This is a genomic window from Blautia marasmi (assembly GCF_900258535.1).
Lineage (GTDB): Bacteria > Bacillota > Clostridia > Lachnospirales > Lachnospiraceae > Blautia > Blautia hominis.
Window position 1 is genome coordinate 807,399 of sequence record NZ_OIWX01000001.1, and the last position, 52,602, is coordinate 860,000.

51 protein-coding genes, 4 tRNA genes and 1 rRNA gene (2 of these 56 running past the window's edge) are annotated in these 52,602 nt (G+C 46.6%); 17 read left to right on the top strand and 39 right to left on the bottom strand.

The genetic code is table 11. From position 1 onward, the window contains the following. Positions 1 to 29: the 5' end (the start) of an ABC transporter ATP-binding protein gene (locus C6P39_RS03435; protein WP_095173309.1), read on the bottom strand. It extends 760 nt beyond the left edge of the window; the window shows 29 of its 789 coding nt (coding positions 1-29); the start codon lies at positions 27 to 29; its stop codon lies beyond the left edge, outside the window. Between the two features lie 515 nt (positions 30 to 544). On the opposite strand from C6P39_RS03435, the gene C6P39_RS03440 reads away from it, so the two are divergent. Then, positions 545 to 1,459, top strand: coding sequence for an Rpn family recombination-promoting nuclease/putative transposase (locus C6P39_RS03440; RefSeq protein WP_104802828.1), 915 nt, complete (start codon positions 545 to 547; stop codon positions 1,457 to 1,459). A 234-nt stretch (positions 1,460 to 1,693) separates the two neighbouring features. On the opposite strand, the gene C6P39_RS03445 is transcribed toward C6P39_RS03440, so the two are convergent. Next, positions 1,694 to 2,299, bottom strand: coding sequence for a DUF1349 domain-containing protein (locus tag C6P39_RS03445; protein ID WP_095173307.1), 606 nt, complete (start codon positions 2,297 to 2,299; stop codon positions 1,694 to 1,696). Between the two features lie 249 nt (positions 2,300 to 2,548). Here C6P39_RS03445 and C6P39_RS03450 point away from each other — a divergent pair, with 249 nt between their 5' ends. Beyond that, positions 2,549 to 3,514 (top strand): phosphotransferase family protein, encoded by a 966-nt coding sequence (locus C6P39_RS03450; RefSeq protein WP_104802829.1) that lies wholly within the window; start codon positions 2,549 to 2,551, stop codon positions 3,512 to 3,514. Positions 3,515 to 3,567: 53 nt separating this feature from the next. Here C6P39_RS03450 and C6P39_RS03455 read toward each other — a convergent pair whose 3' ends face one another. Both C6P39_RS03455 and C6P39_RS03460 read right to left on the bottom strand, forming a co-directional pair. Further along, entirely contained in the window at positions 3,568 to 4,947 is a 1,380-nt protein-coding gene (locus C6P39_RS03455; RefSeq protein ID WP_104802830.1) for a sensor histidine kinase, read from the bottom strand. Further along, the gene (locus tag C6P39_RS03460; RefSeq protein WP_104802831.1) at positions 4,944 to 5,666 is read right to left on the bottom strand and encodes a response regulator transcription factor; all 723 of its coding nucleotides are present in this window, start codon (positions 5,664 to 5,666) and stop codon (positions 4,944 to 4,946) included. The genes C6P39_RS03455 and C6P39_RS03460 overlap by 4 nt, the downstream gene beginning before the upstream one ends. A gap of 169 nt (positions 5,667 to 5,835) precedes the next feature. Between C6P39_RS03460 and C6P39_RS03465 the strand changes: the two genes are divergently transcribed. From C6P39_RS03465 to C6P39_RS03475, 3 genes are read left to right on the top strand one after another with little or no spacing between them, the layout of a single operon-like run. After that, positions 5,836 to 6,750, top strand: coding sequence for an ATP-binding cassette domain-containing protein (locus C6P39_RS03465; protein WP_104802832.1), 915 nt, complete (start codon positions 5,836 to 5,838; stop codon positions 6,748 to 6,750). Next, the gene (locus C6P39_RS03470; RefSeq protein ID WP_104802833.1) at positions 6,747 to 7,496 is read left to right on the top strand and encodes an ABC transporter permease; all 750 of its coding nucleotides are present in this window, start codon (positions 6,747 to 6,749) and stop codon (positions 7,494 to 7,496) included. Before C6P39_RS03465 ends, C6P39_RS03470 begins: the two co-directional genes overlap by 4 nt. A 3-nt stretch (positions 7,497 to 7,499) precedes the next feature. Further along, complete coding sequence (locus C6P39_RS03475) at positions 7,500 to 8,231, top strand: ABC transporter permease (protein WP_095173301.1); 732 nt, start codon at positions 7,500 to 7,502, stop codon at positions 8,229 to 8,231. Between the two features lie 14 nt (positions 8,232 to 8,245). Here the strand turns inward: C6P39_RS03475 and C6P39_RS03480 are convergent, their stop codons facing one another. From C6P39_RS03480 to C6P39_RS03525, 10 genes are all read right to left on the bottom strand, one after another. Beyond that, on the bottom strand, positions 8,246 to 9,811 hold the full coding sequence (locus C6P39_RS03480; RefSeq protein WP_104802834.1) for an ABC transporter permease: 1,566 nt from the start codon (positions 9,809 to 9,811) through the stop codon (positions 8,246 to 8,248). Further along, complete coding sequence (locus C6P39_RS03485; RefSeq protein WP_095173299.1) at positions 9,798 to 10,517, bottom strand: ABC transporter ATP-binding protein; 720 nt, start codon at positions 10,515 to 10,517, stop codon at positions 9,798 to 9,800. Before C6P39_RS03485 ends, C6P39_RS03480 begins: the two co-directional genes overlap by 14 nt. Continuing rightward, positions 10,511 to 11,080 carry a helix-turn-helix domain-containing protein gene (locus C6P39_RS03490; protein WP_104802835.1) on the bottom strand — a complete coding sequence of 190 codons (570 nt, stop codon included), beginning with the start codon at positions 11,078 to 11,080 and terminating at the stop codon, positions 10,511 to 10,513. The genes C6P39_RS03485 and C6P39_RS03490 overlap by 7 nt, the downstream gene beginning before the upstream one ends. 184 nt (positions 11,081 to 11,264) lie before the next feature. Continuing rightward, positions 11,265 to 13,865, bottom strand: coding sequence for an ABC transporter permease (locus C6P39_RS03495; protein ID WP_104802836.1), 2,601 nt, complete (start codon positions 13,863 to 13,865; stop codon positions 11,265 to 11,267). After that, entirely contained in the window at positions 13,865 to 14,551 is a 687-nt protein-coding gene (locus C6P39_RS03500; protein ID WP_104802837.1) for an ABC transporter ATP-binding protein, read from the bottom strand. Before C6P39_RS03500 ends, C6P39_RS03495 begins: the two co-directional genes overlap by 1 nt. A gap of 165 nt (positions 14,552 to 14,716) precedes the next feature. Beyond that, positions 14,717 to 15,196, bottom strand: a complete 480-nt coding sequence (locus C6P39_RS03505) for an MGMT family protein (RefSeq protein WP_104802838.1) — start codon at positions 15,194 to 15,196, stop codon at positions 14,717 to 14,719. A gap of 71 nt (positions 15,197 to 15,267) precedes the next feature. Next, positions 15,268 to 15,909 (bottom strand): GyrI-like domain-containing protein, encoded by a 642-nt coding sequence (locus tag C6P39_RS03510; RefSeq protein ID WP_104802839.1) that lies wholly within the window; start codon positions 15,907 to 15,909, stop codon positions 15,268 to 15,270. Positions 15,910 to 16,415: 506 nt separating this feature from the next. Next, positions 16,416 to 17,996 carry a hypothetical protein gene (locus C6P39_RS03515; protein ID WP_104802840.1) on the bottom strand — a complete coding sequence of 527 codons (1,581 nt, stop codon included), beginning with the start codon at positions 17,994 to 17,996 and terminating at the stop codon, positions 16,416 to 16,418. After that, complete coding sequence (locus C6P39_RS03520) at positions 17,989 to 18,696, bottom strand: ABC transporter ATP-binding protein (protein ID WP_104802841.1); 708 nt, start codon at positions 18,694 to 18,696, stop codon at positions 17,989 to 17,991. Before C6P39_RS03520 ends, C6P39_RS03515 begins: the two co-directional genes overlap by 8 nt. 186 nt (positions 18,697 to 18,882) lie before the next feature. Continuing rightward, the gene (locus tag C6P39_RS03525; protein WP_158661448.1) at positions 18,883 to 22,521 is read right to left on the bottom strand and encodes a DUF11 domain-containing protein; all 3,639 of its coding nucleotides are present in this window, start codon (positions 22,519 to 22,521) and stop codon (positions 18,883 to 18,885) included. A gap of 141 nt (positions 22,522 to 22,662) precedes the next feature. On the opposite strand from C6P39_RS03525, the gene C6P39_RS03530 reads away from it, so the two are divergent. Further along, the gene (locus tag C6P39_RS03530; RefSeq protein WP_104802843.1) at positions 22,663 to 23,409 is read left to right on the top strand and encodes a DUF6198 family protein; all 747 of its coding nucleotides are present in this window, start codon (positions 22,663 to 22,665) and stop codon (positions 23,407 to 23,409) included. A gap of 74 nt (positions 23,410 to 23,483) precedes the next feature. Here C6P39_RS03530 and C6P39_RS03535 read toward each other — a convergent pair whose 3' ends face one another. From C6P39_RS03535 to C6P39_RS03615, 19 genes are all read right to left on the bottom strand, one after another. Next, positions 23,484 to 24,629 (bottom strand): class I SAM-dependent methyltransferase, encoded by a 1,146-nt coding sequence (locus tag C6P39_RS03535; protein WP_456318620.1) that lies wholly within the window; start codon positions 24,627 to 24,629, stop codon positions 23,484 to 23,486. A 143-nt stretch (positions 24,630 to 24,772) separates the two neighbouring features. Then, complete coding sequence (locus C6P39_RS03540) at positions 24,773 to 25,936, bottom strand: hypothetical protein (protein ID WP_104802845.1); 1,164 nt, start codon at positions 25,934 to 25,936, stop codon at positions 24,773 to 24,775. 12 nt (positions 25,937 to 25,948) lie between these two features. Further along, positions 25,949 to 27,073, bottom strand: a complete 1,125-nt coding sequence (locus C6P39_RS03545; protein WP_104802846.1) for a hypothetical protein — start codon at positions 27,071 to 27,073, stop codon at positions 25,949 to 25,951. A 9-nt stretch (positions 27,074 to 27,082) separates the two neighbouring features. Further along, positions 27,083 to 27,937 carry an ABC transporter ATP-binding protein gene (locus C6P39_RS03550; protein WP_104802847.1) on the bottom strand — a complete coding sequence of 285 codons (855 nt, stop codon included), beginning with the start codon at positions 27,935 to 27,937 and terminating at the stop codon, positions 27,083 to 27,085. Continuing rightward, entirely contained in the window at positions 27,924 to 28,697 is a 774-nt protein-coding gene (locus C6P39_RS03555; protein WP_104802848.1) for a hypothetical protein, read from the bottom strand. Before C6P39_RS03555 ends, C6P39_RS03550 begins: the two co-directional genes overlap by 14 nt. Then, a complete protein-coding gene (locus tag C6P39_RS03560) occupies positions 28,694 to 29,263 on the bottom strand; it encodes an RNA polymerase sigma factor (RefSeq protein ID WP_104802849.1) in 570 nt (189 codons plus the stop codon). Before C6P39_RS03560 ends, C6P39_RS03555 begins: the two co-directional genes overlap by 4 nt. Before the next feature lie 184 nt (positions 29,264 to 29,447). Next, positions 29,448 to 29,843 carry a PH domain-containing protein gene (locus C6P39_RS03565; protein WP_095173283.1) on the bottom strand — a complete coding sequence of 132 codons (396 nt, stop codon included), beginning with the start codon at positions 29,841 to 29,843 and terminating at the stop codon, positions 29,448 to 29,450. A gap of 209 nt (positions 29,844 to 30,052) precedes the next feature. After that, entirely contained in the window at positions 30,053 to 31,054 is a 1,002-nt protein-coding gene (locus tag C6P39_RS03570) for an IS30 family transposase (RefSeq protein WP_104802850.1), read from the bottom strand. A 146-nt stretch (positions 31,055 to 31,200) separates the two neighbouring features. Further along, positions 31,201 to 31,440 (bottom strand): hypothetical protein, encoded by a 240-nt coding sequence (locus C6P39_RS03575; RefSeq protein WP_104802851.1) that lies wholly within the window; start codon positions 31,438 to 31,440, stop codon positions 31,201 to 31,203. A 30-nt stretch (positions 31,441 to 31,470) separates the two neighbouring features. Beyond that, a complete protein-coding gene (locus tag C6P39_RS03580) occupies positions 31,471 to 32,262 on the bottom strand; it encodes a rolling circle replication-associated protein (RefSeq protein ID WP_104802852.1) in 792 nt (263 codons plus the stop codon). A 64-nt stretch (positions 32,263 to 32,326) separates the two neighbouring features. Beyond that, positions 32,327 to 33,058 (bottom strand): zonular occludens toxin domain-containing protein, encoded by a 732-nt coding sequence (locus C6P39_RS03585; RefSeq protein ID WP_104802853.1) that lies wholly within the window; start codon positions 33,056 to 33,058, stop codon positions 32,327 to 32,329. A gap of 174 nt (positions 33,059 to 33,232) precedes the next feature. Continuing rightward, on the bottom strand, positions 33,233 to 33,469 hold the full coding sequence (locus tag C6P39_RS03590) for a hypothetical protein (RefSeq protein ID WP_104802854.1): 237 nt from the start codon (positions 33,467 to 33,469) through the stop codon (positions 33,233 to 33,235). Positions 33,470 to 33,473: 4 nt separating this feature from the next. Beyond that, positions 33,474 to 34,937 (bottom strand): hypothetical protein, encoded by a 1,464-nt coding sequence (locus tag C6P39_RS27730; RefSeq protein WP_207657108.1) that lies wholly within the window; start codon positions 34,935 to 34,937, stop codon positions 33,474 to 33,476. A gap of 65 nt (positions 34,938 to 35,002) precedes the next feature. Beyond that, on the bottom strand, positions 35,003 to 35,164 hold the full coding sequence (locus C6P39_RS27385; protein ID WP_158661449.1) for a hypothetical protein: 162 nt from the start codon (positions 35,162 to 35,164) through the stop codon (positions 35,003 to 35,005). A 13-nt stretch (positions 35,165 to 35,177) separates the two neighbouring features. Beyond that, positions 35,178 to 35,336, bottom strand: a complete 159-nt coding sequence (locus tag C6P39_RS27390) for a hypothetical protein (RefSeq protein ID WP_158661450.1) — start codon at positions 35,334 to 35,336, stop codon at positions 35,178 to 35,180. Between the two features lie 4 nt (positions 35,337 to 35,340). Continuing rightward, positions 35,341 to 35,697, bottom strand: a complete 357-nt coding sequence (locus C6P39_RS03600) for a hypothetical protein (RefSeq protein WP_104802855.1) — start codon at positions 35,695 to 35,697, stop codon at positions 35,341 to 35,343. 231 nt (positions 35,698 to 35,928) lie between these two features. Continuing rightward, entirely contained in the window at positions 35,929 to 36,171 is a 243-nt protein-coding gene (locus tag C6P39_RS03605) for a hypothetical protein (RefSeq protein WP_104802856.1), read from the bottom strand. A 66-nt stretch (positions 36,172 to 36,237) separates the two neighbouring features. Continuing rightward, complete coding sequence (locus C6P39_RS03610; protein ID WP_104802857.1) at positions 36,238 to 36,456, bottom strand: hypothetical protein; 219 nt, start codon at positions 36,454 to 36,456, stop codon at positions 36,238 to 36,240. Next, on the bottom strand, positions 36,443 to 36,790 hold the full coding sequence (locus C6P39_RS03615) for a hypothetical protein (RefSeq protein WP_104802858.1): 348 nt from the start codon (positions 36,788 to 36,790) through the stop codon (positions 36,443 to 36,445). Before C6P39_RS03615 ends, C6P39_RS03610 begins: the two co-directional genes overlap by 14 nt. 394 nt (positions 36,791 to 37,184) lie before the next feature. Here C6P39_RS03615 and C6P39_RS03620 point away from each other — a divergent pair. The 5 genes from C6P39_RS03620 (at position 37,185) to C6P39_RS03640 (ending at position 37,995) form a co-directional block, all read left to right on the top strand. Continuing rightward, positions 37,185 to 37,256 (top strand) — tRNA-Glu (locus C6P39_RS03620). Between the two features lie 4 nt (positions 37,257 to 37,260). Continuing rightward, positions 37,261 to 37,331, top strand: a tRNA-Cys gene (locus C6P39_RS03625). A 21-nt stretch (positions 37,332 to 37,352) separates the two neighbouring features. Next, positions 37,353 to 37,424: transfer RNA gene (locus tag C6P39_RS03630), tRNA-Glu, on the top strand. A gap of 77 nt (positions 37,425 to 37,501) precedes the next feature. Next, positions 37,502 to 37,572, top strand: a tRNA-Cys gene (locus C6P39_RS03635). 159 nt (positions 37,573 to 37,731) lie between these two features. Beyond that, positions 37,732 to 37,995, top strand: coding sequence for a DUF3795 domain-containing protein (locus C6P39_RS03640; RefSeq protein WP_104802859.1), 264 nt, complete (start codon positions 37,732 to 37,734; stop codon positions 37,993 to 37,995). 34 nt (positions 37,996 to 38,029) lie between these two features. On the opposite strand, the gene C6P39_RS03645 is transcribed toward C6P39_RS03640, so the two are convergent. Genes C6P39_RS03645 through C6P39_RS03655 form a run of 3 tightly spaced genes read right to left on the bottom strand, consistent with a single transcriptional unit; the run spans position 38,030 to position 42,269 of the window. Next, entirely contained in the window at positions 38,030 to 39,157 is a 1,128-nt protein-coding gene (locus tag C6P39_RS03645) for a sensor histidine kinase (protein ID WP_104802860.1), read from the bottom strand. Then, positions 39,154 to 39,837 (bottom strand): response regulator transcription factor, encoded by a 684-nt coding sequence (locus C6P39_RS03650; protein ID WP_104802861.1) that lies wholly within the window; start codon positions 39,835 to 39,837, stop codon positions 39,154 to 39,156. The genes C6P39_RS03645 and C6P39_RS03650 overlap by 4 nt, the downstream gene beginning before the upstream one ends. 47 nt (positions 39,838 to 39,884) lie before the next feature. Then, a complete protein-coding gene (locus C6P39_RS03655; RefSeq protein ID WP_104802862.1) occupies positions 39,885 to 42,269 on the bottom strand; it encodes a M13 family metallopeptidase in 2,385 nt (794 codons plus the stop codon). A gap of 252 nt (positions 42,270 to 42,521) precedes the next feature. Between C6P39_RS03655 and C6P39_RS03660 the strand changes: the two genes are divergently transcribed. From C6P39_RS03660 to C6P39_RS03670, 3 genes are all read left to right on the top strand, one after another. Beyond that, complete coding sequence (locus tag C6P39_RS03660; RefSeq protein ID WP_104802863.1) at positions 42,522 to 43,511, top strand: uroporphyrinogen decarboxylase family protein; 990 nt, start codon at positions 42,522 to 42,524, stop codon at positions 43,509 to 43,511. 32 nt (positions 43,512 to 43,543) lie between these two features. Beyond that, positions 43,544 to 44,914, top strand: coding sequence for an MFS transporter (locus C6P39_RS03665; RefSeq protein WP_095173278.1), 1,371 nt, complete (start codon positions 43,544 to 43,546; stop codon positions 44,912 to 44,914). Between the two features lie 149 nt (positions 44,915 to 45,063). Further along, positions 45,064 to 46,620 (top strand): PucR family transcriptional regulator, encoded by a 1,557-nt coding sequence (locus C6P39_RS03670; protein WP_158661451.1) that lies wholly within the window; start codon positions 45,064 to 45,066, stop codon positions 46,618 to 46,620. 23 nt (positions 46,621 to 46,643) lie between these two features. Here the strand turns inward: C6P39_RS03670 and C6P39_RS03675 are convergent, their stop codons facing one another. Then, a complete protein-coding gene (locus C6P39_RS03675) occupies positions 46,644 to 47,540 on the bottom strand; it encodes an alpha/beta hydrolase (protein ID WP_095173276.1) in 897 nt (298 codons plus the stop codon). A gap of 131 nt (positions 47,541 to 47,671) precedes the next feature. Between C6P39_RS03675 and C6P39_RS03680 the strand changes: the two genes are divergently transcribed. Both C6P39_RS03680 and C6P39_RS03685 read left to right on the top strand, forming a co-directional pair. Further along, on the top strand, positions 47,672 to 48,970 hold the full coding sequence (locus C6P39_RS03680) for an alcohol acetyltransferase (protein WP_095173275.1): 1,299 nt from the start codon (positions 47,672 to 47,674) through the stop codon (positions 48,968 to 48,970). A 21-nt stretch (positions 48,971 to 48,991) separates the two neighbouring features. Then, positions 48,992 to 49,696 (top strand): DUF6320 domain-containing protein, encoded by a 705-nt coding sequence (locus C6P39_RS03685; protein ID WP_095173274.1) that lies wholly within the window; start codon positions 48,992 to 48,994, stop codon positions 49,694 to 49,696. A 106-nt stretch (positions 49,697 to 49,802) separates the two neighbouring features. Here C6P39_RS03685 and C6P39_RS27395 read toward each other — a convergent pair whose 3' ends face one another. Continuing rightward, a complete protein-coding gene (locus C6P39_RS27395) occupies positions 49,803 to 49,964 on the bottom strand; it encodes a hypothetical protein (protein WP_156087465.1) in 162 nt (53 codons plus the stop codon). Positions 49,965 to 50,216: 252 nt separating this feature from the next. Here C6P39_RS27395 and C6P39_RS03690 point away from each other — a divergent pair, with 252 nt between their 5' ends. After that, entirely contained in the window at positions 50,217 to 51,485 is a 1,269-nt protein-coding gene (locus C6P39_RS03690; protein ID WP_278277951.1) for an MFS transporter, read from the top strand. Between the two features lie 222 nt (positions 51,486 to 51,707). Here the strand turns inward: C6P39_RS03690 and C6P39_RS03695 are convergent. Then, a 23S ribosomal RNA gene (locus tag C6P39_RS03695) occupies positions 51,708 to 52,602 on the bottom strand; it runs 1,990 nt beyond the window's last position.

Consider the following 52,602-nt stretch of genomic DNA (forward strand, 5'->3'; position numbering starts at 1 on the left):
GTTTTGCACAGGTGCTGCACTTCGATCATTTTGTTTTTTCCTCCTGGTAGTAATATTAAAAAATATCTTGCCAAGCGGTCACTATATCCCTGGATTTTGCCAGGGAAACCCGTGGTAGAGCTTTCCGATTCTTTGGAAAGGAATTTTAGTGTAGCACTCTCACAGACCGGTGTCAAGTCAGCTTTCGGTTTTCCTCCCGGAGCGGCAGCACCTTTCCCGGCGCTGTTTAACGTTCCTCGATCCTCTCCATATCTGGGCATCGCGAAGCGTGTTACTGGACACGGAGTAAACAATAACGTGCCAGCAGGCATCCAGTCCATTGCGTAGATTGCGAAGCGATTTTTATTGCATTTCTTATGAAACTCTGCTATAATTTTTGAACTGGAATACATATCTTATAATTCTTGGCGAATCAGCCGATTTTTCCAGAATACAAAAATTGAATAAGACAGATGCAATTTCATTGGTATACTTGAAAAATATGTTCTGATGTTTTATACTATAAGTAAATACATACATTGCATTTGTCGAAAAGGAGTGACAAATGCATGAAAAAGATATCGCAGAAAAAATCTATCTGTCCGACCCGGAGCGCTTTGCAGATCTGCATAATGGTGTGTACGGAGCAGGTAAGTCGTTACTTGATCCGCGGAATCTACGCCCCATAGACTCCGATGTCAGTGGGCTTGATGAAGGCAAAGCAGGCATCCAGCGGCGAAAAGATATCAATATGATGTACGAAGGGAAGAGCTATGGTATCTTCGGTATCGAGAATCAAAGTGCTGTAGATCATACCATGGTGGTGCGAAACTTTCAGTATGGCTGTATGACCTATGGGCGGCAGTTAAAGGAGGAGAGCTTCAAGACGCTTATACCTTGTATCCACACAGTTGTGTATTATGGGCAGAGACGCTGGACAGCGCCCATCAGATTAAAGGAGATGATGCAGACAGAAGGACTTCCGGCAGAACTGGAAAAAGTTATCTGTGATTATGAAATAACTGTGGTAGATGTGCGAAGACTGCCTGATCTGAGTGTATTTAAAACAGACGTCAGGTATGTATTCGGATTCATACAAAATGACAGGAACAAACAAACGCTTAAAACATATGTACAGGAAAACGAAACGGTATTCCGGAATCTACGGGAAGATGCATACGATATGCTGTGTGTGGTGAGTCACATTGAAGAACTGATCAAATTAAAAGAAAAGATAAGAACAGAGAGAGGAGGCTGCGATATGTGCAGAGGAATGCAGGAATGGCTGGAAGAAAGATATGAGGCTGGAGTGGAAGCCGGAATGGATGCCGGAAAGAAAATCGGAATCAACCAGGGGGAAGCTAAATTTTCCCAGTTAGTGCAAAAGCTGGCGGCAGAAAATGGGTTAGATAAAATCCTCCATGCGGCGGAGAACAAAGATTACCGAATGCAGTTATATCAGGACTACGGTTTAATGTAAAACTTCAGATGCACCGGGGCGCATAGGAATATTCCCCCAACGGACCCTACCTATATTGTACCGTGAATATAATATAATATCATTTCATCCATCGAATCGTATATTGAATCATCCGGTTCTTTAAAGGGGCTGAAGCACTAAAACGTGCGACAGCCCTGTCCTACATTTAAATTATATGGTGGTGTGTGTTTTATGGCAGCCGCAAGGAAACAAATACAGCTCTATTTTTACCCTTTAATCCATGTCCGGCTGCTGTCCATCATGTGCTTTCCACTGGCATTCCATGATTTGCATATGAGTGAATACTGCTTTAAAGGAAGAGTCTTCCGGGGAACAGGCATAAATGCCAAAGGCAACTTTTTCCCCGCCCTTAAACATATGGCACACTCTCATCTGGCTAAAAGTAATCCCGTCAAAAGAACACTCTATACAATAATCATCTTCTCTTCTGCTTAAACGATACCACATGGATTTAACAGAAGCATCTATAGCGGTAGTTGCCCAATCCGAATATCCATGATTGGTTACAACACTTCCCAGATGCTGGTATGCTTCATTTTCATACTCTATAGAGCCTTTTAACCAGTTTTCGCTGTCCAGATACATAACGACACCGCATTGATCAAATCTATGATGACTTTCTGCAAAATCTGCTTTTACAACAAAACTAAAATATTTTTCATCCGTTTCAAGCTGTAAAACCGGGGCATTATCATTTTGAAAATGATAATAAGTTCTCTGCCACAAATCCGTATGGGGTTTTGTTACAATTTCAATTTTATCATCACATATTTTATAGCTCTTCGGCATACGCGTCCACTTAAACTCTTTTAAATTCATTTTATTTCCTCCTCTTTCCCTTTGGCAGTGTCAACTTTATATGCTTAAAATCAGCTCAAACCCAATAATTCCGCATAATGATTCTTATTATACCCTGCCCATTTTTATATATCAAGTTTAGATGGTAAAACTGGAATTTTTACACTGGGCAGTCCCTCACACATTTTGTATGATAAGATAAAATCTCTGCTCCGGACGCCGGATCAAAAAGGTCTCCGGAGACAGCCCCCAAAGGAGGAAATCAAACAAATGAATACAGAAAGCAGTCTTTTTCGGGAGATCACCCCGGAAGATATGAAAAGGATCACCTCCCGCCACCTTAACACACAGGACATCAGGGAAGCCCGGCTCATGGAAGGCGGACTTTTTAATACCACATACCAATTAGTCTGCGGCCCCCACAAGAAAAAGGTCATTCTCCGCCTTGGTCCGGTAAACCGTCACCTGCTTCTTGGGTTTGAGGAGCATCTGATGGAGGCGGAAGCCCATGTATACCAGCTATTTGAAAGCCATGACATTCCCTGTCCCCGCATCCTGGTCACAGACACATCGCGCAGTCTGCTGGACAGGGATTTTATGCTGACGGAATATTTGGACAGCACAGTCATGCTAAAAGCAGGTCTTTCCGAAGAGGAAAAGAAAAGTCTTCATAAGGAGGCAGGCCGGTTAGCGGCAGTCATGCACAGCATCACTTCCCGGCAGTTCGGATGTATCTATGACTGTATGCATGACCGTGGTTTTACGTCCTGGTATGCTTTTCTGCACCACTATGTCTCTGACATTCTGGAACGCTCTGTAGATCACAATGCCTTTACCCGGCAGGAAGCGGATGCAATCCTCTCCCTGTTCTCCGAAAATAGGCCGCTGTTTGATAAGATCACCCTTCCATGCCTGGTTCACACAGACCTCTGGGAAGGTAACCTGCTGCTGAAAAAGAACAGGGATTCCTGGAGCCTGGCTGCAATTATAGACGGAGACCGGGCAATATGGGGTGACCCTGACTTTGAAATGGCCTCAGGATGGATGATCACTGACCGTTTTCTGGAGGGCTATCAGATAGACAAAGCTGCTTATCTTTCTCCCGATAGAACAGAACGCAGAAAATACTACAACCTTGTTTACGACCTGATCGACACTTACGTGGGAAAAGCAGAGTACAATCAGGCGGAGCAGTATAAAAACGGCTACAACAGAGTATTGCATTATCTATCCTGACGCTGCATCCCTTTATCTGCCCGGATGCCCGGAACACCATTCCGGGCGTCTGTCTACATATGGATCTCTGCTGCGTATCCATCCTCCCATTCCTTTTTTACAAATTCCACACTGCCCTTGTGTGCCTCCACGATCTGCCTGACAATGCGCAGTCCCATGACATGTACAGCAGCATTTTTATAAAGATCAGGGTGTTCCAATACTCCAATCACAGCAGCCGGAATCCCAGGCCCGCTGTCTGAAAATAGAATGTCAGCCCTATTCCCCTCCCCTGCCATTTTCACAAAAACAGTACATCCCTCCGGATTATGGCGGATGCTGTTCCCCATGAGATTGCAAAATGCCCTGAGCATAAGCCCCTTATCTCCAATCAGACGTATACTCTCCTCCTCCTGCCCAATCTGCAGGTCTATCTCATATCTGTCATCCAGCCCCTGGTTATAGTAGTCTGCCGCGCATTCCCGCAATAGCTCTGCCGGGGAATATTCCGCGGTGGATAGTGGCTGGGCCTGGTATTCCAGCTTTGATGTCAGATTCAAATCTGATATGAGCTGTTTGATCATAAGACTCTGCTTCTGTATCACAGCCGCTTTTTCCCGATGTGTTTCTGACAATTCCCCATCCTTTTCCAATTCATCCGCATACCCCACGATCAATGCCAAGGGGGTCCTGATGTCATGAGAGACCCCTGCGATCCAGTCTGTCCGGGCATTGTCCCTCTGCTCCAGTTTGAGGTTCTGCTGACAGAGGATGTCGGATGCCTGATTCAGTTTTGCCGCCAGTTCATCCGTGATTCCCTTTTCCGCAATTTCCACCTTCTCTTTTTTAGAAAGAGCCTCAATGCCCCATGCAACAGGCTTCAGTGCTTTGTAAAAACGATAACCGAACCAAAGTGCCAGACAGAGAAGCAGCAGAATATTCAGGATACAGAATATACCTGCGTTCCATCCGGCATTTTTCATCAAAGTTGCATCCATAATGGTGCTGATCCTTACGATACTATCCTTACTGCATCCAAAAACCAGAAGCCCGTCCTCATGCTGCCAGATATAGACAGGATAATCCTCCAGATACCATCGGCTGAATGCAGCCACATCCGGTATGCTGTACTGTCTGGGTATCTCCTTCGGAAGGTCGTACTCCCACACGGTTTTTCCCTCATTGTCAAGAAGCATGGCCCACTGAAACGGCGTTTTCCCCAGAATTTCACAACCTTCCGGGGACAGCCTGTAGTCTGTCCCTTGTCTGGAGATCCCGCTGCTGATACGCTCCATATTCCGGCGCACGGACGTTCCTCCCATCTGCTGCTGCCCATCCGACATACTGGTATATGCCAGATAAAAAAACACAGCCAGATTGATGAACACTACAAAGACCGTAATAAATACAGCCGTCAGGATATACCTGCGGCTGATCTTCCATAAACTTTTCATCCCTGTGTCTCATCCTCCTTTTTCAGCCTGTAACCAAGGCCCCTGACCGTTTGGATCCAGACAGGATGTGACGGGTCCTCCTCTATCTTCTCCCGCAGGTGGCGGATATGCACCATCAGAGTATTTTCATAGCCATAATAGGAATCTTCCCACACAGCCTGGCAGATAGCATCAAAGGTAACTATCTTTCCCCTGTCCCGGTTCAGTTTCTTCAGCAGGAGCAGTTCCTTGGCCGTCAGAGAGATGGTTCCGCCGCTGCTGATCACCTGCGCATTTTCAAATAAAACCCTTCGATTTCCCAGGATCAGTGTGCCCTCCTCCGAAGGCGGCTGAAAATAAGAAAAATAAACGCGTTTCAGTATAGCCTGGATCCTCAAGATCAGCTCCTGGGGAAGAAACGGCTTTGTAATATAATCATCTGCCCCCAGACCCAGACCAAACAGACGGTCATTGTCCTCATCCTTTGCGGAAAGAAAAAGGATCGGTGCCTGTGACTGCTCTCTGAGCCTGCGGAACAGCGTAAATCCGTCCCCGTCCGGAAGCATAATATCAAGGATCACAAGCTGGGGCTGTTCCCTTAAAAACACTTCCATCCCGCTGCTGCAGTCTCCCGCCGTGTATACGGTATCAAACCCGTTCTTTTTCAGTATCCCGCAAATCATGGAAGTCAGCTCTTTATTGTCATCTATCAGTAAAATTTTACAGTCATACAAATTCATGCGGATTTCCTCCTCTATCCCCAATATCTGCTTTCATGATAAAACATTTTCCACCTGATATCCACAAAGTACGGAAAATTTAAGGTAAAAATAAGGCAGTCTTCAGTCCTTTTTAAGTTCCCTGCTGTAAGATGGACCATGAAATCCAACTAATGAAGGAGGTAACATTATGGGAATTGTCATTGAAACTTCTTCCCTTACAAAACAATATGGAAAAAAGCAGGTGGTAAAAGATTTGGATTTAAAGGTTCCCGGGGGCTGCATCTACGGATTCCTGGGTCCCAACGGCGCCGGCAAATCCACCACTATGAAAATGATCCTTGGTCTGGCGAAACCCACTGCCGGCTCCATCACAGTCCTTGGAAAAACAGTAAACAGCCGGAACCGCCTCGCCATCCTAAAGGATACCGGCTCTCTGATCGAGTCCCCATCCTATTACGGACATCTGAGCGGGCGGGAAAATCTGCAAATCATCTGCACGCTGAAACAAGTTCCCGAGAATTCCATTGACGAGGTATTACAGACTGTCCGTATGGAAAAACAGCAGCACAAAAAAGTGGGACAATACTCTCTGGGCATGAAACAGCGCCTTGGACTGGCTGCCGCCCTGCTTGGACATCCCCGCCTGCTGCTTCTGGATGAACCCACAAACGGCTTGGACCCTGCAGGCATTCAGGAGATGCGGGAACTCATCTGCACACTCCCCGAGCGTTTTGGTATGACTGTCCTGGTCTCCAGCCATCTTCTGGCGGAAATGGACCAGATGGCAACCCATGTGGGCATTATCAACAAAGGCGCCCTGGTCTTCCAGGACAAACTCACAAGTCTGCATGAGCATAGTCAGGCACGTATGAAACTGCATACCACAGATGACCGGCAGTCCTTTCTGCTCTTAAAACATTCCGGGCTTCCCGTGGTGATAGAAAAAGAAACTCTATATTTAAACTCTGATCAGGATGGAGATATTCTCCGTACCGGAAGTATCCTGTCAGAAAACAGGCTGGGGATTCTCCGTCTGGAAGAACAACAGAAGAGCCTGGAGGATATTTTCCTCAATCTTACGGGAAGGAGCATCAGTTTATGAGAGAGTTGACTGCTGAACATCAGAAACAAAAACGCCGCAGAATATGGCTGATCCCTCTGGGCTTTCTGGTCATCCTGTATTTATGGATCTCTGTGAGCAGAAATTCTTTTGACGCCGATGATCTGGCTATGGGATATTCCTTTCTTCTGTATCAGCTCCCACTGCTGAATGTGGTCCTGGTGCCTGTTATGACAGCCGTCATCGCCAGCCGTCTCTGCGATATGGAGATCAAGGGGAATACCTTAAAGCTGCTTTATACGCTTCAGAAGAGAGAAAAATTTTATGACTGGAAATTTATATTTGAAATGAAATATCTGGTGGCTTTCACAGTGGGTGAGGGAATCCTGATTCCCCTTTCAGGTCTTTTAGGCCATTTCACCCAGGAAATGCCCCTTGATCTGATCCTGCTCCATGTGGGAACAAGCACATTGGTGGGCCTTGTTCTTTTGACCCTGCAGCATTTTTTATCTCTAATGTCAAACAACCAGATCGTACCGCTGCTGGCAGGGCTGATCGGTTCCTTCCTAGGTCTGTTTTCCATGTTTTTCCCACCGACAGCAGCCCGATTTGTACTCTGGGGATACTTCTCGGCCTTTACCCCCTACGGCATGCATTACGACAACCGGACACGTATCATGTCCTTTTACAGTATCCCGTTTCCAACAAGGACTTTTGTACTTTTCATATTGTTCGGTCTGATCTTTTTCTTCATCTGCCGGACAGTCTTTATAAAAAAGGAGGTGTAAACTGTGCTTAACCTATGTATAAAAGCCGAAAATAAAAAGCTGCGCCATTCTGTTATCTGGGCAGCCTGTGTTATCATCCCTATCATTCCCGCTGTAATGGGCACGTTCAATTATCAGCAGAATCTGGGCATCCTCACCGGAAAATGGTATTCCCTCTGGTCCCAGCTTTCCCTGTTTTATGCCTGCTTCTTTTATGCGCCCCTGATCGCCCTGTACTGCTCTTATCTCTGGCGCCTGGAGCATCTGAACCACAACTGGAATGTACTTATGACTGCACCTGTCTCCATCCCTGATATATTTTTCTCAAAACTGGCGGTCATCTTTAAGGTAACTGTCATAACCCAGGTATGGCTGGCTGTGCTCTTTCTCCTATGTGGAAAACTCGTCGGGCTTCCCGGAGGGGTTCCAGCACAGATCCTTTCCTGGCTCCTGCGCGGAACCCTGGCTGCCATGGCCATCGGTGCTCTCCAGCTTTTGCTGTCCATGTGCATCCGAAGCTTTTCCGTGCCCATCGGGATCGCCCTGGCGGGCGGTGTACTTGGACTGGTCATCAGCAACAAAGGGCTGGGACTGTACTGGCCTTACTCGCTGATGCTCATGGGCATGAACTCCAACAAAAATGAAGACACATTAGCCGGACAGTCCCTCTTCTTTTTCCTGAGCGTCCTTTTCTTTTTCCTGCTTTTCTCTGCTGCCGGCATCCTTTTGCTGAAAAAGAGAGATGTAAAAGCCTGACTGGAGGCAGAATATCAGATCTTTGATCTTTTGATCTGCCCCCAAAGTCCCCAGGCGCCCAGCAGAACAACTGCTGTGATGGCTGCCGTAAGCAGGCCTGCATCTATTTTCTGTAACACCAAAACAGCCAGCACCGGAATTATGCCTCCCACAAGGCCGCCCAGCATTCCTGCCATGGCCGGCAGACTCTGCTTCACCAGCACAGTCTCAGAAGTCCAGTTGTAATCCGGCATCTTCAGATTGATGAACATCCCCCATAGGGTATTAAAAAGCGAACACACCACAGGGGTGACAAACATGAGTACCCTCATGGACAGTGTCAGGGGGAACCGGATATTGATGACCAGCGCCGCCAGCAGGGCAGCCGGGATCTGCAGGGTAAGGTTCATTAAAATCTTGCTTTTGCAAATGGTCATATCGTCAATGGGCATGGATTTTAATATCCACAGGTTCTTACCCTCCAGTGACAGGGAAATGCAGGTAGTACAGCTCATGGACAGCAGAGCGCTGACTGCAAATGGCAGAACCCTGGATACCATTTCTGCCATGTTTGGAATCCCTGTCATTGCATCAAGCTGTTCACTGCTTATAAATATCATGGCAATCGTAAGAACAAGGGTCATCAGGCACCCCATCCCCATATTCAGGCAGTAGATCGTGGTGGAAAAGAAGCGTTTCAATTCTTTCCGGTAGAGGGCATTTATCTGGGATGATGCCTTCAGCTCTGTCAGCTTATAATCTGAACGGGAATGATAAGTCACCAGTGAGGTGTTCAGCCTTTTGTAAACCGGAGATATCAGCTTTACAAAAAGATAAAACCACAAAAGGGAACCCACCAGAAAACCGGCCATAGCCGCTATATTCCCCCTGACGATGCCGTGGAAAAACAGGGCGGCAGGCGGATAGAGCCTGTGAACCTGCTCCAGGATCATTTCACTGATAGAATGGATCTGGCTCATATCCAGATCTTCCGCAAACTGTCCCATTCCCATAGACAGCACCAGAACCGCAAGTGTGGCGGCAATGGAAATCACTGTAACCACCGCGTTTGCATATTTAAATCTGGATGAAAAAAGAATGATAAGTGTGCCAAGCAGGGCCGCAAGCGTGGTGGGGATCAGCGGTGCTGCCAGTATCCCCAGTATCCATTCCAGATAAAATCCCACACCCGGGACAGCATAGAGCGCATATCCGACTCCCATAGGGATCAGGACAACCGCTGTCAAAAGCAGGTTCAGTACATACATGGTTAAAAATCTGCTGGCGATCACCGTGCTGGTTTTCACCGGAAAGGACATCATCATGTCATATTCCTTATAGGCAAACAATACCCCGTTTGTCTTGAGTGCGGTAAAGAACAAGGTGATCAGCCCTGTGATGGCAACGCCGTAGCTGGGGATCACTTCTTCCATTCCCATGCTTCCAAGTCCATAAGCAAGCATATAGGCATAAAATGCGATCATCAGGATAACCAGGCCTACGGCAAAGGAGGTTATTTTTCTGCCCTTGGATTTCAGGCTCCTGCCGAATTCATTTTTCATCTGGGTCTTAAAAAGCAGCCAGCATTTACTCTTTGTCATGGTCGATCACCTCCAGGAACAGGCTCTCCAGCGATTCATCCTGGGTCAGCTCTTTGGTGCTGCCTGACACCATCAGGCTTCCGCCCTTGATGATTGCTATCTTATTACAAAGTTTCTCCGCCACATCCAGGACATGGGTGGAGAAAAAAATCGCACTGCCGTTCTCACACATCTCATGCATGACTTCCTTCAGTGTATGGGTTGCTTTTGGGTCAAGCCCTACAAAAGGTTCATCCAGCACCATGAGTTTCGGTTTGTGGATCAGTGCGGAGATAATGGCAGTCTTCTGTTTCATCCCATGGGAATAGGAGGAGATCAAATCACCAAGGCTGCTGGTGATCTCCAGCATATCGCCGTATTTCTGGATTAGATCTTTTCTCTCTTTTGCCCCAACCCCGTAAATGTCCCCCACAAAATTCAGGTACTGGATCCCTGTTAAATGCTCATACAGATCAGGATTATCCGGAATATAAGCCAATATCTGCTTACATTCCACAGGTGACTTCCTGATATCCCTGCCGTCAATGAGGATCTCGCCCTCCTCGAATTCCAGAACACCTACCGCTGCCTTTATGGTGGTACTCTTGCCTGCCCCGTTATGTCCGATAAAACCGTAGATATCCCCAGCCTCCACATGCAGGTTCAGATCACTGACGGCACGCTTTCCACCTTTATAAGTCTTTGAAAAATTTCTAATCTCTAACATTTTCTTTCCTCCCGGCCCAGGCCTTCATTCTTTTTCTTTTCCTCTGTTACAGGGGACGAGATAAGGGTCAGCTTTCTCGGCTTCCGTTTCCCGTCCGGCTGATGATCCATAACACTGCTGTACAGTTCTGCCATCTTGCCTAAAAATTCCTGAAACTCTTCATCTGACAAAAGCAGGACCACGGATGACAGGGAGATCATATCCCTCCGCGGATCCACATCTTCTCCCTTCAAATACCGTTGGAACTCCCCCATGATCCCCAAAAGGGAGCTGTGTATGAGCTGTCCGATTTCCTCTTTTCCAGGCTCTCGGCTGCCCATGGGGTTTTCCTGATTGAGTTTATACACCTTCTCCACAGTTCCCCGTTTTTTATTCTCCTGCACCACCAGTATCAGACCCGCATCCTCCAGGATCCTCATATGCCTGTACAGGCTGGCCTTTGGCACGTCACTCAACTCTTCCCCAATCTGCACGGTTGTGCCGTGTTCATGGAGAAGAAGATACTGGGCGATCCGCATTCTTACCGGATTCATGACTATCTTTGCCAGGTCCGTCCCATCCATTAGCCGCACCTCCTCCTCTCACGCACGATAGCTTATTATTTTCACTTTGTGTAATATTATCATTTTTGATACTAATACATAATTTCTGTTCTGTCAATACCTTTCACGCATCTGGTAAATATTTACACACAAAAAAACGCACCGTTACCAGTGCGTTTTTTATTGACCGGCTGCCTATACAGGATCAGCCCATATCATCCCTGAGTGCATCTATGATATTTTCTTTTCGTATCTTCTCTGTTGCGTACAGCATGGTGATAAATATTACCAGGAAAACCCCAAGTATACTGATGGCCAGACTGCTCCACGGAAATATAAATGCAATCTCCGTACCGCCCATCACCATTCCTTTATAAATGACCCAGGAGAGGATCCCGGAGATGGGCAGTCCAAACAACAAGGTCCGAAGCCCATACAGAAGGCACTCAAAACGCATCATCTTATTAAAATCACGGTCCGACATACCCACAGAGCGGAGCATGGCAAACTCACGCCTCCGCAGCTTGATATTGGTGGAAATGGTGTTGAACACATTGGCCACCGCGATCAGCGAGATCATGGCGATAAAGACAACCGCAAACAGATTCACAATGAACAGTATATTACGGGTTTGATCCAAAAGGCCGTAAATATTTTGCAGCGTGTAGTCCGAGGTGATCCCTGTCCCATCTATTATGTCCTGCATCTGTGCTGTGGACTGTGCCGGATCATCCGATAAAAAGGTAAGGCCTTTGCCCCTGACATCCACCGGCAGATTGGAGGGTACAAGCTTATCTTTAAGAGACCAGGGTGCCATGATCTGGAAAAAGTACGGCTGCTGTTCATAACTGCCTGAAAAAGACGGGGTGTCCGGGGGAACGGTTTCCACACAGGTGATCCTTACATTTTGTCCCCATTCCGTAATTGGTTCCCCATTTTCTTTCGGAAAGACCGTGACCTCCTCGGCAGGATTCCTGAACAGATCGGCAAGCTGACTCACATTTTCAGCCTCTCCGCTCTTGTCCTCCATTTTAGCAACAGCGATCAGCTTCACCTCTTCCCCCATGCCGGTGTCCTTCAAGGTATATGCACCGGAAGACAGACCCAGATCCTGCGCAATTTTCAGAAAGGTGTTGTCATCAAGAAACTGAATTTCTGCGGACAGCTCCTCTGTCCCCTCCTGCTGCGCCCCATTTACAGACTTCCGGTAATCCTCTGAGAGTTCTTCGACGGAAACCGCGCAAGTGTACTTCATTACAGACTGATAGGAGCTTCCCGTAACATCTTTGGCTGTTTTCAGCTTCTCGAAAATCTCCAGCATTTCCCTGTCATCCATATTCTTGGCATCAAGGCCGATATCAAAGTCAGTGACTACCTTTGCCTGTTCTGATGCCTGTTTCAAATCTGTAACAAAAGAACTGGATGCTACAAACAGAAGCACACTCAAAGTAAGGGACAAGATAATACTGCGGTACCTCCGCCTGTTTCTCTTAAAGTTTTTTGACGCCAGGATTCCCTCCAGGCCGAAGAATCGCCGTGTAAATTTACCTATCTTTATGTGTTTGGCGTCCACCTTGATCTCATTGGTCTGGCGGATACACTCCATCACAGGTGTTCTTGCCGCCTTCTTTGCAGGAATATAGGCTGAGATCAGAATGGTCACCATACTAATCACCCCAGCCGCCAAAAGCGCGGGAACCGACACCTTCAAAGTCAGTGGTACATTGGCATAGAGTACGTTGGCAAAGTTCTTTGCCACAAGAGCAAGTACCAGCTTGATGCCCGGAATACCTATCAGAATGCCTATTGGGATCCCGATCACGCCGATGCAGATCCCTTCAAACAGCACAGAATTCCTTAGCTGCTTTTCCGTAGCGCCGACTGACATTAAGATTCCGAACTGATGTGTACGCTCATTTAATGAGATATGAAAGGAATTATAGATCAAAAATACAGACCCCAGCATAACCAGGGCAACCATTATGATACCAATGGAATAAAGCATTGTATTGAACAGCTTATCATCTGAGATCCCCATAAAACGCAGTACGTCATCATTCAGCACATAGGCATGGCCTTCCCCGACGCTCTTGGCGTAAGAACGGACCTGTCCCGGTTTCTCCATGGTAACAAACGCGCTGAAACGTCCTGCTGTCTCTGCCTCATCCGCCATAGTTATCAGCGTGTATCCCGGTGCAGCGTACTCCTCAAAAGACGATCTTTGGCAGATACCCACAACCGTATAGGTCTTCTCTGCCGTGGAAACCAGCATTTCCTCACCTGCCCGGTAAGGATCGTGCTGGCTGAGTCTCTCATCCCCGGCCTGGCGGGTTCCCACCGAAAGGGTAAGCGTATCACCAACCGAAATCCGGACGCCGCCGTTTGCCGCAACATGGGCAGGGACAAGTATTTCGCTGCCGTTCTCAGGCATCCGCCCTGACAAAATGCTGATTGGAAGCATATCAAAAGTTTCCCGGTCAAACCCGGAAATAAATAAATACGGTTTATCGGGATTTTCTCCGCCCTCAAGCACTGCATAACCTATATTCTCCGCGGACGTCACGTCTGCGGCTCTGCTGTCAGCAGCCTGTTCCTGTACAAAAGCGGAATCCACATCCGGAAACATAATGTGCCAGTCTCCGTATTTCACCACCGCTCCGTTTATCATATAATTCTGCAGAGACACGGCAAAGGCAGCCACCGCTGTGATCAGGGCGGCTGACAGGGCAACCCCGACAATGGTTACAAGAGTCCTGGTCCGGTTCTTTTTCAGTCCCTGCAGGGCAACTTTATGAAAAATGTTCATTACCGTGCCACCTGCCTCTCATCCCGCACCACTTTTCCGTCAGATATCCCAATGATGCGGTCGGCCTGCAGGGCAATATTTTCATCATGGGTCACCAGGAGAAGGGTCTGCCCATACATTTGATTGCTTTCTTTCAGCAGTTTGATGATCTCATGTCCATTACGGCTGTCCAGACTTCCTGTGGGCTCATCGGCAAGCATGACCTGGGGTGCGTTCATCAGGGCGCGACCAATGGCCACACGCTGCTGCTGGCCTCCTGAAAGCTGGTTTGGCAGGTGCGTCCTGCGTTCCTGCAGCCCAAGCAGGTTCAGCAGGTCATTGAGCCGCTCCTTGTTGACTTTACGCTTATCCATCAGGATGGGCAGCGTTATATTTTCCACCACATTCAAAGTAGGGATGAGATTGTGAAACTGATAGATCAGCCCCACCTGCCGCCTGCGGAAAACAGCAAGCTTTTCATTACTTTGGGAATACACATCCTGCCCGTTCAGATACACCTTCCCGCTTGTGGGCACATCCACACCTGCAATGGCATGGAGCAAAGTAGATTTGCCGGAACCGGAAGAACCGATGATCGCCGTAAATTCCCCCTTCTCAATAGTCAGTGAAACATGATCCAGCGCAGTGACCTGATTCTCCCCCTTGCCATAGACCTTACATAGATTATCAACTTTTAAAAACTCCATTCTATGAGCCTCCTTTTCTTGTGCTTCACTCATATCATAGAACTTACCGATTACATTTCGGTGACTTTTAAGTGAGAGATTCGTCACTTTCGGGTGAACACAGTTGAATAAGACTCCGGTGCATGTACTGCCTCAGAGCCTTATATCCTGTATTATTCTGTTTTTCTACGTCAGAGGGTACAATACTTTCTCAAAGTCCTTCACATAATATTTTATATTCGTTCTGCCCTTCTGCCCAACGCTGTGGCCTTCTGCCTCCAGCTTCTCCTTTTGAGCCTCCACTCCGCCGGGATATTTGGGATTCAGCTCCCCATTGGCCTTCAATGTGCGCCAGTAAGGCGTAATATCCTCATTCCTCTGGTAACTTGCCCATGCCGCTATAGATACAAAGATACCGGCTGTGATAGGGTCTGTAAAATCAGCATGGCCGTTTTCGGCAAAATAGCTGCGGATTTCCCCCACTGTAGTCAGCCTTCCCTCCGGGATACGTTTCATAACCTCATCATAATACAGCGGCGGGGCAAAATACATCCTGCTGCCCCCATACTTTTGTATTGTCTTCTCATCCGTAACGATCTGTACCTTAGGCATACCTGTGTCTTTATGCAGCATGGCGTTAAAATCCTTCTTATCTTCATTTGCCATATAGGACACCTCCTTTATGCTTTAAGGATACCCGCTTACAGTTAAATATGCAATGAGACTGTTTTAATTATTTACTGTTTTTCACATACCCTGTACCGCAGGATCGTTTTCATTTTTTCTGGTGACGTGCGGCTCATATCTTTTAAGTAGATCTCCCTGTGGGTGTGTCCCTTTCTCTCCAGCTGGTTTTCCTTCAAAAACAGGTCCATTTTTTCAAAAGATTCCGGCTCGTCATCAAACAGTCCCGTGTGAAGTATCTGCACACACAGCCCCTCCTCACACGTACGAAAAGCGATCTCATCCAATAGAGGATTCGTTTTTTTCTTCTTTACTGCCTCAAGGGCTTCCCGATACCTTTCCTCCGTAATACAGTCCGGCTGACGTATCATGACCGTATAGATCAACCGCTCCTTATCCTCCAGCACATGGGCTTCAGCCCCGGCTTCGTCATCCATATCCCAAACACCTTCCAGGGGATACACCGCGAATTCTTCCATCTCATCCTGCCCTGCCTCTTTATGTTCCGCCTTATACCGCATCTTTATACTATAGGCAAGAGCATAAAGCGCGCCAACCCGCTCAGAAAACGCCTCCTGATTCGGATCCCCTTTTCCGCTTATCATAATAAACTTCTGTTTTGGAACCTCCACAACCACTGCCTCCCCCCGAGGCCCATACAATTCCTTCTCCTGCTTTCTCCAATCATACTTCATATCTTTTCCTCCAGACTATTTCTATATACACTCAACGGTCCGCAGCTTTTCCTATCTGCTCCAGCCCTACCATAAGTATATCACCCAAACACGACACCTCTATGTCATCATTAAAACAGTATCCATTATCAAATACTTTTTACACAAAACAAACCGCAAACCCCTCAAAGCCTCAGTCAATAAAAAAGCGCCACTGTATCCCACCATACAACAGCGCTTCCTCTTTCATCTTATCTTTTCCTTTCTTTTCCTTCCCCCCACATTCCCGGCAGCGAAAACCAGGAAGGAGCGGCGAGGGGCGGCGGGGGATATATCTGTGGCAGCGAGGTTAAGTGGAAGGTTCTGTGAAATCCACCTCTTACGGAAACTTAGGCGCGAACCCGCTGGTGAGCGTCTTAGTTGCAGTTAGAGGTTAGTTCACAGGTTCTGCAACGTCGAGCGGCCACAGATATATCCCCCGCCGCCCCTCGCCGCTCCTTCCGTCCCCCTTTCCGTCCCCCCCTTTCCTAATTCCGAATCCGAAACGTCTTATCCGCCACCCGATAAACCGCCACACAAGCCCCCACACAATAAACCACACAAAAAAACGTTACCACCGACCCAAACACCAGCGTACTCATCCGCAGATTCATAAACGCAAAACACACAATATAAGTCACCCAGGTAACAATCTTATACGTCCCCCCGACCACCTCTGTCCCCGCATTATACGGCTGCAGCAGATAATAGCAAGTCAGATAATGCACCGAAAAAAACGCACTCAAAGCCAGTACGGACACAAAAAGCAGCAGATAATTCAGCGGATTATCCGTCCCCCCGGAGAAATACAGAAGCACCGGAAGACCCACTCCAATCACGCCCGCAGGCAGCAGGTTTACCTTTATGATCTCCCGAAGCCTGATCCGAAACAACTTTAAAATAAACTCCGGCCGCTTATAAAAAGAATAGGTGAGCATACTGTGGTCACAATTCATAAACAATGCCTGTGTAAAACTGGTCCCCCGGTTGATCATATACATGATAAACACAAAATACGGCAGGAACACCATGAGCATCCTGTTTATCTGCCTTCTGACATCCTCATTGATCCGGACCAGAAACAGTATTCCCACAAAAAGGAACAGACAGATCATGGCCTGCCTTTTCACAGATTTCCACAGGATCTTCTGATGTCTCCGCACAAACAGTTCATTAAAAAATTCAAAACCCTTCTTATCGCTTGTAATTCCCGTATCCTGGCTGATCAGCTTTCGGTTCTGCTCCTCAACGGCTGCTTTTGCGGTCTGTTTAAAATCCATTCCGTTTCTGAATTTAGCCAGAAGCTGCTGGTATAATTCCCTGTAACCATCAAATTTCGCCATATAAACCGCTGCCGCAAAAGCTCCGGCCAAAGATAAGAGCATAACTGCAGCCATAAACCACAGCGGCAGGATGACCCCCAAATACGGCAGTCCATAGGCAGCTGCCAGGAATACTGCCGTCAGCCCCCAGCCCAGTCTGCCCGGCAGATTCTCATCCCTGCTTTCCCCGCTCTTTTTAAAATCAGCAAGATAATTCCAGGCTATCAGCATTTTCACAGATACAATAAAAAACGGAAACAGCAGACAACACCAAAGAGGAATCTTTCTTCCCAAACCCAGCAGGATAAGAAACGGCATAAACCCCAGGATGCATTTTCCCATTTGATACACATAGTTGGTGAGTGTATAAGACCTGGCGTCCATACGCATCAAGATCATGGCATAATACTTGTCATTGCTGGGGTTAAACATATAAGTATTCATATAAGCGCCAATCATAGTGAGAAAAAACAAAATATGTACAAACAGCGTCCCGTTCCCCTTGTTCTCATAAACGGCCCCTATCCCGAATACCAGGATCAGAAGATATAAAAACTTTCCTAAAAAAGTACCGGCCAGTTCCCACAGCGCAGCCAGAACATTGGCAAATATCTTCAGCCCCCTGCTTTTATACAGGCTTTCCGGCAGTAGTTTTTTCACAAGAGGGATCTGTTTTATGGAATAAAGGATCGTATTTACCCGATATGTATTTTTCAGCGAAAAAGAAATACGAAATGTCCTAATCATTCTCCTCCTCCTTCAGTGCCCGTATGATCTTGTCCTTAAACTCCCCGCTGTCCAGATTGGACTGGTCCACCACCTCCAGCTCCCCGTGGTTGAGAATCACGATCTCATCACACAAATCCAGGGCCAGCTCCATAATATGGGTGGAAAAAATAATGATCCTGTCCTGTTTTAATGAGCGCAGAAGCTGTTTCATCTCCTCCGCCACCACCACATCCAGGGAGGTCAGCGGTTCATCCAAAAGAAGAAGCTTGGGCTGTGCGATTATATTGATCAGCATCTGCATCTTATTTTTCATACCATGGGAGTAGTCTTTCAGAAGCTTGTCCCGGTCCTCCTCCTCAATATTCATAATGGAAAAATACGCGTCCTCCGATCTTTTATCTGCAATACTGCTTTCATTGATATCAATGAAGAACTTTAAAAATTCCCTTCCTGTCAGGAATTCCGGTACAGTGGGCGTTGACAGCACATACCCGATATCCTCTGCGCTGATCTCTTTTTTCTCCCCATTCTCCAACAGGAAAAATGTACCTCCGTCTGCCCTCAAATCCCGGTTCAGACAGTTAAAAAGTGTGGTTTTACCTGCTCCGTTTCTTCCCAGCAATCCATAGATCTTTCCGCTGTCAAATGTAAAAGAAATATCTTTTAGTACCTGTTTTTTCTCAAAAGCTTTTGAAAGGTGTTCTATGACAAAATTCATGCAGCTTCTCCTCTCCGGCTATGTCAATAGGCCTTTAGAAATTATAGACATTTATAATATATTATGTCTATTATAACAGAACCTGCCCAGCTGTCACGTGAACATTTTGTTACATTTCCGGGCACACTGAGGGCCAGGCTGCAGCTTTCCTTTACAGGAATCTGCAGCCCGGCCCAGCTGTTATCCTTATGGCATTTGATCAAAGAATTCCTGATACACCCTACTCTTTTCCAAAGGTATTGGCCTTGCAGGTTCGCAACAGCGGCATCTTTTTACCGGCGTGGTTATGGTAACCGTGTCATCCGGAAAATATTCTTCCGAACCGGAGCTGAATACAGACGCCGTATTTGTAATAACACCGCAGGCCCTTGCGTGGACCATGCCTGCGATGAGCACCGTCACGGTTTCCCCTTTCTTTATGGTACCAATACGTTCTGACCCCTTCCACTCGGCCCAAGTCCTTCCTCCGTCTATAGAAAACTGCAGATTCCACAGCTCCCTTGGAATATAATCGGCGAGTACCACCCCGTATGCGTCCGCGGAACCACTGTTTTCCAGAAGAATGGTATAGATCAGGTATTCACACGGTACGGCACAATCCGGATAAGCAGTCTTGGTGATAGATAACTCCGGTATCTGCGCAACCGGCGTTACAAGATCACATGTGTTATTGTCAGGATAAGGGTCTCTTGTACTGCTGCTCACCTCCGCAAAATTGGAGAGCTGCCCTGCTGCATTATGGGGCACAAATCCCCGAAGCAGAAGTCTTACAAACGTACCTGCTGCCAGAAATGCAGCGGTCCATGAGCCGTTCCACGGATACCAGTTTTCCCCGTCATCACTGGAACATTCCAGATTCACCAATGTTGACGGCATGGCATCTTCCAATACCACCTGCAGGGCATCCGACGGTCCCGCATTCTTCACAAGGACCTCATAGGTAATAGACGCTCCCGGTCTGGCAGGGTTTGGCTCTGCACTTTTCTTTACAGACAGGTCTGCAGATGCATCCACGGTTACCTCCGCCTCATCTGAATTATTGTCCGGCTCAGGGTCCGGAGTGTCGGAACTTACAAAAGCTGAGTTGACAAGGCTTCCTGTAAAGGAAGGCTCTGACCGTCCTCTCAGCAAAACCTCCACCCGTTCTCCCACATCCAGGGATGTGACGGCATAGGAGCCTCCCCAGGGGAGCCAGGTAGTTCCTTTGTCAATAGAATACTCTGCCTCCATCAGATAGGGGGATGCCGTATCCCGGATCACTACATTCTCCGCCCTGCCCGGTCCCTCGTTTCCGGCCGTGATGGTGTAGACCACCCTCTGCCCGGCTATGATACTTTCTGGATCTGCCGTTTTCGTCAATACCAGATCTGCCCCCGGTTCCACGGCAACCTGGACTTCTGATGAATTGTTATCCGGATCTGGGTCAGGAACAGACGAACTCACATGCGCGGTATTGATCACCGTCCCAGTAAATCCTGAAACCACCGTCCCCCGCAGCAGCACAGTCACACTGCTTCCGGCCAAAAAAACAGGCCAGGTATACGAACCGCTCCAGATATTCCACACACTTCCACCATTCAGGGAAAACTCCATTTCTATGATCTGTTCCGGAACAACATCTGTCAGCGTTACGTTGACCGCATCGGATGGCCCTCTGTTTTCAATCAGTACGGCATATTGGATTCTCTCCCCTTCATATACCGAAGTCTCCGAAGCTGTTTTTATCACAGCCATATCCGCCGACTGATCCACAGGTATCTCTATGGTATCTTTATTGTTTGACAGATCCGGGTCCGGTGTATCGGACTGTACCTCTGCGGTATTGAAAAAACTGCCTGTGGCCGATGCCGGAATATCCCCCCTGATATGGAATCTTACACTGCCGCCTGCCGGTATATCAAATACACCGGTCTGGCCTTCAAATGTCCTCCAGGTCACTCCCCCGTCATAAGAGATCTCCGGTTTTTCCAGTTCTGCCGGGATATGATCCATCATGTTTGCGTTCAGGGCTTCATCCGGTCCTTTGTTTTCCACCTCTATCTCAAATACGATGGATTCCCCTGCAATTCCCACAGATGGAACTGCGGTCTTGACAACCGACAGATCAGCCAAACGGTTCACCGGTGTCACCACTGTGGAGGTATTGTCATCCGGGTTGTCATCCCGGGAAGCTGTGGTGACACGTGCCGTATTCTCCACCTCAGTGGCTGTACTGCTGCTGAAGTTTCCCCGGATAAGGACTGTCCGCTCCTCCCCGGCCTGCATCTCCCCGATCTCTAGGCTGCCCGTCCATGGGTTCCATGTCCCCCCATGGTCTGTACTGTACTCCGGCAGAAGGATTTCCGGGGGGATATCATCCGTAAGCTGTACCTCCAGTGCCGGATTCGGCCCCTGATTTCTGACCGTGATCGTATAGGTGATCTGTTCCCCCTCATTCAGCAGATCCGGTACAGCCGTCTTCTCCACAGACAAATCTGCCCTTGACTGGATCTCGATGATATAATCCTCAACCTCTCCGTCAGACGCAGGCCCCACACTCCTGGCATCCTGCCCCTGTAACGTCCCTTCCGGCAAATCATCCGTGGTAAGGCGCAGCCTTAAAAATGTATGCCCCGGCCGAAGCTGCGTGGAGGGCGGAACTGTAAAATCCAGAGAAATGATCTGCGTCTGGGAACTGGAAGGCACCGTCTGATGCACCGCCTCATCCGCCTCAAACAATCCGTTATTGTTAAAGTCTACCCATCCGTACAGATTGGCCAATGCCCCTGTCAGATTCCTGACAGCCGCGTTCACATGATATGTGTTATCCGTCACAGTCAGGGAGGCCAGAGGAACCGTCAGCGCGTCATCCTGTATCTGCCTCTCCAGATCATCCCCGTCCGCTGCTGCATTCTGGTGTGCTTCCATCTCCCCGGTTATCTGCAGTCCCAGCGTCAGTCCGTCAACGATCCGATGACGGGGACCGTCACTTGTAAGCAGGGTATTATAATTTCCGCTGCCGGCTGTCCCTCCGATATCCGGGGCATCTCCAAAATCCACTTCCAGCGCCGCATAAGGACACATGGTTCCATCCTGGAATGTGTTCTGCACCGTCTGTGAAAATCTGGCTGCCCGGGCTCTGTCCTGTTCGATCAGATACCGGTAGATAGTCCCGTCCCCACTGGATACCGCATAGAGCACCCCGTTCTGGTCCATGACAGCTGCCCCAAAAACACTGCCTGGGTTAGGCCCCGTAGTATCAAGAGCAGTCACCTGACCGTTTGGCTCTATCCGGTATACGGTTCCGTCATCTGCCACCCCATATAGGACATTTTCCCGGGGATGCCACACCCAGTCACCAATCTGCAGCGGTTCTGAGAGCACTGTACCGTAGTTGTCCGTCTGTTCGGTATAACCGGAGGCCGGGTCCACCAGTTTTAAATAGGTTGAGGAACCCGGCCTTAAATCCACGGTGTAGAATCTCTGCTCCCCTGACATGTACAGATAATAGTACCCGTTCAGATCCAAAGTCCCCACATGATAAAAAGCCGCAGGCAGTCCCTGCGGTCTGGGAGTCAGAACATCAACCGCGCCGCTGTCATCCACTCGGACTAGCTGGTTTGCTGTCTGGTCGTATCCATAAATATAATAATCCAGCACATTGTAGCCAATGGCATTCACATCACTGTCAGGAATCAGGCTGCCCCGCAGATCTGCCCTGCCGGTCACCATCTCCACCTCATACCAGCTTGTGGGCCTGCCGGAAAACAAGATCATTTTAGAATCGCAGACAAAGGGTCCCTTGGCCGAAGCCCGCCCCCCTGTACCATTATTTCTCTCCGCCATACTCATACCTCCGCATCTGTTTCGATTTTTGCCTCCTATAACATATTCGGAGGGGGAGCGAAATGTTCTTCATTTTTATTTTATTGTGTGATAAGATAATATGATGGAAATCATCAGACATAGAAAGAGTACATACATATCATGAAAAAATCATTATTCTACCGGGGACTCTATTACGTGGCAGGACTTCTGCTCCTTGCCCTGGGTATTTCCCTGAACACAAGATCCGGACTGGGCGTTTCTCCCATTATATCTGTCTCCTACAGCATTTCTTCCATCTGGAACCTGAACTTCGGAGACATGACTTTTATCCTCTACGGCATTTTCGTCCTTGTGGAAATGTGTCTTCACACAGTCCGCAGCAAAATATACGCTCACAGAGGCGGCCCGGCCCTTGCCCATGCCAACCGGATCAACCTGAAGCTTGTACTGGTAATGGATGTACTGCAGCTTCCTTTAAGCCTGGTCTTCACTCGCTTTCTCAATCTTTTTTCAGACAGGATCCCTGAATTTAGGACCGCATATGCAGGCAGTTTCCCCGGCAGTTTTGCCGGAAGGACCCTCATCCTTCTTTTGGCTGTGGTCCTCACCGGCGTCGGGGCAGCCATGTCTCTGAACATGCGTATCATCCCTAATCCGGGGGATGGTATTGTGCAGGCCATCGCGGACTGCACCGGCTGGCAAGTGGGATTTACCAAAAACTGCTTTGACCTGCTGAATATCTCTTTCACCATTGGGGTCAGCCTGCTTTTTGCGGGACGTCCGGTAGGGATTGGACTTGGGACTGTCATTGCGGTCATTGGCGTCGGAAGGGTGATCGCGGTCTTTAACCGCCTAACCCAGGAAAAAATGCTGTACCTGGCAGGAATGACAGAAATCTGTACCTAAACAGCCGCGGCTGCAGAACAGGGACCTTACGTGTCTTTGTTCTGCAGCCGCAGCCATTTTAAAAATATCCTATTTTAATACCAGCGTACCATGGGCAGTTCATTGTTAATCCCTTTTGAGGCCAATACCTGATGAATGTCAATCACTCCATTGTGAAAGGTTGCCGCACAGGATGCCAGGTACAGTTCCCACATACGGACAAATCTTTCGTCAAACATTTCCCTCACTTCCCGGGCATGTTCTTTAAAATTCCTCTCCCAGCACAAAAGTGTCCTGTTGTAATGATTCCTCAGATTCTCCACATCCATGACATGGAATCCATCCTCCGCCATACAGGAGACCATTTCCCTGAGACTTGGGACCACACCGCCGGGAAAGATATATTTTTTGATCCATGGATCACCCGGATGCTCTTTCAGTTCACTGATAAAATGCAGAAGGAGCAGGCCGCCCGGTTTTAGGACATGATTTATACAGTCTATGAACATCTGGTAGTTCTCACGCCCCACATGTTCCGCCATTCCTACACTCACCACCCTGTCGAACTTCCATTCACTTTTCTTAAGCTCCCTGTAGTCCATAAGCTCCACCGTCAGCAGTTCCTCAAGCCCTTCCTCCGCAATCCGCTTCGTGAACTCTCTGTGCTGCTCCTCACTCAGGGTAATGCCCGTCCCTTTGACTTTATATTTTTTAGCTGCCTCTATCAGCAGGAATCCCCAGCCGCATCCGATGTCCAGCAGGCTCATTCCCTCCTTCAGATACAGCTTCTGCAAAATATAGTCCACTTTATTGACCTGTGCCTGGTACAGTGTATCGTCCTCATGCAGAAAATACCCGCAGGAATAACTCATGGTCTCGTCCAGCCAAAGCTTATAGAAATCATTACCGATATCGTAGTGGCTCCGCACCTCTTTCTCCTGGTTCTTTTTGGCTGTGGAGGAGAAGATCAGCTTTTTCAGCACCTTCTGGTCCATGGAGAATTTATCCATCTGTCCCAGAAAGTGGTCCAGGGCCTCATACAAATCCCCCTCGATCTCCAGATCATCATTCATGTAGGCTTCCCCCAGGGCCAGGGATGTGCTCGTTACCAGTTCCTTCATGGGGATCATTTTACGGCAGTTGACTGTAAACATGGGATTTCCCTCCCCAATCAGGTACTCCTTTCCCGAAGTCTTCACTAAGAAAGGGTATTCATCGAATTTTTTCAAGAACTGTATCATCATGTTTTCTTCCAGCACTTTTATGTTCCTCCTTGCAGCGTACACGCGCTGTAACAGTTCAGACAAGTTGGACTGTTACCACTCGCATTCTCTATAAGTGCATTTTTACCATAATTTCCACAGTTCATACATTTCAAGGCCGCTCAGTCAATATTTCTCTTTCTCTCTGAAACAAACTGTACCCCCACTGCCAGAATGCCGATTCCCAATACCATTCCTGCCGCCGCAGGCACCAGATACTTCCATGTAGTGATCTCCATGAAATGATAGACTAAAAATGCGCCATAGCAACCTGCCAGTATCACCAGGGGAAGCGCCCAGGCGATCGCCGTGATATGATTTCTGCAGTACCGGGTGACAACAAAGAGTATAAGTCCGGCCCCCACTGCAGTCATAGTGCAGAACAACACATTCATCAGAGACAGGGTACCCAGCGTCCAGGGGAACCATCCGATATATCCGCTGGAAAAAGAAGCAGCCGGTGCATTCCAAAACTCTATGACACGGTTTATTTTTGCGATCAGCATATAGAACATGAACTCTGCCCCAATTACCAGAAACACAGATAACAGGCAGGCTGCCAGTTTATAAAGGTAATACTTTCTGCCTCTTTTACAGCTATATTGGAGCATGGTCATCCGGTTCCTGTTTTCCTGCACCATATAGGGCAAGATCATAAAAATCACGCTGATGATCGCAAAAGCTGCCCAGAACTGCAGGACCTCAAAGTTAACCCCAATCACCTGCGGCGGCAGTATACCGTACACTTCCTTCCAGTTCCGCTCTAAAGTCCGCTGCCTCTGTGCCTCATCCAAATCTTTATAGTATGATGTGCCATCCGCTTTTCCCAATGCTTCGGACTCATACCTGTCAAGATACATCTGATACACATTCAATTCAATGGCCCGGGTAAATTCCCTGGTTATATCCTCCGCGGTAAACACATCGTAAATCTCCATCCACAGTGCCGTATCCTCATCCGGGGAAAGGATCTCCTCCGCATAGTTAAATTCCTGGAACGTACGAAACCCATATCTCTGGAACAAAGCGTTTTCCGCGATCATCTTGTCAATCTCACTGACACCTTTTTGGGGTGCGTCCGCTTTCATCTTTTCATATTCATCCTCCGATATATAGTTTCCATACTTTTTGACAATATCAGCCGCAATATCCGCCGTCTGCTGGTAACTGCCCTCATATATGAATACATATGGACTGATAAATAAAAGAAAATACAGAATCCAAAATGCCAGCAGACACAGGCACTTTTTCCAGCTCCATATTTTTTTAATCTCCTCAAATAACATATCGTCACCTCCCTACAAATCTTCGGCCAGAAACTTTTTCCTGGCAGCAAACGCTGCTGCCCCCGCAAGCCCTCCCCAACAGAGAAGCACGATCACCTCATAATACCGCGGAGAGAAAAAATGACCGCCGCTCACCATCCAGTGCCCTGCTTTGCGGGCCAGATCCACCGGATTATACTGCAAAATAAAATAAAACCTGCTGTTCTTTGGAAACAGGGAGGTCACTGTATAAATGACTGTGCACCCAAATCCAAGCTGTATAAAAGACACAAAGCTGTTTTTATTCCTTGTGACCAGACTAAAACTGATATAGGAAAACAGGAGTGCGGCAGCTATGGAGATCATAAATTCCATCCCCACATATCCCGCTGCGGTCAAATGCATTCTACTTAAGATCGGGAAAAAGGAATCCAGAAGCATCATACTTCCAACGGGGGTTTTCCAAAGACTGCCCAATGGAAACACAACGCAGGCCGTCATAAGAGTCACACCCCAGATACATATAGTAAACAGTACACCGGCAGACGCTGCGGTCCTCCTTCTGCTGTCCTGGATCTTCCTTCCGGCCTTTGTGGTATATACCACCGCAGCGGTTCCCGTGGCAAAAGTCTCACTGACACTCTGCATCATGAGCAATACCCCTGCCAGTATACTTTCCAGGGTACAGGCAAGGGGAATCCATCTGGAAAACAATGCGAAAAAGTCCCTGCTGCATGGTACAAAAAAGCTGGCAGCTCTCCCGCTTTCTCTGTTCTCCTCCAGAATCTTCCCTAATTTTCCGTACTCCGTGCTGACATATTCTTTCGCCTCCCCGGTAAGCCGCAGGGAAGAGGAAAATGCTTCTGCCATGCTCTCACTGTCCATCTCCTTTATCATGTATAGTGTTCCATCCATAATCTGCCGGAAAGTAGGAACCCCCGTCTGCTTCTTCTCCGTTGGCTCCAGAGCCTCCAGATACTTCTCTGCCGTTTCCTCACTCAGGGGAAGCTGCAGTTCGTCCCAGATTTTCCGGCTTTTCCTGACAAGCTCTCTCTGCCCTCCGAAATTTGCCAGGATCCACATATTGAGCAGAATACTTCCTATGAGGATCCCCCAGAACAGCGGTCTGCACATCTGTCGCTTCCATTCTTCTCTCATCTCTCCACCTCATTCCCGATAGGTGTATAAAAATACATCCTCCAGACTGGCCGCGCAGGAACTCCATCCATCTTTTTCTCTGTCCGCAATAAAGCGTATCTCGCAGTTTCCTCCTTCCTGCCTCTGGGAAACAACCTGGTATTCCCTCTCAAAATCCGCCAGCTCCTCTGTCTTGATCTGTGTGCTGAATAGTTTCCCCTCCAGTGTCAAGCACAGGTTTTCCACACTGTCATTGGCATAAATCTGCTTATCTTTCAGCATAATTATATGATTTGCAATAAATTCCACGTCCGAAACAATATGGGTGGAGATAATGACAATTTTATTTCCGGAAAGGGAGGTGAGAATCTTCCGGAAGCGCACCCGCTCCTTTGGGTCCAGTCCCGCAGTCGGTTCATCCAGGATCAAAATTTCCGGGTTACCCAAAAGTGCCTGGGCGATACCCACACGTTGTATCATACCCCCGGAAAACTTCTTCATCTTTTTTTGGGCCGCATCTGTTAGACCAACCTGTTCTATGAGGCGGGGAACTTCTTTTTTTAGCTGTTCCTTTCCAATCCCCTTTAAAATGCCGATGTAACGCAGATATCTCTCAGGGGTATAATCCCGGTAATAGCCAAAGTCCTGGGGGAGAAACCCCAGTTTTTCACGGTACTTTTCATCCAGCTTTTGGATCTCCCTGCCCTCCCAAAGGATACTTCCCTCTGTGGGATAGAGGAGGGTTGCCAGCATTTTCATAAGTGTGGTCTTTCCTGCCCCATTTGGAGCAAGGAGACCATATATTCCGTAATTCAATTCCAGATTTATATCTTTTAATGCGGTAAAATTCTGGTATTTTTTTGTCACATGATTAATTTGCAGCATTTGTATACTCCTTTCTGAACGTCTGTCCGCACAAACGGAGCAGATGTCTGATATAGATGAACGCGGCTGCCACACCTGCCGCCGCGAAAAGTGCCACCGGGATCTGCTCCAGCAGTATGCCGTACCAGTCCCCTGCCAGCCCTGTAAGCAATAGATTGCCTATGATCCACATGCCACTGACTGCTGCTCCCCAGGAGATCTTCTTTCCTCTCTCGATCCCAAGCACAAGAAGAAGCGAAAAGATCATCAGGGAGGCAAATGCCGTTGCCAGCATTCTCGGAACGTCGGCCTCATATCTGACTGCCAGGATCACTGCGTAAACCAGATTTACGCCAAGCCCCAGCAGACTGTTTAAAAACATGCGCGCTGTCATCAGGTGAAAAAAAGTGTACTTACAGCTCATAAGTTGTTCGTATGTCTGATTTTGCTTCTCCTTTACAGATGAAAGAAAAAAAATGGCTGCATAGAGCATCGGCGCTCCCGTAAAGACAGCACTGTAAGCATTGAAGGAACCCACTCCCACAAGTTTCATCCCCATAAAAAGCAGGAACACAGCGAGACTGAAGGATAAAAAGAGGATATCCGCCATATATGCATACAGCTGCCTGATACCAATGCCGAAAAATATATCCCATAAAAAGGTACTCATCCCCTCCTCCTTTGGCAGCCGGCTCAGTTCTTCTGCCAGTTTCAGATTCTCTTCTTTTCGTGCGGCTTTTTTCCACATAGCTTCTAAAAATTCATTTTCCGGCTGCGTCATACCTGTTCCCTCCTCTGTCTCTGTAATTTTTTTCTTGCCCTGTGCAGCAGTATCCTGACCTGCGGAAGGGATTTCCCCATGGCTACCGCGATCTCCTCATATGACATCCCATCCACACAGAATAGAATAAGCGCCTGTCTGTAATCCTCCGGCAGCTCTTCTATCCACTGCAGAAGTTCTGCGTACTCTTCTTTTCTCACATAAAGTTCCTCCGGTGACGGCGGTGAAAGCCCCGGCACATCCGTCTTTCCTGTGTCCAGTTCCTCTGTTCTCTGCCTTGCGTTTTTTCTCAATTGGTCCACTGCCTTGTGCTTTACTACGGCAAACAGGTAGGTTCTGAAAGCGCAGGACCCGGAAAGACGTTTTCTCTGTACATAGATATCTGCAAAACTGTCCTGTACGATATCAAGTGCAGACTGTTCCTCTTTCAGCATTGTCATACAGAACCGCACAGCCTCCCGGTAGTGGCGCAGCACCAGCACGTCAAAAGCCTGTTTTAAATTTTCATCCCTGACCATTTCCATAAGCTGGTCATCCGTCTTATCCTTCAGTTCTTCCCGGGTCATATAGATTCCTTTCTGTCTTGGAAAGTTATGAAACTTAGTGTGCACGAAATAGTTTACCTCTGTAACTTTCTGCTTATTAATCGAATCGGAAAGCTAAAAGTTACACCATGACTTTCAAAAATTTAAAATTTATATCTTAACACCATGAAAAAAGCCCTGAATCTTAAAATTCAGGACTTTTTTATTACACCTTAATCATAGGATTGCACCTTAACAGTTCTTCGATCAGTCTGTCTCTGTCCCGGACAGCACATATCATTTCCTGCCGTCTTCCTTTTATCTCGATCCTGTCCAGTGATGCCGCTGTGGCGGAAATGGGATTGCATGTTCTGCGTATCTCCATGATCTCAGAAATCTCCATGGAATCCTTCATGATCCCAAAATAGATCGCCATCCGGTCTCCGTCCACCACCACATAATTCCTCACAACAATTGGAATAAAGATTGCATTGAAGACAACTAAAGCTGCCGCTATCTCAGCGGAAACCTCATTTGACACAACCAGCTCATAGGCCATCACAAGATTCCCTGCCAGCAGGATCAGCCAGAACCATACCGCAATTTTCCCTTTGAATTTCATATTGTATCACCTCTCTCATGCATTCCCGTCAATGTGTGTCACAAAGCGCTTTTCTTATGCAGTGCGATGCAGTATAGATTAAGTATACACCATGCAGCCCATGGAAACAATTTATTCTCTCTTTTTTTTTCAAAAAATCACTTTGTACAAGTAGTGTAAATTTTTTGAAAATGTCAAGAAGAAATTGAACATTTAACAATTTTAATATTTCAAACACATTTTTGTAACATTTGAGATGAGGATAGGCCGTTAAACAATCTGCGGGGGTAACTGTTAATCCAATTCTGAACATATGCTATGTATTCATCTGTATATTGCGATATGTCGGAACCTTTTGGAATAAACCGTCGAATCATACGGTTTTGGTTCTCGTTACTCCCTCTTTCAAAAGCACAATAAGGGTGACAGTAGTATACAGTGGTACGGCGGGTATTATCTATAGATGTTTCGATACCTGTCGTATCACTAAATTCTGTCCCATTATCACAGGATATGGTTTTGAAGGTTTCCTTGAAAGTTTCCTCGCCCATCTCCTTTTCTATTGCAGTTATTGCCCGGACTACTGACATTGCAGATTTGTCCGGTATCTTCCTGATTATCTCATTGCGGGTTTTACGCTCTGTAAGCACCATAAGACAGCCTTTTCCGCCACGGCCACTGACTACGGTATCAAGTTCCCAGTGACCAAACTCTTCACGGGTTTTAACGTCCTCTGGACGCTTTTCTATTGATAGTGCAGTAGGATTTTTCAGCGATACTTTACGTTTATATTCTTTTGATCTCTTTGTTTTATAGCTAATGTTCAAAAACATCCCAGAACGTAAATAATTGTACAGAGTAGACAGGCATATATCTGTGCGAAACTCTCTATCTTCCTGCTTTATAGATTCCAGTACGGCATACGGGCTATATTTGTCCTTATTTATCTTTTCTTCTACATAGTGTACAAATTCCATATCATTTCCTATCTTGAGGGCACGGCCTTTGTTTGTGACCGATTGTATGTAATCATTCTGTGCATACTCTGCATCATAGGCAAAGTAATGCCTTAATTCCGAATCCATAAATTCAACAGTTCCCCTCTTGATTTCGTTATAGATAGTTGTACGTGATTTATCCAATATTTTCGCAATTTCGGTTTTCGGTGTTTTGCTTTTCAAAAGAGCTTCTAACTGATAACGTTCTGCTTCCGTAAAGTATTTGTTCCTCATTTGTTACCCCTCCAAATCAAGATTATATCATGGACTTTATTTCCAGTTAATTGGAAAGTTCTTCCTTTTTCGGGGATTTTAGCATAAAAAAATAGCCCGTCAATGCCAAGCGCTGTTATTCCATAAGCATTGACGGGCTATTTCCTTTATGCTTTTTTACGTTTCCTCTGTTTAACATATTCTGACAAAATAGAAAGGCATTTGTTATAATCAAATTCTGTTATATGCTTAAAATAGCATATCATCATTAATTGACCTGTTAAATAGTGAACCTTTAATTCTACAAATCTATCATCAGAGGATATAATTTGATTTATAGATGCAATCAAAAATATTTTTATTTCTTCATCACTTATGCTATTAGCAATATCATATAATTCATTCACATAACCCCCTCCTTTACCTGATTATACAATCTATAAATCAGGTATGTCAATCTCTTCATGACAGATTGTAAGCCCGGCATTCTGGAAATAGCGGATATTACGGGGAGTGTTGGGACATTGTACAAACTTCTCCCCCTGACAGTCTTCCCGAAGTTCCTCAGTGAGTATCATTGTTTCCTGGCCCGTCATCTCAAATAGCTGGACGATAGGCCGGGATGCATTGCGGGATACCCAGTAGCGTTTCTTGCCCTTTGTATGCTCACACAAGTCTTTGGTCACGTACTTTGTTATGTACCTGCTGACGGCATCCGTGTTATCCACCTCTGTTGCAGTGCTGTACCCCAAGCTGTAGCTGGACACGTTATAGATAGGTTGATTATCCTTTGTGTAATGCCCGGATGGTGCTATCTTGATGCCCTCTGCATGGTTTATAACACCATGGAAATGCCATGCCCCGTCTTTGTGCTGCTCAGGGACAAAGAGGTATACCATATCAGGGGCAAGCCTGCGGATATTGTTCAGCCACTTACTCAGTGCCTTTGTGCATGCACTGTAGTCATATCTGTCAACTTCCTCTTGAGAGAAAGTGAGTGTTAAAAACCATTGCCACTTATTCGCACGTGCAATCTCATATATTTTGTTTTTTGTCCGGTTCATACTGCTTTCAGCACTCCTCTTTTTCTGTTCCTCTGTCTGCTGTGCAGTACGTTTCTCTTCCTTCTTTTTTTCCTCTTTCTTTACACCGATACGAATAGGACGGGAATAGATTCTTGTTTCAGTATCCCCATTTACATAATGGAGACATTTTACATTGTAATCCATATGTTTTCACCCTATTCAATTCCTATTTTTATGCGGTTCGTCCTCTCACCGAAAAGTATGAGTGTTAAGTGTTGCCATTGTCAAGTAATGGGGCCATGGGCGGAGTGTCCGTTTCCGCCCCCGGTTCCGGGGTCCCCATACCCCCGGCCCCAGTGACAGAAGCGGTCACCCCGTCCTCTGTGAACATAGCATGTGTGTCATACAGACCATCATATTTACGGCGGTATTTGAAGAAGTCACCACCTATTTTTTCTTTCTGCGGATACCAGATTTTGGCACAGTAGAACAGGCCGCCGCATGCGACTATATTTGCCACCTTCCCATAGATACCGATATTGCTTATCTTCCTGTGCACATACTCGTATTCAATCAAGCTCCTTATCTGCCTGTCAAGCATACGGTCAAACTGCGCTATCAGGATTATGTCATAACCCAGATGTCTGTGGAGAGAGAAGAACTTTGTCCAACCGTCCGAATAGGTCTTTTGCCATTCCCGGGCGTTGAACATGATTTGCGCTTCATCTATGTATATCTTTAGTCGTCCCTCAGCATCCTTTATACTCTTTGCTGGATGTTCCCGGAAATACTGTTCAGAAAACTGCTGGAAATATTCCGGGGTCATACCTGCATTGTCACGGTATATGAAACGTTTCCGTTGTTTATCCGTGAATTTGTCTATGTTGATAGGAAAGTTACAGATATAGGTATAGTTTCCGTATCTAAGGTTGTTATATATATTACTGGCACAATGCAGACTTTTGCCACTGCCGGGTGTACCGCTGTATAAGTAAATCATTATTTCCCACCTCGTTTCTTCAAAAAATGTAAGAATATCTGAATGACAATGATTAGGGATAATATGAGCAGAAGTGCATCTAACGGTTTTTGGACTGTAGATTCCATAAATTCTTTTCCAACAGGTGTATTATACATCCATGAAATATAAGGCATGATTTTTCCTCCTAAAATCTTATTGTATTGCCTTTATCCAACGAAGGATAAGTGACGCAATGTAAAAAGCCGTGACTGCTAAAAGCCATGCCTGACCGATTGCTACAATTTCAGATACCGGGATGAACCAGTTTAAAACATCCAGATAGGGCAGGTTCTGGATTGCCATGGTAAAGACAGTGAACGGGCTTTCTGGCAGTAATGCGATTGCGAATGTAAGGAAAACAAGTACAATACCGATATTTGCTATAGTCATTCAATCACCCCCTAATCAGTGAACGGGTCGCAAGGATAAGCCCCACGATAAACAGTAACAGTTCCAGTGTACGCAATAGTTCCGCCTGTTCGTCATATACGGACAGGTCTATGTCAAAGGTATAGTCAATATCATATTTTTCCGACTGCAAACGCCACTTGATACGCGGGGCTTGTCTGGTATCGGATTTCAAGACCGTAAAAGCGTCTATCAGGTCGAAAGGGATACAGAAGGGGAATTTCTTCTTAATAGATTCCGGGAGCAGGAAACTGCCCTTTTCCTCTTCTGTCAGGTCGGTTGGCGGGTTTGGTGAAGGGTCTGGATTAGGGTCAGGTGTGGGTTCCGGGTCAGGCGTAGGGTCGGGGTCAGGTGCAGGGTCGGGATTCACGTTAGTTATGTTCTGAATGAAATTGTTGGTGATGGTTTGTCTTTGCTGTTCGTCCTCTGTGTCTTCATCATCACGGGATTTTTCCAAGTCTTGTATGAAAGTGTCAACCTCATCCTGTGTCGGTATCTTTACGTTATCATATAAGGGCTGTTCGGGAGCATCTTTTCCGGGGTTTTTGTCGAGCCAATCCATGATATCAGTGGATAGGGGAAGAGATGCAGGGTTAATTGTACCAGGATATTTAGTGCTATCATTTCCATAATTATTTACTGCGTCTTGCAAACTATCATAAATAGTCAGATTCGTACTAAGTAAAGATGTATGTTGCCCAGGATTCAAGGTATAATTTGAATAACCATTACCTATCCAAATACTTCCTGATGGCTGTATATGTATACAAGATAAATCAGGATTAGGATTGCCCGGAATATTTCGATTATCCAATACCATAGAATTATTTGATTTATATACAATAGGTTTTGTCTTATACATATCAACATAACCGGATGTACTATTCGCATAAAAATGTACAATATATGGATAATCATTACTATATTCAAGCATCTTACTAATCACATCTTGTGTATAGGTAATATCCTCCGGTTTGACCTTGCCTTCCTCCCTTGTCTTCAATATTTCAGGTGTTATCGCCGTTACAACAGTTGCCATTGCGCCACCTGCCCCAAGTGCGAGAGTAGCGCCAGGGTGAGCCTTTGCCCATGCTTTGAGCTTTTCCCATTTAGGGGGCTTTTCGTTGGGGTTATCATTGTCGGGGTCGAAGTCATCAGGATTTTGGTCACCCCCAAATTGTGTAACAGCATTGTCCCATAACCGACTTAATGATTCTTCAGCTTTCGCAACTTCATCCGCATACCCAGCGATATCACTTTGATTGAACCATTCATAGCCGACATATCCTACACCACAAGCCGCTAAGATAGCAAGGATGATAGCTATGTCATCCACAACGGCTATGGCCTGTACTTCCTGTGCTGTATGGTATTCTGTGTACATCACTCCTGTTGTAAGGGTAAGTACCAACAGTAGGCTTAAAAGGCGTTTTTGGTATTTCTTATGCATGTTTTCCCTCCTTTTTGAGTAAAAGAAAAGGGCTGGCGTTTTGCCAACCCTTCCACCGAGAACCACTATTTATTTGTGATTCTCTTAAAGACTTTAAGTCCAATGGTCACAATGAGTACCATACCAACGATAGGCAGTGCGACCGGGACAATGGATGCAATAGCGCTTCCGGCTTCCGTTGCGATAGAAGTGATACCAGTCACTAAGCTTGTAGAAATACCTTCCATGGTCTTTTCCTCCTTAAATTGATGTTATTATTTTCTTAAATGCCACTATTACCATGCCAAGGAGCCACGGCATAGCGGCAAAGAAAATGCCATTTACTATACCTATAGAAATGATGGTAGGTATGTCCTCAGTCAATGAAAATATCTGTACAGTTGTTAATATTTCATTCATGCTGTCATCTCCATAGTTTATCCAGAAATATCCTGCTGATTGTTAAGCCTAATAACAGGCTGACGGCGAGCAGGATACCAATAGATATCGTCTCGATATTTGTTACATGTGCATTGATATCCTGTAAAATTTCCGTGTATTCTCCAGGCGTTTCCACAACCTCCGCAACGGGGGATTCCTGCTTTAAGGCCTCCTCGTCTGAAGGATTAACGAGATTATTAGATGTTTCAGAAACATCCATATCATTTTCAGATTCCGGTATGTCCTGTACAGGCTCCTGTATATCCTTGCCACTCTCTGCAGAAACATCAAAATACCCGCCATAATCAGAGATATCAAACACATTGTTTGTTTCATCCATGTTATACTCCTTTAAAAGGCATAATTGTTTTGTCACAAGCACAACGTTAAAGGCATATGCACTGCATAACGGCTGTGACCGCTCAATCGGCGCCCCAACGCCCCATGGGACCCGGCGCCCGATTGCGGGACGCTACATATTAAAATCACGCCCAAGGAAAAAGGTGTAAACGCTGTCAGGAGTGTATCGGCAGAATCCTGCGGGTTTCATCCCCTGACAGCAGAAAGAGGGCTAATCTAATGACAGGATATCGGTCATGCGTAAACTATGGTACTGTGTGCTATAGTCAACTTCAATACGCACTTCATCCATGGGCTTAACGCCGTCCAAAAGGGAAAAGGCATCTTCAGTACAGGAAAGCTGTAAGGTATCGGTACCCTGCATGAAAAGTGCCATGCAGTAGGTCTTTGTAGGGTCTTTCTTCCCCTGTACTCTTTCACTGTTCAGATAATTACAATCAATCCGCATCTTCATTTTGTCGTTCTCCTTTATTCTTGATATTTTTATACGGCGGTTTTGTGGTTAAACCGCCAAACCTTTTTATAAATCAATGTGGTTCACGATATAGATGACCTGTCCCATATAAGCTGAATAATTTGGCTGTGTTAGCAATCCTAACGCATGTGCCATACCAGCCATGCCCGCACAGATACCGGAACGATATTTCACCTGTGCTTTTGTGGCGGAATCTTCTAATTCTATAAGGGCGGTATCTAATTTCAGGGAAATGATATTTTCCGAAAATTTAATTTCCTGCATTTGTATAATCCTCTTCATATATAGCTTTCAATTCAAATGAAAAAGTAATAATGGAAATGTAGAGGTCAAACAGGCTAGAAAACAATACCGTATTTATGATTCCGGTGGACAAAAGGCAATTAGCATATCCATTTATAAAGCCAATTGAATTATACATAGAAATAAAATTACGGCATTCAAAATTTTGTTTGATATTATCAAGTCTGAAATTAATAAGCTGTAAATCAACTTTATCAGATGGAATCTGGGAAAATGCTTTTTTGAGTTTTTTTATTGTATCATCTAATCTCTTAAAAGCATCATCAAGTTTAGAAACATTTTTTGTACTATTCATGGTATCCCTCTCTTTTCTATTCATTTTTCAAAGTAGCAGACATACGCACGTATTTGCATATGTACCACCGTCAGGGACGGCTTACAAATGGACTTGCAACATACTCAATAGACGTTGCCAACAAACCGCTTGTACATGTTATCCGATTGTTACGTCCCGGATAAAAGACGATAAAGTTTTTTGCTTTTTTTGTTGGAATAAGACGTAAAAATTTGTTAATAGTTTCGTGTATCAGGGGTGTTTTTGTTGTATCACCTCTGTACAATTACATTCTACAACTCACAGTAGTGTAAATTTTTGAAAAAAATGCTTGCAATTTGTATTTTCTTATGCTATCATAATTCATGGTCGCTCCGGTAAATGCAAAGGGGCAAAAAGATAAATAAACAGTGACGGCTCCATGGTCAAGCGGTTAAGACACCGCCCTTTCACGGCGGTAACAGGGGTTCAAATCCCCTTGGAGTCACTCAGGCGCCATAGCCAAGTGGTAAGGCAAAGGTCTGCAACACCTCTATCACCAGTTCAAATCTGGTTGGCGCCTCTTTTATCTATTTATCTTAACGGCTCCATGGTCAAGCGGTTAAGACACCGCCCTTTCACGGCGGTAACAGGGGTTCAAATCCCCTTGGAGTCATTTTTTACTTGCATATTTTTGGATTTGTGGTAATATAATATAGTGTAATACTTCTTCAAAACAGAATAAATAGATATGGCGCCATAGCCAAGTGGTAAGGCAAAGGTCTGCAACACCTCTATCACCAGTTCAAATCTGGTTGGCGCCTCTCGTAAGATCTCAGGGATGAAAAGTCTCTGAGATTTTTTTTTTCTCAAGATTCCCCTACCCGCTTTCTAAAAAATAATCAGCACCGGTATCAGGAACATGACGCATAGTTGTCATGTTCCTTTTGTTATGATCAGGATAAAAAATGGAGGTTTCAAGTATGATCGAATCAAGATGTGGTATCTTATGCAGTGAATGTGCGTACAAAGAGCAGATGGGATGTAAAGGGTGTTTACATATTGACAAGCCATTCTGGGGAGATAACTGCCCGGTGAAAAACAGCTGTGAATCCAAGGAGCATCAGCACTGCGGCCAGTGCGGTGAATTTCCATGTGCCTTACTGAAACAGTTCGCCTACGATGAAAAACAGGGGGATGGCGGAAAACGTATTGAGCAGTGTAAATGCTGGCTACAATGTACTTAATGCAAAGATCATTGCAGCCCGGCACAAAACTCTTTTACACAGGCAGATATATTTTAAATGTACTCCCCTGATTTAATTCACTGACAACCTCGATCTTTCCCCCATGCTTATCCAGAATCATCTTCACAACTGCCAGCCCCAGACCGGAACCCGGTATGCGCTGGGACCTGGATTTATCTGCACGGTAAAAGGGTTCAAAAATATGGACCAGATCTTCTTGTCCTATCCCATACCCTGTATCAGCTACCTGGATAACCGCACACTTTCCGTTCATGTCCATGGAAACTGTAATATCTCCGTCTCTCCGGTTGTATTTTATGGCATTTTCTATCAGGTTATAAAAAGCCCTGTAAAGAAGGCTGGGATTTCCGTATACAAACCCGCTGACCGGCTGCCCCATTGACAGCTTCACCTGACTGCTCCGGGCTTTTTTTGCCAGCTCCTGTACTGCCTGTTGGAGTAAAGTATACAGCTCCACACGCTGGTCCATGGGAATGTCTCTGAGATTGGCAAGGGCCAGCAGGCCTTCTACTGTTTTGATAATGCGGTTCAAAGAGGTATCTGTGTCCTGCATGAACTCCTTATAGTCCGCGATTTCAGGATTCGGTGTCATTTCCAGCACCTGAAGGGAGGATTTGATAACAGCAAGCGGTGTTTTCAGCTCATGAGCCGCATTGGCGGCAAAGCTTTTCTGTATCAGAAAGGCATCCTCCAGACGCTCCAGCATACTGTTAAATGCGTCTGCCAGTACGCCCACCTCCCCGTGGGCTCTTTTAAGTTCCACCCGCTTATCCAGGTTCCGGTCATCCACCCTCTGTACCGACTCAGTCAGCTCTTTTAACGGCCGCAGCATTTTCCCTGTGGCCCAGTAAGTACCGGCCAGGGCCAGCAGTATAATGACAGCCATGGTCACTACAGACTGCACGGAAAATTTCATGGAAGCCTCTTGGTAGGTCACATCCGGATCAAGCGCAGGGGGCAGTTCTCCTTCCGGAAGTGCGGGATCATAATACACAGCCCCTTCTTCCACCAAAGAAGCATAGTCCCCATAATAACTGCGGGCAGATACCAGCGAATTTACCGTCAGGAGCAGACAGGCAAGTACCAGTATCACACCTACGATCCCTGTGATCTGAAGCTGCAGCGTATGTTTTTTCATCATGATCCCTCCTCCGGGCACTGCAGGCAGTAGCCTTTTCCTCTGTAAGTGACAATATATCCCCCCGCACCGGCTGCATCCAGCTTTTTGCGCAGGGAATGAATATGAAAACGGAAAGAATTTGAGAACAGGTCAGCTTCGCTGTCCCACGCGTGTTCGATCAATTCTTCCGCGCCTGTCATCTTCCCGGCATGGACAAATAAATATTCCAGCAGCGCGAATTCTTTCCTGGTCAGCTCCACTTCCTCTTCCCTGCACCAGACCTGCCTCCGTTTCGTATCCAGTTTCAGACATCCACAAGTAAGCACTGTATTTCCCGTGGTAAAGTTCCGACGCAGAAGGCTGCGGATACGGGCCTCCAGCTCTTTAAACTCAAACGGTTTTGTAAGATAATCATTGCATCCCTCATCCAGCCCGCTCACTTTATCCTCCAGTGTATTGCGTGCGGACAAGATCAGAACTTTCAGCCCGTCATCCCGGCTGCGGATACGCCGCAGAACTTCCATACCGTCCACTTTAGGGAGGTTCAGATCTAAGATCATCAGGTCATACTCATTCACTTCATAAAGATACAGGGCTTCTTCCCCATCAAAGGCGCAGTCTACAGAATATCCCAGTATTTTCAACCCCTTCGCCACCGTTTTGGAAAGAAGCTCTTCATCTTCCACCAACAACAATTTCATATTACTGCCTCCCTGCTTTTTATCATAACAAAACTCTTACTGCCTGATCACCAGATTGCCACACGTTCCTCTTTGGGCACATACATCCCGTCACCTTCTTTGATGCCGTAAGTATCATAGAACTCCTGGAAGTTGGCAAGTACCCTGTTGCATCTCAGGTTATTGGGCGCATGGATATCACTCTCTGCCATTTCTTTTAGTATACTATAATCTGCGGCTCTCAGCCACTGGTTTGCGTAGCTTCGGAAAAATGCGTCGTAATCCGGATTTTCCATTTTGGAAAGCAGCTCCAGGCCACAGGCGATCCCGCCGATATCCGCAATGTTTTCACTTAGGTTTTCCTGGGCATTGGCTTTTATTCCAGGTGCTGCTTCATAACCGTCATAATATTCCACCACATTGCTGCACAGTTTCTCAAAATGGGTATAATCCTCATTTGTCCACCAGTCTCTTACATTTCCCTTGGCATCATACTGGGCCCCGCCATCATCAAACATATGGGTGATCTCATGGGCAATCGTGCTTCCGATAGACCCCAGGTTCGTCTCAAAGGATGCTGTTTTGTCGTAAAACGGAGCCTGCAGGATACCTGCGGGAAAAATAATGGTGTTTGTATTTCTGCTGGCTGCAGCGTTAACGGTATAAGCTGCCAGAGGGAATCTTCTGGGGTCAACCGGTTTTTCCAGTTCCTCTATCTGGCGTTTCCACTTTTCTGCCTCAGACGCAGCCACGTTTTCAAAATAACTGCCTCCCTCTTCTGTTCCCTTGAACCGGGCCCGGTTCAGGTTCCATTCATCCGGATATCCGATCAGCACGGTGATAGAGTCCAGTTTTTTAAGTGCCTCCTTCTTGCTGGAAGCATCCATCCAGTCCAGGCGGTTGATCCGGTCTTTGAATGTATCTGTCAGCATGGTTACCATTTTTTCTATCTCCGCTTTTGATTCAGCCGGAAAATAACGCTGGGTATAGAGCTGTCCCAGTTCGTCGGAGAGGAAATTCTGCACAGCGATATCAGCGGAAGAGATTCCGGCGGTTCCAAACTTTTCTGCAAGGTCTGAACTCAGATAGGAGCTGTATCCTGTGAGCAGTGCCATTTTTTCGATGGCTTTAAATATTTCCAGATTATCCTCTGTAAACCATTTGGCATAAGAAGCAAACTGTACATCGTCAAATACAATCATCTTTACATCCTGACTAAGACCGATGGACTGAACCAACTGGGAGAGCTTCGCCTGGGGCATCATCTCATCCAGTGTCTCCGGCGTATAGTATTTGGGCTCCTTTATCTTTCCGGAAGCATCCTGGCTCTGCATATGATCCACCAGATCCTTCTCCAGCTTCAGGATCCCATCGGCATGTGCTTCGGCCTTTTCCCGGCTCTCTCCCACTGCTAAAAGCTGTTCGATAATAGAATTCCGGTATTCCTTATAGGCATCCCCATCCTGCTTCTCATAATCCTCTTTGGTCAATCCGGGAACCTGTGTCATAAGCTGCAGAACTTTTCTGCTGCTGTCTTTTGTATCCGTTACCGGTATGCCGGGGATCAGGCCATTGGCAAAGTTCCCCAGTTCCAGTACCGATTGGGCAATGGCTGCATTTAATTCAGAAAAGGAGGCCGCACGGTCAACCGCATCCAGATACTTCTGTAAAGGTTCTATGCCGGCCTGATCGCGGGAATCCATATTTTCATAATTCTTGTAGAGCGTGCGGATCTTCTGTTCCGGGCTTCCCTCTTTATAGTCTTCCTCACTGTTCACGATCTCAAGGATCAATGCCTTTAACTGCTCATCTGTATGCTTTGTTACGGAACTGGAACCGCCCGCCATGTCCTCTCCCTCCGGTATCTCAATGGTGTTAAGCTGCTGCTGATTCACCGCAGTATAAAAATCATCCTTCAAATCCGTGCCGAATGCAGCGTAAAACCTGGCGGAAATTATTTCCGCATCCTTCATAGTCACCGGTTCCTCCAGGATACTGCTGCCTGCCGCACCTTCTTCCTCTTCCCCGTCAGAAGTACCTGTCAGGTCAGAAGCTGCCAGGATACCTCCGTCTGACAGGTTCTGCAGATCTTCCTTTGCCCAATCGGGAACTTCCTTCAGGTCAGGGGCCGGGGGCGCGATCCTTTTTGCATTTCCTTTTGGTGCCGGAAGCCTGCCGAATGCCCTGCTGGCCAGCACAAGCATTTGCAGACGGGTGGCTTTATCAGATTCCTCCATCCCCTCTATGACTGCAGAACGCTCAGGGGATGCAGCGTACCCTTCCGAAGCTTTCATAAAATAATCTGCAAGCTCTCCCACATCCGGGCTGACCGCTGCCACGGTGCCCGTGTTCTTTTGGGGAACTTTTTTCTCTGTATACGGTGCAGCACATCCTGCCAGGGATGCGGTTACCAAAAGTATTGCCATAAATATTTTGAGTCTTTTTAATTTCATAATAATAGTATCCTTTCACAATTTTTTATGGGGATCATTATGTTCTTCCTGTCTTCTGTATGAGGATAACAAATACTATGTTAGATTTTTGTTAGTTTTCTGTTGCTAGTACTACAGCAGACCTGAAACCATCATTTTGTCTAATATTCTCCTCATAATTTCCCATATTTGATTAATTGTGCACATAAGGGCCATCCCCTATAATGTTAGTATAAACCATCGGATATTCAAAAAGAGAAAGGAGTTTACACTATGTTATCAAAAAGACAGAATTTATTAGAAACCATCCGCGGAGGTCATCCTGACAGATACGTGAATCAGTATGAAGCTATTGCCCTGCTTTACGGAACACCTTATTCTGTAAGAAATTCCATGCCCGCAAAAGGCGGCCCTAATGTAAAAAATGCATGGGGTGTTACCATTTCCTTCCCGGAAGGAATGCCCGGTCCTTTCCCGGTCCATGATGAAGAACATATTGTATGTAAAGATATCACCCACTGGAGAGACTATGTGAAAGCGCCCAATGTGAAATTCTCCGCTGAGGAGTGGGCACCATTTGTTGCTGAAGCGGAAAAGATCGACCGTGATGAATACTTTGTGGCTCCCTTTGTGGCTCCCGGTATCTTTGAACAGTGCCATTATCTTCTGGAGATCCAGAACTGCCTGATCCAGTTCTATGAGGAGCCGGATTATATGCATGAGCTGATCGACTACATCACGGACTGGGAACTGGCCTATGCGGAAGAAATCTGCAAATACTTAAAACCGGATGCCCTTTTCCATCATGATGACTGGGGTTCCAGAAACAGCTCCTTCATCTCCCCCCAGATGTTTAAAGAATTCTATGAGCCTGCTTACAAGAAAGTGTACGGATATTATAAAGAACACGGCGTTGAAGTTGTGATCCATCACTCTGACTCCTATGCTGCCAATCTGGTTCCTTCCATGATCGAGATGGGTGTGGACATCTGGCAGGGCGTCATGAGCACCAACAACATTCCGGAGCTGGTGGAAAAATACGGCGGCCAGATCACATTCATGGGCGGCATTGACAGCGGTGAAGTGGACAGGGAAGACTGGAGCAGAGAGCACATTGCCCAGGAAGTGGCACGTGTCTGCAAAGAAAACGGAACAAAATTCTTTATCCCCTGCAACACCATGGGCGGCCCGGAATCTATTTTCCCAGGCGTATACGAGACGATCACAGAAGAAATCGCAAAGGTCAGCGATAAAGTTTTCTGACAGAGACGCATGACCCGGAAGGAGATGGATAAATGCCTGAGAAAAAAGAACGGAATGGTCTGAGCAACTCGCTTAAACGGTTCTTCGGTGTGGGTGATTTTGGCTTTACACTGATGTCCAATATTGATACCTTTTATGCCACTTACTTTTTTACCAATATTGCTAAATTTTCACTGGGTGTTATCACAGTGATGACGACCATCTCCGCAGTTGTGGATGCCATCCTCTCCTGCCTGTATGGTCCGTTCCTGAACAAGATAAAGCCTAAAAAATGGGGACGTTACCGCTCCTGGCTTATTCTGACACCCTGGATGGTCCCTTTCCTGTATGCCATGCAGTTCATAAAGATCGGCAACGGGCTGGCAGCTGCCATCTTCGTAACGGCAGCTATGATCACCAGCCGTATTGCGTGGAATATACCTTTTATAGCCAACATTTCCATGATCAATATTGCAGGGAAGACACCTGAGGAGAGAATGACGCTGTCCTCGACCAGAATGGTATGGACATCCCTTGCCTCTGTGGTGTATTCCTACGCAGGGCCTGCGGCAGTTTCCGTTTTTGCCGCGTGGATCGGGGAGAAAAATTCTTACGCTGCCACGGCTTTCGCATTCTCCGCGTTGATGGCTGCCGGATTTTATGCACATTTCAATATGTTTAAAGGCTATGAGATGACCGGGGAGGAAGAACTTTGCCAAATGGACCGGCAGGCGAAAACCGCCGAAACTGCCAAGGATGCCCCAAAGGTACGCGCTCTTGATGCCATCCGCTGCAATCCCCATCTGCTGTGGCTGTTTTTGTCCTGTATCACAAAATATATTGTGCTTTTCCTTGTAAACGGACTGGCTATCTATTATTTTACATACATAAGCAAAAACGCGGCCCTGCTGACCACCTTTGTCTTCGCAGCCAATCTGCTGGGCGTTGTTGCCTCCTATGTATCAAAATTCATTGTTGCCAGATTTACCGCAAAAAAGACTGTGGTATGTTCCTACTTTCTGATGGCAGTGATCGCTACAGGTGCTTTCTTTGCCTACAGCCAGACCTGGGTGGTCATGGCCGCCATGTGCGCAGTCATGTTCATACTGGTTCTGACCAATGCCTGTGACCCGGAACTTTTCTCAAACTGTGCTGCCTACAGCGGCAAAAAACTTGGTTATGACGTAACCGGAACGGTTATGGGACTTTTGACCGTCCCCATAAAAATCGGGATCGTGTCGAGAGGCATTCTCATATCCGCCTGTCTGGCACTTGCCCAGTTTAACTCCGATCTGGACCCGTCCATGGCGACCCCGCAGCTTCAGAGAGGCATCAGTATGGGATTTATGATCATTCCCGCTGTTGTGATCCTTATAGGGGCCATCATACTGGCATTTGGTTATAAATTAGATCAGGAAAGATAAAAACACCTCTGGTAAAAAGTCCTCTGTTACGATAGAATACTAAATAGGAGAAGATTTTTTGATCCGTCCATCTTCCGGCCGGCCTGCATGGCCTTTGCCGGAAGATGGATGGATTTTGCCGTATTTATCAAAACCCGGAGGGAAATACCATGACTGAGAATCACAACTCACCCGCAGGCCTTCTGCTGAGTATGCAGATCTTGTATGAGAAACTGAAAGAACGTGAAATTCCGGTTTCCCTGCTTCCGGCAGACGAGGAACCCTGTCTGTCCGGCATACAGTTCTATACTGGACAGCAGGATTTATCACATACCTTTCTATATCTTGCAGATTGTAAGACCCTGGCCTCCCATCCCTTTTTGCTGCACAACGGTTATCTGGCGGTGGTTGGGCAACCTGCAAAAGAAAATATCCATGACTCCTGCTGCTGCCTTATCTTTCCGGAAACCATGCCTGTGACGGAAATCTTTAATGCCCTGCAGCAGATCTTTGTCTCCTACTCCCATCTTGAAAGAAAGCTCAATGACATTTTGAACCGGGACGGAAGCCTATATGACATTACCGTGGCAGCGCTGGAGCATTTTCACAATCCTGTATTCATTCATGATGAATACTTTCATATACTGGCCTGTCCCCGCCATTTTGAGGGCGCTCTTAATTTTACCTATAACGAGCAGACCAAACGGTATATGCAGGATTTGAATACCATTAATTTTTTTAGGACAAGCCCGGCATACAAAAAAACCCTGTCCACCTCAGGAGGGCAGTTCTGGGACAGCGATTTTAACAATGACCGCTGTATCTATGTAAATTTATGGATGAACGGGAATTACAGGGGACGGTTTATTATCTCAGAAATGGAAACACCCGTGACACGGGGGCAGCTCTATGTAGCCTCCTATTTTGCAGAAATCATCAAATTGGCACTTCTGAGACGTAATGATGCGGGGGAAGACGAGCGGCACCCTCTGGAAAAGCTGATCATAGATACCATCAGCGGCACTGAGACAGACCGTCTGGATATGAGCCGCAAGCTGGAGCTGCTGGGATGGAAGGAAGCAGACCAGTATCTGTGCGGCATTATCTCCTTTGAGAGCACAGATGTGACAAAACTTTCCGTATACAGTATCTGCAACGAAATAGAGGAACGGATTGAGGCATGTCAAGCCTGCTACTATAAGGGACATATTTACCTGCTGGTCAACACCGGCAAAAGTCAGATCACGCCTCAGGATCTGCGCATGAAAATGTCCTATATTATCCGGGAAGGGCTGCTCCGCATGGGGGTATCTTTTCCCTTCCGGGGTTTTTCCACCCTGTCCATCCACCTGAAGCAGGCGCAGATCGCACTCAGCTACAGCCAGATGGAACAGGTGCCTCACTGGTATAATGAGTTTCAGGACTATGTATTGAAGTATTGGCTCCTGGAGGGCACCGGGGATTTTACGAAAGAGAGTATCGCTCCGGATACCCTGCACCAGCTCCGTCATTATGACAGGGAACACGGCACGGAGCTGTACGAGACTTTAAAGACCTACCTCATGAATGAGCGGAACAGCACCCTCACCGCCCAGCTCCTCAAGATCAACCGGAGCACCCTGCCCCACCGCCTGAACCGCATCACACAGCTTACAGGGGCAAATCTGGATGATTTTATGACTCGGCTGTACCTGATGATGGGCTGCTATATCCTGGATTATATCTGATGTCACTGTACACAGAATGCCGCTTATCTGCAGATATCAAAGATAAACTCAGCCACCTGGTCCATAGCATCATAAGCAGCTTTAAAAGGTGACATCTGGAAAACATGCCACATACCGGTGTAATAGTCCAGCTGTACCTGCACATGGTATTTTCGGAGCCTTTTCTGCAGGTTTAGGGAATCAGAGAGAAGGATCTCATTCTCGCCCACCTGAATATAGGCAGGGGGAAACCCGGTGAAATCCGCAAACAGGGGAGAGATCAACGGATCATGCAGCTCCCGCCCCTCCGCGTAGTCCCGGACTGCCTTGTCTATATATTCCTCTGAAAGAATCGGGTCGATCTCAGCCTTCAGCTCATGTGATCTTCCGCTCTTTGTAAGGTCCGTCCACGGAGAGAAAAGGATGATGCCCCTTGGAAGGATACGGCCCTGTTCTTTTAATTTCTGCACTAGAGTAAGGGCCAGATTTCCTCCCGCGGAATCCCCTGCCACGATCACATCCCTGGCTCCGTATCCAAACTGCATCAGATAGTCCCATACCTTCAGAGCATCCTCCAAAGCCGCGGGATAGGGGCATTCCGGCGCAAGACGGTAATCAAAGCTGAGCACATCCATGGAGGTGGTGCTTGCAAGTTTATTGGTAACACTCCTGGCGTAGCGGAAACTTCCTGTGTTGTATCCGCCGCCGTGGCAGTAAAGTATCACATATTTTTTCATATGCCTTCGGTCTACACTGACCCATTCGGCAGGAATCCCTTCTATATCAAAATTCTCATATTTCATGTCTTTGCTTTTTGAGAAGATACCGCTTAGATTTTCCTGGGATGCCCTCTGTTTTTCCACATCAGGACTTTCTACAAGTGTATGCATCTTTTTAATAGCCTTCATAAGGCTTTGGCTGCTCTTCAGATTAATTTCCATTGGGTTCTCCTTCTGCTTATAGGGTTTCCTGGCAACATAGTTTCATTCTATCACAGCACAGCCCAAACGTCCATTCCGGTTTCTTTTCTGTTTTTATTGATAATTTCCCCATATCACCTTATAATAAACGTATGGAGAAAAAAACAAACAAAAACCGTGCTACATGGTACAAATTAGATTTATCTGCAAATGTATATCCCACTCTGCAGCGCAAAAATTTCTCAAGTGTCTATCGGATCACCATGATCATGAAGGAGGAAGTGGACCCGGTTCTTCTGCAGAAGGCTGTGGATTTGGCACTGCCCCGCTTCCCGGTGTTCAAGGTAGCCCTTAGAAAAGGACTGTTCTGGCGCTATTTGGAACCCAATGACAGGCCGGGGCCGTTTGTCCAGCCGGACATAGTGAATCCCTGTATGCCTATGTCTTTTAAGGCCAATAACCGATATATGATCCGGATATACTATTACCATAAGAAAATATCCCTGGAAATGTTTCACTCCCTCTCAGACGGCAACGGGGCCTTGTATCTTCTGCGGACGATCACTGCCGTGTATCTACGTCTGCAGGGGCATGAGATCCCAAGTTGTGACGGCGTACTGGATATCCACCAGGAACCGGACCCTGAGGAGCTGGAGGACGCCTACCTGCGCTATGCCTCCTCAAAAGTAAAGCCAGCGCGTACCCAAGGGAGCGCCTACCGGGTCAGAGGAACAAAAGAACCTTTTTATACGCTGAATATTATCTGCGGCATCATGCCCGTGAATGAAGTTTTAAAAGTTGCCAGAAACTATAAGGCATCTATTACCGAATATTTAAACGCAGTGCTCCTCTATTCCCTCCTGGAAAAGCAGAAGGCTGACCGTGTATTCCGGGAAAAGCCTGTAAAGCTTGCACTGCCTGTAAACCTGCGCAAATTCTTTCCTTCCATAACACTGCGGAACTTTATCACTATGGTATATCCCTCCATAGACCCCAGAATGGGAGAATACACATTCGAGGAGATCCTTGTACAGGTGCACCATTATATGCGGTATTATATCAACAACAAGTTCCTCAATGCTGACATTACCACCAATGCCTCCACCCAGCAGAGTCCTTTCATCCGCATAGTACCGCTGTTCTTAAAAGATTTTGTAGTCAGACAGTTCTATATCCGGGTACAGGACCGCCAGTCCACAGCAGGACTGACAAATCTGGGCATTGTACAGGTTCCTGAGGAGATGAAAGAATATGTGGAACGCTTTGATGTACTCATGGGGCAGCCGTTTTCCCCAAGAACCAACTGCGCCATTGTCAGTTATGAAAACACCCTGACCATAAATTTTGCCAGCAGTATCGTGGAAGCTGATGTGGAACGCATATTTTTCCGTAAACTGATATCTGACGGAATCCATGTGAAGATAGAGAGCAACCGAGAAACCAAGGATTAAATAAATTTGGAGGAATCCTTTATGTCATACTGTGTGAACTGTGGGGTGGAACTTGACAAGACCTGTAAAGTCTGCCCCCTGTGCAATACAAAAGTTATCAACCCAAAACAACCGCCGGATACCAGTTCTCCCAAACCCTTTCCTACGCTGGAAGGCCACACGGAGACAGTGCCCCGCAGTGACATTACAATCCTCATGACTGTCATACTCGCTGCCACGGCTGTCGTCTGCGGTCTGTTAAATCTGTTCATTTTCCAGTACGGAAGCTGGTCCCTTTATGTGATTGGGATCTGTGTGGTTCTGTGGATCTTTTTCCTGCCGCTGTTTTTTTCGGCAGGATTCAATCCTTATGTGAGCCTTTTTCTGGATGGTCTGAGTATTGCCATGTATTTTGGGATCATCGCTTGGCTGCATCCGGGCAATGGATGGTATTTTCATCTGGCGGTTCCCATAATAGGCATAGTCACAATGCTCATTCTCATCTTTGCGTTTTGTCTCAGATACCGGCACCGTTCCATTCTGTCCCTGGCGGCCGTGATCGTGGGGGAGATCGCAGTCCTGACCGTTGGCATTGAATTGCTGATCCACAATTATTATCAGGAGCCTTTGTTCCTGTCCTGGTCTGCTGTGGTGCTCACATGCTCGCTTATCATTGACGGGGCATTGATCACGATCCTGCGAAGAAGCGGGCTTAGAAATGAAGTCAGAAGAAGGATGCATATATAAAAGTTTAGCCGCACAGACGATCTCAGATCGTGCGTGCGGCTTAAATTTTTATTTTCCGATTGCTGTGTTTTTCCTGTATTCCGTAGGCAAAACCCCGCAGGCTGTCTTAAAGGATTTCACCGCCGTAGACCGTATTTTCATCCTCTTTATGCTTTTCCAGACATGGAAGATAAGAAACCACATCGCCCTGGGACACTTCAATCCACCAGTCAATGTAATTGCCGCTGCTTTTTTTAGTTTCATATTTCTCATTCCTCCTGATTTTCATTCCGCACTCTTTACAGTGCAGTTTCCTGTTGAGATGGCTTTATTATATCTCTGGCACTGACGACAGATAATGGCTTAAATTTTAATATGGTGTCATTTTTTTAGGAATCATTGCCTCCCGGAACCGGGAAGTAAATATCACTTGAAATTTGTCTGTTTTTCAGAGATTATCTGCTTTACTTAAAGGTTTACTTTCCTTATAATGAAGAAAGATCACTCAAAATATAACGATGAAAAGGAACGCTTACACACTATGAAATCCTACCCTTTACGAAACAAGATCAGAAATCATGTCCTGGTACAGACTTTCATCGCGTTGAAAGGAAACCCCAAATGGTCCATCTGTACAGAGCCGCTTTGGTTCATACCCTATTCCCTCTTTTCTCCGTATCAGGCACTTTATATGCGGAAGATAGGACTTTCCAGTCTGGAAATCGGAACTACCCTTTCCCTGGGTTTCCTGCTCCAGGTTTTCTTCGCCTTTATCGGTGGTGCCCTGACTGACAAAATGGGGCGTCGAAAGGCAACTGTGATCTTTGACACCATATCCTGGAGTATCCCCTGTTTTATATGGGCGTTCTCCCAGAATTTCTGGCACTTTCTGATTGCGGCGGCTGTCAACGCCTCTTTTCAGATCACCAATACCTCATGGAACTGTCTGTTTATAGAAGATTGTCCTCCAAAACATATTACCAATGCTTTTACTTTGATACAGATATGCGGTATGCTGTCCGTATTCTTTGCCCCTATCTCCATCTGGCTGCTGAAAATATATGACCTGGTGTCCGTATTTCGTGTGATCTTCTTCCTTTCAGGAATATCCATGACAGCCAAATTTCTACTCCTTTACAAATTTGGAGGAGAAACCGAGATTGGCAGGCAGCGTATGGAGGAGACAAAGAATATGTCCTATCTTTCCATGTTGACAGGATATAAAGATATCTTCTTTCAGATCATACGTTCATCCAGGATGCGCCTTGTGGTTTACATCATGACATTAACTAATATATTGCTGATTGCGACGACCAACTTTTTCTCGCTTTATATAACAGAGAGTCTGTATATCTCCGAAGAACTGGTGGCCGTATTCCCGCTTATAAGGACCATCATCATGATCTTATTCGTGGTGTTCCTGCAGAATTTGTTTCACCGGCTCAGAATCAGAAATTCCATGATCATCGGTTTTTTTATTTATATCGCCAGCCATATACTCCTGATCCTATGTCCACAGAAAAACCTTCTGCTTGTTATGTTATACACAATCCTGGAATCCTCAGCTTACGCTATCGTCATTCCCCGAAAGGATGCCCTTATGGCTTTGTTCGTAGATGAAAAAGAACGTTCCAGAATATATGCTCTTTATAACATGCTGATGATCGCCCTCTCTGTTCCGTTCGGCAGCTTGATCGGATGGTTATATGACCTGAATCCGTCGTATCCCTTCTATTTTAATATCTGTGTTTTTCTTCTGGGACTGGCAATACTTTTTTTCTCCAAAGATTTGAGACGGGAAAAACATTAATCCATGAAATTTAAAAAACCACAGTACACCTGCTTTTACAAGTACACTGTGGTTTTTACTTTATCCAATTTACAAATCCTCACGCCAAAAAGCGTTTTCTATATAACAAAAAAATCCTACGAACAATTCTGCTCATAGGATATCACTCTCATGTATCTTCAAAACCGCATATACAAAACACAAAAACCTTTTTTTCTTACCCGCCGTTCGCACTTACGTGCTTAGGTCAAGCCCTCGACCGATTAGTAGCAGTCAGCTCCATACATTGCTGCACTTCCACCTCTGCCCTATCCACCTCGTCGTCTTCAAGGGGTCTTACTTCTTTATAGAATGGGATATCTCATCTTGAGGGGGGCTTCACGCTTAGATGCCTTCAGCGTTTATCCCTTCCAGGCTTGGCTACCCTGCCATGCAGTTGGCACTGCAACAGGTACACCAGCGGCCCGTCCATCCCGGTCCTCTCGTACTAAGGACAGCTCCTCTCAAATATCCTACGCCCACGCCGGATAGGGACCGAACTGTCTCACGACGTTCTGAACCCAGCTCGCGTACCGCTTTAATGGGCGAACAGCCCAACCCTTGGGACCTACTACAGCCCCAGGATGCGATGAGCCGACATCGAGGTGCCAAACCACTCCGTCGATGTGAACTCTTGGGAGTGATAAGCCTGTTATCCCCAGGGTAGCTTTTATCCGTTGAGCGATGGCATTCCCACTTAATACCACCGGATCACTAAGCCCTACTTTCGTACCTGCTCCTCCCGTCGGTGTCGCAGTCAAGCTCCCTTCTGCCTTGGCACTCTGCGAATGGTTTCCAACCATTCTGAGGGAACCTTTGGGCGCCTCCGATACTCTTTCGGAGGCGACCGCCCCAGTCAAACTCCCCGCCTGGCATTGTCCCACCGCCGGGTCACGGCGGATGGTTAGAAGCCCAATACTGCAAGGGTGGTATCCCAACATTGGCTCCAGCACAACTGGCGTCATGCCTTCAAAGCCTCCCACCTATCCTGTACATGCAATACCGGACCCCAGTACCAAACTGGAGTAAAGCTCCATGGGGTCTTTCCGTCCTGGCGCAGGTAACCAGCATCTTCACTGGTACTTCAATTTCACCGGAT

What these genes read in the sequence shown, in the direction of transcription:
- C6P39_RS03550 (WP_104802847.1), bottom strand. Translation starts at nt 27,937, where the DNA reads ATGCTGCAAATTAATCATGTGACAAAAAAATACCAGAATTTTACCGCA.
- C6P39_RS03455 (WP_104802830.1), bottom strand. Translation starts at nt 4,947, where the DNA reads ATGAAAAGTTTATGGAAGATCAGCCGCAGGTATATCCTGACGGCTGTA.
- C6P39_RS03530 (WP_104802843.1), top strand. Translation starts at nt 22,663, where the DNA reads ATGAAAAAATCATTATTCTACCGGGGACTCTATTACGTGGCAGGACTT.
- C6P39_RS27390 (WP_158661450.1), bottom strand. Translation starts at nt 35,336, where the DNA reads ATGAATGAAATATTAACAACTGTACAGATATTTTCATTGACTGAGGAC.
- C6P39_RS03535 (WP_456318620.1), bottom strand. Translation starts at nt 24,629, where the DNA reads ATGATACAGTTCTTGAAAAAATTCGATGAATACCCTTTCTTAGTGAAG.
- C6P39_RS03605 (WP_104802856.1), bottom strand. Translation starts at nt 36,171, where the DNA reads ATGAAGATGCGGATTGATTGTAATTATCTGAACAGTGAAAGAGTACAG.
- C6P39_RS03490 (WP_104802835.1), bottom strand. Translation starts at nt 11,080, where the DNA reads ATGGATGGGACGGACCTGGCAAAGATAGTCATGAATCCGGTAAGAATG.
- C6P39_RS27730 (WP_207657108.1), bottom strand. Translation starts at nt 34,937, where the DNA reads ATGCATAAGAAATACCAAAAACGCCTTTTAAGCCTACTGTTGGTACTT.
- C6P39_RS03650 (WP_104802861.1), bottom strand. Translation starts at nt 39,837, where the DNA reads ATGAAATTGTTGTTGGTGGAAGATGAAGAGCTTCTTTCCAAAACGGTG.
- C6P39_RS03515 (WP_104802840.1), bottom strand. Translation starts at nt 17,996, where the DNA reads ATGATTAGGACATTTCGTATTTCTTTTTCGCTGAAAAATACATATCGG.
- C6P39_RS03585 (WP_104802853.1), bottom strand. Translation starts at nt 33,058, where the DNA reads ATGATTTACTTATACAGCGGTACACCCGGCAGTGGCAAAAGTCTGCAT.
- C6P39_RS03495 (WP_104802836.1), bottom strand. Translation starts at nt 13,865, where the DNA reads ATGAACATTTTTCATAAAGTTGCCCTGCAGGGACTGAAAAAGAACCGG.
- C6P39_RS03510 (WP_104802839.1), bottom strand. Translation starts at nt 15,909, where the DNA reads ATGAAGTATGATTGGAGAAAGCAGGAGAAGGAATTGTATGGGCCTCGG.
- C6P39_RS03615 (WP_104802858.1), bottom strand. Translation starts at nt 36,790, where the DNA reads ATGAATAGTACAAAAAATGTTTCTAAACTTGATGATGCTTTTAAGAGA.
- C6P39_RS03640 (WP_104802859.1), top strand. Translation starts at nt 37,732, where the DNA reads ATGATCGAATCAAGATGTGGTATCTTATGCAGTGAATGTGCGTACAAA.
- C6P39_RS03445 (WP_095173307.1), bottom strand. Translation starts at nt 2,299, where the DNA reads ATGAATTTAAAAGAGTTTAAGTGGACGCGTATGCCGAAGAGCTATAAA.
- C6P39_RS03610 (WP_104802857.1), bottom strand. Translation starts at nt 36,456, where the DNA reads ATGCAGGAAATTAAATTTTCGGAAAATATCATTTCCCTGAAATTAGAT.
- C6P39_RS03570 (WP_104802850.1), bottom strand. Translation starts at nt 31,054, where the DNA reads ATGAGGAACAAATACTTTACGGAAGCAGAACGTTATCAGTTAGAAGCT.
- C6P39_RS03690 (WP_278277951.1), top strand. Translation starts at nt 50,217, where the DNA reads ATGAAATCCTACCCTTTACGAAACAAGATCAGAAATCATGTCCTGGTA.
- C6P39_RS03485 (WP_095173299.1), bottom strand. Translation starts at nt 10,517, where the DNA reads ATGTTAGAGATTAGAAATTTTTCAAAGACTTATAAAGGTGGAAAGCGT.
- C6P39_RS03555 (WP_104802848.1), bottom strand. Translation starts at nt 28,697, where the DNA reads ATGACGCAGCCGGAAAATGAATTTTTAGAAGCTATGTGGAAAAAAGCC.
- C6P39_RS03480 (WP_104802834.1), bottom strand. Translation starts at nt 9,811, where the DNA reads ATGACAAAGAGTAAATGCTGGCTGCTTTTTAAGACCCAGATGAAAAAT.
- C6P39_RS03470 (WP_104802833.1), top strand. Translation starts at nt 6,747, where the DNA reads ATGAGAGAGTTGACTGCTGAACATCAGAAACAAAAACGCCGCAGAATA.
- C6P39_RS03460 (WP_104802831.1), bottom strand. Translation starts at nt 5,666, where the DNA reads ATGAATTTGTATGACTGTAAAATTTTACTGATAGATGACAATAAAGAG.
- C6P39_RS03545 (WP_104802846.1), bottom strand. Translation starts at nt 27,073, where the DNA reads ATGAGAGAAGAATGGAAGCGACAGATGTGCAGACCGCTGTTCTGGGGG.
- C6P39_RS03500 (WP_104802837.1), bottom strand. Translation starts at nt 14,551, where the DNA reads ATGGAGTTTTTAAAAGTTGATAATCTATGTAAGGTCTATGGCAAGGGG.
- C6P39_RS03520 (WP_104802841.1), bottom strand. Translation starts at nt 18,696, where the DNA reads ATGAATTTTGTCATAGAACACCTTTCAAAAGCTTTTGAGAAAAAACAG.
- C6P39_RS03645 (WP_104802860.1), bottom strand. Translation starts at nt 39,157, where the DNA reads ATGATGAAAAAACATACGCTGCAGCTTCAGATCACAGGGATCGTAGGT.
- C6P39_RS03560 (WP_104802849.1), bottom strand. Translation starts at nt 29,263, where the DNA reads ATGACCCGGGAAGAACTGAAGGATAAGACGGATGACCAGCTTATGGAA.
- C6P39_RS03680 (WP_095173275.1), top strand. Translation starts at nt 47,672, where the DNA reads ATGGAGAAAAAAACAAACAAAAACCGTGCTACATGGTACAAATTAGAT.
- C6P39_RS03580 (WP_104802852.1), bottom strand. Translation starts at nt 32,262, where the DNA reads ATGGATTACAATGTAAAATGTCTCCATTATGTAAATGGGGATACTGAA.
- C6P39_RS03600 (WP_104802855.1), bottom strand. Translation starts at nt 35,697, where the DNA reads ATGGATGAAACAAACAATGTGTTTGATATCTCTGATTATGGCGGGTAT.
- C6P39_RS03675 (WP_095173276.1), bottom strand. Translation starts at nt 47,540, where the DNA reads ATGGAAATTAATCTGAAGAGCAGCCAAAGCCTTATGAAGGCTATTAAA.
- C6P39_RS03505 (WP_104802838.1), bottom strand. Translation starts at nt 15,196, where the DNA reads ATGGCAAATGAAGATAAGAAGGATTTTAACGCCATGCTGCATAAAGAC.
- C6P39_RS27395 (WP_156087465.1), bottom strand. Translation starts at nt 49,964, where the DNA reads ATGAAAATCAGGAGGAATGAGAAATATGAAACTAAAAAAAGCAGCGGC.
- C6P39_RS03540 (WP_104802845.1), bottom strand. Translation starts at nt 25,936, where the DNA reads ATGTTATTTGAGGAGATTAAAAAAATATGGAGCTGGAAAAAGTGCCTG.
- C6P39_RS03450 (WP_104802829.1), top strand. Translation starts at nt 2,549, where the DNA reads ATGAATACAGAAAGCAGTCTTTTTCGGGAGATCACCCCGGAAGATATG.
- C6P39_RS03565 (WP_095173283.1), bottom strand. Translation starts at nt 29,843, where the DNA reads ATGAAATTCAAAGGGAAAATTGCGGTATGGTTCTGGCTGATCCTGCTG.
- C6P39_RS03590 (WP_104802854.1), bottom strand. Translation starts at nt 33,469, where the DNA reads ATGACTATAGCAAATATCGGTATTGTACTTGTTTTCCTTACATTCGCA.
- C6P39_RS03525 (WP_158661448.1), bottom strand. Translation starts at nt 22,521, where the DNA reads ATGGCGGAGAGAAATAATGGTACAGGGGGGCGGGCTTCGGCCAAGGGA.
- C6P39_RS03685 (WP_095173274.1), top strand. Translation starts at nt 48,992, where the DNA reads ATGTCATACTGTGTGAACTGTGGGGTGGAACTTGACAAGACCTGTAAA.
- C6P39_RS03670 (WP_158661451.1), top strand. Translation starts at nt 45,064, where the DNA reads ATGACTGAGAATCACAACTCACCCGCAGGCCTTCTGCTGAGTATGCAG.
- C6P39_RS03665 (WP_095173278.1), top strand. Translation starts at nt 43,544, where the DNA reads ATGCCTGAGAAAAAAGAACGGAATGGTCTGAGCAACTCGCTTAAACGG.
- C6P39_RS03465 (WP_104802832.1), top strand. Translation starts at nt 5,836, where the DNA reads ATGGGAATTGTCATTGAAACTTCTTCCCTTACAAAACAATATGGAAAA.
- C6P39_RS03655 (WP_104802862.1), bottom strand. Translation starts at nt 42,269, where the DNA reads ATGAAATTAAAAAGACTCAAAATATTTATGGCAATACTTTTGGTAACC.
- C6P39_RS03440 (WP_104802828.1), top strand. Translation starts at nt 545, where the DNA reads ATGCATGAAAAAGATATCGCAGAAAAAATCTATCTGTCCGACCCGGAG.
- C6P39_RS27385 (WP_158661449.1), bottom strand. Translation starts at nt 35,164, where the DNA reads ATGGAAGGTATTTCTACAAGCTTAGTGACTGGTATCACTTCTATCGCA.
- C6P39_RS03660 (WP_104802863.1), top strand. Translation starts at nt 42,522, where the DNA reads ATGTTATCAAAAAGACAGAATTTATTAGAAACCATCCGCGGAGGTCAT.